We start from the raw sequence: 57,671 nt of genomic DNA on the forward strand, positions 1-57,671 counted from the left end.
ACGCCTTCTTCCTCGACACTTGTCGAATGTGCGGGCATGGAGCCCGGCGAGATGCCGCCGATATCGGCATGGTGCCCGCGGGCTGCGACATAGAAAAGGCGGTCGCGCCCGTGCTCGTCATAGACGGGCGCGACCACGGTCACATCGGGGAGATGTGTACCACCATTGTAAGGTGCGTTCAGGACGAAGGCGTCACCCGGTCCCATGTCGGGGTTCTGGTCGATCACCGCGCGCACGCTCGCGCCCATGGAGCCCAGATGCACCGGCATATGCGGGGCGTTGGCGACGAGCCCACCCGATCGGTCGAACACCGCGCAGGAGAAGTCCAGCCGTTCCTTGATGTTGACGGAATATGCCGTCTTTTCGAGCGTGAAGCCCATCTGCTCGGCAATCGACATGAAGAGATTGTTGAAGATCTCCAGCATGACTGGATCGGCGTCGGTACCGATAGCGTGAGTGCGCAGCTTAGCTTGGCGCCGCGTCAGCAGCACATGGTCGAGCTTCGTCACCTCGGCGTGCCAGCCGGGTTCGATCACGATGGTCTGATGCGGTTCGATGATGATGGCGGGACCCGCGATCTCGTCGCCGGGCGCCAGAGCGTCGCGCAGATATACGGGGGCTTCGTGCCAGCTCCCTTCGGAGAAGAAGCGCGTCTTGCGGGCAGGCTCTGCCACGCCGCCGTCGCGCAGGCCCACACGCAGATCTTCGGCGACTTCCGCATCCTTGCCGACAGCTTCCACCGAGACGGCTTCGATGACGATGGGCTTGGCATCGGCGATGAAGCCGAAGCGCTTGCGATGCGCGGCTTCGAAGGCTTCGCGCAGCGCTTCGAGCGCGGCGTGATCGACGATGAGCGCCGTGTCCGTTCCCGCGTAGCGCAGATGGAGGCGCGGGAATGTGGCGATGCACGCCGCGTCGACGCCCTGGCTGGAAACCTCGCTCCGGGTCGTGGCGGAGAGTTCGGCGATTGTTGCGTCGAGCGCGGCCAGCGAGGCGGCGTCGAGCTCCATCTCAACCGCGCGCTCCCGGCTAGCGCGAATGTCGGCGAGGCCCATGCCATAGGCCGACAGCACGCCCGAAAATGGATGGAAGAAGACCCGCCGCATGCCCAGCGCATCGGCGACGAGGCATGCATGTTGCCCGCCAGCGCCGCCGAAGCAGGTGAGGGCATAGGCGGTCACGTCATGACCGCGTTGCACGGAAATCTTCTTGATGGCCTGCGCCATGTTTTCGACGGCGATGCGGATGAAGCCATCCGCCGTCTCCTCCGGCGTCTTGGCGATCTCGCGTGACGCGGGTTCGAAGGACGCGCGGACCGCATCTACATCAAGCGGCTCGTCGGCATTGGGGCCGAAGACATGAGGGAAGAAGTCCGGCATGAGCTTGCCGACCATGACATTGGCGTCGGTCACGGTCAGCGGCCCGCCGCGCCGATAGGAGGCGGGGCCGGGATTGGCGCCGGCGGAGTCCGGACCCACACGGAGACGGGGGCCGTCCCAATGAAGGATCGATCCGCCGCCCGCCGCGACGGTGTGAATCTGCATCATTGGCGCGCGCATGCGCACGCCTGCGACCTGCGTCTCGAAGCTCCGTTCGAACTCGCCATCATAATGGCAGACATCTGTTGAGGTGCCGCCCATGTCGAAGCCGATGATGCGGTCGAGGCCGGCGAGACGGCTCGTCTCCACCGCGCCGACCACGCCGCCGGCCGGGCCGGAGAGGATTGCGTCCTTTCCTTCAAAGAGCCTTGCGTCGGTGAGGCCGCCCGATGACCGCATGAAGAAGAGCCGCGACGCCCCGCCGCCCAGCGCTGCCGCCACACGGTCCACATAGCGCCGGAGGATCGGCGAGAGATAGGCATCGACCACGGTGGTGTCGCCGCGCGAAACGAATTTCATCAGCGGGCTCACGGCGTGGCTTGTCGAGATTTGCGTGAAACCGATTTCCCGCGCGATCTCTGCCGCACGTCTCTCGTGCTCGGGGTATCGATATCCGTGCATGAAGCAGATGGCGACGGCGCGAATGCCGGCTTCATGGGCTTCTGTCAGTGCGCGGCTCGTTGCGTCTTCGTCGAGCGGCGTCAGCAGCTCTCCCTGCGCCGTGATGCGCTCGGCGACTTCGACGGAGCGCTCGAACAGCATTTCGGGCTTTTCGATCTTGAGCCGGAAGAGGTGGGGGCGGTTCTGGTAGCCGATGCGCAGCGCGTCGGCAAAGCCGAGCGTGGTCAGAAAGAGAACGCGCTCTCCCTTGCGCTCGAGCAGGGCATTGGTGGCGACCGTCGTTCCCATCTTGACCGCGCCGATGCGATGCGAGGGCAACGCGGCGCCGTGCGGCACGCCGAGAAACTCGCCTATTCCGGCCAGAGCCGCGTCCTCGTAGCGCTCCGGGTTCTCGGACAGGAGTTTCCTGGCGAGAAGCCTGCCTTCGGGCGTCCGCGCCACGATGTCGGTGAATGTGCCGCCACGGTCGATCCAGAAATCCCAGCGATCAGTCATGGCGGATTGGCGTCTTCGGCTTCATGGGGCGGGGGAACTCGCGGGCGATTGTAGGCAATGACGAGCGGCCGCGCATCGTCGCTTACATCACGATTTATTCAAATCGCCATGCGGAAATGCCCGATGCGGAGCCTGCCTTTTCGTCCTAGACTTCTTCCATGTCCATTTGGGGAAAAATCGCGGGTGCCGGCGTCGGTTTGGCGGTCGGCGGACCTATGGGCGCGCTTCTGGGCGCGGTCGCCGGCCATTTCGTCATCGACCGCGCTCTCCGCGACGATGAGGTCGTCTTCACGATCGCCCTGATTGCCCTCTCGGCCAAGATGGCCATGGCCGACGGTGAGGTGACGGACGAAGAGGTCCGCGCTCTGGACGATGTGTTGCACGTGCCCCCTGCGGAGCGGGCCAACGTCAATCGTCTTTACCGCATCGCCCAGCAGGACGTCGCCGGATTCGAGGCCTATGCGGGGCAGATCGCCAGGATCTACCGGGATAAGCCCGGCACGCTCGAAGACGTGCTCGACGCTCTCTTTCACATTGCAAAAGCGGACAATTACGTCCACCCGGCGGAGATCGACTATCTCCGTGCCGTGGCTGACATTTTCGGCTTTTCGGAGGTCGAGTTCGCGCGCATCAGGGCGAGCCATCTCGGCACGCCCCGCCTCGACCCTTACCTGGTCCTCGGCATCACGCCGGATATTTCAGACGACGATCTGAAAAAGGCCTATCGCCGCCTCGTTCGTGAAAACCATCCCGATACGCTGATCGCCCGCGGCGTTCCCGAGGAACTGGTTTCCATTGCCAGCGACAAGCTGGCCGCGATCAATGTTGCCTATGAAAAGATCATGAAAACGCGCGGTATCGCGGAAAGAGCCTAGGCTTGCACAAAAGGCTGGGCTAACAAGGGCAGCCCAGACCCTCAGGTTCCTCCGCACCCGACATGACCCCGCAGCACCTCGCCTTCATGATGCTCATAAACCTCGTCTGGGGTTTTGCGCTCATTGCCTCCAAGGTGAGCCTCGACCATTTCCCGCCCATGCTGTTCACGGCGCTGCGCTTTACGCTCATCGTCCTGGTGCTTTTCCCCTTTTTGCGGATTCATGAAGGCCGCATGAAGCAGGTGCTCATCATTGCGCTTTGCGCAGGGCCCATCGGCTTCGGGTTCTTCTTCGCGGGCATAGCGCTGTCGCGGCCTTCAGTTGTCGCCATCGTCAGCCAGCTCGGCGTGCCGTTTTCGACCATCATGTCCGTGATCTTCCTGAAGGAGCAGGTTCATTGGCGCCGCTGGACAGGCATCGCGCTTTCATTCCTCGGCGTCATGGTCATCAGCTTCGATCCGACGGTCTTTCACTTCATTGCGGGCGTGCTCTGCGTCATCGCGTCATCGCTGATCGGCTCGGTCGGAACCATCGTCCAGCGCCAGATCAGGAATGTCGGCGTCTTTGAAATGCAGGCCTGGATTGCCGCCGTCGCGGCGCCGGTGATGCTCGTCGGTTCGTTCGCCTTCGAGCATGACCAGTGGCGAATACTGACCAGTGCCAGCATGTTGCAGTGGTCGGGGATCTTTTATACGTCGTTTGCCTCGAGCCTCATCGGCCATGCGGGCATCTACTATCTGCTGCAACGCTATGAGGTCTCGCAGACGGCGCCGCTCACCTTGCTTTCGCCGATTTTCACCGTCATGTTCAGCGTGGCGCTGCTCGGCGATGTTCTGACAGCGCGGATGATCGTTGGCGCGTTGATCGCGCTGAGTGGCGTACTCATCATTTCCATCCGTCAGAAGCGGATCGTTCCTGTGGTCTCCTGAATGAGCATGGCCATTCCGACGCGTCATTCGCCCAATTTCAACGAACGCCCCGATGGCGCGCGGACCGAAATTCTTGTGCTGCATTACACAGGCATGGCGACGGCCGAGGCCGCGATCGAGCTTCTGTGCAATCCCGAGGCGAAGGTCTCGTCGCATTACGTCGTGGACGAGAAGGGCTACATCCTCCGCCTTGTCGATGAGGAAAAGCGCGCCTGGCACGCGGGCGTGTCGAGCTGGGCAGGGGAGCGCGATATCAACGGTCATTCCATCGGCATCGAGATCGTGAACGGCGGACATGATTTCGGCTGTCCGCCTTATCCCGATGTGCAGATGGCGGCGCTTGAAAAGCTTTGCCTCGACATCATGTCGCGCAATCCGATTTCGCCGCGCAACGTGCTCGCACATTCCGATGTTGCGCCCGAGCGGAAGGCCGATCCCGGCGAGTGGTTCGACTGGGCGCGTCTTTCCCGCGCGGGCATCGGGCTTTGGGTCGCGCCTGAGCCCATTGTCGAAGGGCCTGAACTCAAGCTGGGCGATCGTGGCGACACCGTCGCGCAGCTTCAATATCGTCTGGGCAGCTATGGTTACGGCGTCGAGGTGCTTGGCGTCTATGATGCCAGGACGGAAGCTGTGGTCCGCGCCTTCCAGCGTCATTTCCGGCCCGCAAAGGTCGATGGGGTGGCGGATCTTTCGACCGTCGCCACCCTTCACCGATTGCTCGAACTGATCTGACCTTACGGAATCAGCAGAACGCGACCGACGGCCTTGCGGCTCTCGATATATTCGTGCGCCGCCGCCGCGTCCTTCAGCGCGAAGGTCTTGTCGATCACGACCTTGAGCTTTCCAGCCGCGGCATCGTCGATGTGGCGCTGGATATTGGCGTGTACGCGGTCGGTGAGTATTTCCGCGCCGAGAAATACGCCTGAAAGCGACTGGTTGCCGCCCATCATGGTGCTGACATCGACCGTCATGGGCTCGCGTCCCGCGCGGCCGACGAAGGACACGCGGCCGCGATAGGCGAGCGACAGGATCGACTTCTGCAATGTCGAGCCGCCGACCGGATCGACGACGAGATCGACGCCGCGATTGTCGGTGAGGCGCTTCGCTTCCGCGACGAGATCCTGCGTCCTGTAGTTGATGCCATGATCCATGCCGAACGCCTTGAGCCTTTCGAGGCGCTCGTCGCTCGATGCCGTGGCGATCACGGTTGCGCCGGCGCGCTTGGCAAGCTGGATCGCGGCAAGGCCGAGGGCGCCCGCGCCCGCCTGAATGAGCACCGTTTCACCGGCCTTCAGGCGTCCGAACTCGAAGAGGCAGTCGTCCGCCGTGCCGAAGGGCACGGGAATGGCGGCCGCGTGCCGAATGTCGAGACCGTCTGGAACCGGCCAGGCGGTGCGCGCGGGGACCGAACGCTTCTCGGCATGCGAGCCGAACGTATTCACCGTCGTCACCCGCTGACCGACCCTGAGGTTCTTCACCTCCGCACCCACCTCGATGATTGTGCCCGCGGCCTGATAGCCGACGATATGGGGGTGGGTGATGAGGGCGCCGCCGGCGCGGTTCAGGGAATCGCCGCCTTCGATGCTGACAGCCTCGACCTTGATGACGATGCCCTGCGGCAGGCAGGCGGGGTCAGACACGTCTTCGTATTTCAGGACGCTCGGCGGACCGTTTTCGTAATAGACGGCGGCTTTCATGGGTAGCTCCTCCCCTTGTTGTTTCATGTCGGGGCTATGTTGGTATTTAGGAGCCTGACTACAAGGTGTCAGCGGGCTTGCTATCTCCCTGAAAGCCCCCTATCTGCAAAGGGTCAGATGGCCGGATGGCTGCTGTCCTTCGGGGCAGAGGAAAGTCCGGGCTCCACGGAATCACGGTGCCGGCTAACGGCCGGCGGGGGCGACCCCAGGGAAAGTGCCACAGAGAACAGACCGCCCGGCCGAGGCTTCGGCCTTCCGGGTAAGGGTGAAACGGTGCGGTAAGAGCGCACCGCGCGACCGGTAACGGAAGCGGCACGGCAAACCCCACCGGGAGCAAAACCAAATAGGGGCGGCATAGCCGGTTCGCCGGCAGGTCCGTTTCCGGGTCGCCGCCCGGGTTGGTTGCACGAGGCGTTCGGTAACGGACGTCCCAGATGAATGGCCATCGCCCGTAAGGGCACAGAACCCGGCTTATAGGCCATCTGACACTTTTCCCAAGGCTGCCATCCTCTCGCCACGACCGTCTGGCATCTCATGGGTCATCATGGGACAGTTTCGAATGTTCTACTTATGTTCTTCAATATTCAGCCTGTCAAAAGCCCGTGTGTACAAGTGTTGATACCGCGCAAATCCGCAGAAATACTAGGTTTTCCCATTGACGTTCCACGTTTTCCCATGTTATCCCATGATGTCCCGGATGCTAGTTGCGTCGGCCCAGCCGACACCCGCGTTTCGGGCGGGGAATGGAGCGGACCTTGCGGGACCGGGTCGCTCCGAACAGGGGATCAGTACGGCCAATGGAGTCGTTCCGGGGGCGCTTCACCAACAAGATCGATGCGAAGGGCCGCGTCTCGCTGCCGGCCAAGTTTCGTTCTGTTGCGATCGCGCAGGGCCTGAGCGGCGTCGTCTGCTTTCCCTCGTTCCAGGGCGCCTTCATCGAGGGCAGCGGTCCGCGCTTCGCCGAAAACATCGATCGGATGCTGCAGCGTCTCGACCCGTTCTCGCCTGAGCGCGACATGCTGGCGTCTGTGCTCATCGGCGATAGCGCCGAGCTCATGTTCGATAGCGATGGCCGCATCATTCTCCCCGAGGAGTTGCGCGCCCATGCCGGGATCACCGACGAGGCGACCTTTGTCGGGCTCGGCGAGAAGTTTCAGATCTGGGAGCCCAAGGCGTTCGAAGCCTTCCGCGCGGAAGCGCTGGAGAAGGCGCGCGCCTATGGCGATCTGCTGAAGTCGACCGCGACCCTGCCGCCCGTCGGGGGTGCGCAATGAGCGAACGCGTTCCCCATATCCCCGTGATGCTTGCCGACGTGCTGGAGGTTCTTCAGCCGAAGGACGGCGGCATCTATGTCGATGGAACGTTTGGCGCAGGCGGCTATACCAGGGCCATTCTCGGCAGCGCCGATTGCGCGGTGCTGGCCATCGACCGCGATCCGACCGCCATCATGCGCGGTCGCGAGCTGCAGTCGAAATTCGCCGGCCGTCTCACCCTGGTCGAAGGTTGCTTCGGCGACATGGCGCGCCTCGTGCGCGAGCTCGGTCACGAGGCGGTTGACGGCGTGGTGCTCGATCTCGGCGTCTCCTCCATGCAGATCGACGAAGCCGAGCGCGGCTTCTCGTTCCAGAAGGATGGTCCGCTCGACATGCGCATGAGCGGGCAGGGCGTTTCCGCCGCCGATGTGGTCAACACCTTCGATGAGGGCGATCTCGCCCGCATCATCGCCGTCTATGGCGAGGAGAAGCGCGCCCGCGCCGTTGCCCGCGCCATCGTCAAGGCGCGCGAGGCTGAACGCTTCGAGCGCACATTGGCGCTGGCCGACACTGTGGCGCGTGTCATTGGCCGCCGTCCGCAGGATCGCATCCATCCGGCTACGCGCACATTCCAGGCGCTGCGCATCTATGTGAATGACGAGCTGGGCGAGCTTGCCCGTGGCCTTTCGGGTGCCGAAGGGCTGCTGCGCGAAGGTGGCCGCCTTGCCGCCGTTACCTTCCATTCGCTTGAGGATCGCGTCGTGAAGCGTTTCCTTACCGCGCGCACGGGCCGCGCCGCCCGCGCCAATCGCTTCATGCCGGAAATTGACGAAGTGCCGCCGTCCTTCCGCGAAATCGAACACAAGGCCCGCAAGGCCTCCGAGGCTGAGGCGGATATCAATCCGCGCGCGCGTTCGGCGAAGCTCCGCGCCGCCGAGCGCACTGCCGCGCCGGTGCTGCCGCTTGATCTTGCCGATCTCGGTATTGCCCGGATGCCGTCCATTCTGGAGGGCCAGGCATGATCCGTACGCTCAACATCATTCTTGTGCTGGCGGTGATCGTGCTGTCGGTCGGTCTTTACGACATCAAGTATCGCGCCGAAGCAGCGGACCGGCGCGCGGAGCAGCTCGAACGCGACATCGCGAGCGAGCAGGAAGGCATTCGTGTGCTTCGCGCCGAATGGAGCTATCTCAACCAGCCTGAGCGGCTCCAGCAGCTCGCGCAGCGCTACACCACCCTCGAGGCTTTGAAGGCCGCGCAGATCGGTTCGTTCCAGGATGTGCCCGTGCCGCACAAGACGGACGAGTTCTACGCGCCGATCACGCGCCGCCCGCCGGCAGGCTATGCCGGCATCGCGCCCGGAGACATCGGCGCGGGCGAAAGGACAATCCAATGATCGGCCGCCGCAACCAGCCTTCGCCCCGTGGCCGGGTCGTTCTGGCCGGATATGACGCGATCGCCAAACCGCACATGCCTCATGAGGTCGGCGAGCAGGAAGAGGTTCGCACGCCGTCCGAGCGGCGCATCTTCCTCGCGCTCGCGCTTTTCGCCGTCTGCTTCTCGCTGGTTGGCGCGCGTCTGGTCGAACTCGCCATCGTCGGCGGCGACCGGGGGCCGCGCGTTGCAGCGGCGGGCGAACCCGATCCGATCCACCGCCCCGATGTCGTCGATCGCAATGGCGAGGTCATGGCGACCGATATCGTGACGGCATCGCTTTATGCCGACGGCCGCGCGATCGTCGATCCGCAGGATACCGCCCGGCAGCTCGCGACCGTTCTTCCGGACATCAATCCGGAAGAAGTGGCCGCAAAGCTCGAAACCGGCCGGGCCTTCATCTGGCTGAAGCGCGATCTGACGCCGAAGCAGCAATATGCCGTTCATTATCTGGGCCTGCCGGGCCTCGGCTTCCGTCGGGAGCAGAAGCGCATCTATCCCAACGGCCACACCTCGTCGCATGTCCTGGGCACTGTCGATCTCGACAATCGCGGCATTGCCGGCATGGAGCGTTATATCGACAAGTCGATGCGCCTCGGCGAAGGCAATGAGGGCGGTCCGCGCGCCAAGCCGGTCGCCTTGTCGATTGACATGCGCGTTCAGTTCGCGCTCCGCGACGAGCTGGAAAAGGCGCAGAAGGAATTCAGCGCCAAGGCCGCCGTCGGCATCATTTTGGATGTCCATACGGGCGAGGTCGTGGCCATGAGTTCGCTGCCGGATTTCGACCCCAACGATCCGATGGTCGTGTCCGACGATGCGCGCTTCAACCGCGCCACGCTGGGCGTTTATGAGCTGGGTTCGGTCTTCAAGGCGGTGACGCTCGCGTCGGCGCTCGATTCGGGCAGGGTGCGTATCGATACGCGGCTCGACGCGACTCAGCCGATCCATTATGCACGGTTCACCATCCACGATTACCACGCCGAGAACCGCTGGCTCACGGTGCCTGAAGTCTTCATGTATTCCTCAAATATCGGCACCGCGAAAATCGCCCTCGAGCTCGGTACGCCTGCCTATCGCGAATATCTGCGCCGTTTCGGCCTGCTTTCGAAGCCGGAAATCGAGCTGCCGGAGAGTGGCGAGCCGCTGCTTCCGCCCCACTGGAGCGAGCTTTCGACCATGACCGTGTCTTTCGGTCAGGGCATTGCGGTGACGCCGATGCAGGTCGTGGCGGCGCTGGCCGGCATCGTCAACGGTGGCACCAAGGTCACGCCGACGCTTCTGCATCATGAGCACAGCCAGCCGGGCGAGCGCCTGATTTCGGAAGAGGTGAGCGCCCAGATGCGCGGGCTGCTCCGGCTCGTCGTCACCGACGGCACCGGCAAGAAGGCCGATGTTCCCGGTTATCCGGTGATGGGCAAGACCGGCACGGCGGAAAAGGCGATCGGCGGCGGCTATGCGAAGCACAGGCTGATCTCGTCCTTCCTCAGCGCCTTCCCGGCCAACGACCCGCGCTACACCATGATCGTCATGTTCGACGAACCGCAGGGTACGAAGGCGACCTATGGCTTCGCGACAGCGGGCTGGAACGCGGCGCCGGTGACGGCGCGCGTCGTCTCGCGCGTGGCGCCGCTGCTCGGCCTTCAGCCGATCGAACAGCCGCGTAACGACAACAACATGCTCCAACAGGCAAAGCTCGTCACCTTCGAGCCGGAAACCGCAAATGGACACGATTAGGAATGCTGGCTGACATGCAGCTCGCGACGCTCATCGGACCAGATCACCCCGACCTCCCCGAAGGGGGCAGGACGGAGATCGTTGGCCTGACGGCGGATAGTCGCGAGGTGAAGCCTGGTTTCCTCTTTGCTGCATTGCCCGGAACGAAAGTGGACGGCACGCGCTTCATCCCGCAGGCGCTGGCCCAAGGCGCATCCGCGCTGCTCGTCGATGCATTGACGGAAATTTCGGCGGATGTGCCCGTCATTGCCGATCGCAATCCGCGCCGCCGCCTCGCGCTCATGGCCGCACGCTTCTTCGGCAAGCAGCCGGAAACGGTCGTGGCCGTCACAGGCACGAACGGCAAGACCTCCATCGTCACTTTCGTTCGCCAGATCTGGACGGCGCTCGGCTTCGAAGCGGCGAGCGTCGGCACGGTCGGTATTGTCGGGCCGAAGGGCGAACGAGCGCTCGGCCATACGACGCCCGATCCGGTGACGCTGCAGGCGGCCCTTGCGGATCTCGCCGACGAAGGCGTGACGCATCTCGCCATGGAAGCGTCGAGCCACGGTCTTGCGCAGTTTCGTCTCGATGGTGTGAAACTCGCCGCCGCGGCCTTCACCAATCTCACGCGCGATCATCTTGACTATCATCCGACCTTCGATGACTACGCCTATGCGAAGCTCCGCCTCTTTGGCGAGGTCATGGCGCCGGGCGGTGTCGCCGTTCTCAACGCGGATGCGGATTTCTGCGCCGAGTTCGAAGCGGTTTCCTGGGCGCGCGGGCATCGCATCATCTCGGTGGGGCGGAAGGGGCGGACGATCTGCCTCGTCGCCGCGAAGCCGACCGCGCGCGGCCAGGTTCTCGACATCGTCCATGACGGTCGGAACTACAGCGTGAACCTGCCGCTGGTTGGCGCCTTTCAGGCGTCGAATGCGCTGGTTGCCGCCGGTCTCGTTATCGGCAGCGGCGGTGAGCCGGCCAAGGTTTTCACCGCGCTGGAAAATCTCAAAGGCGCGAAGGGCAGGCTTGAAGAAGTCGCCCATCTGCCGAATGGCGCATCGGTCTATATCGACTATGCCCATACGCCGGACGCTCTGGAAAATCTTCTCGAAGCGTTGCGTCCTCACACGAAGAAGCGCCTCGTCGTCGTCTTCGGTTGCGGCGGCGACCGCGATCCCGGCAAGCGTCCGCAAATGGGCGCTGCGGCGGCGAAGCTTGCCGACCTCGTTTATGTGACCGACGACAATCCCCGTAGCGAAGATCCGGCTGTCATCCGTGCCGCGATCCTTGCGGCCGCGAACGGCGCGATCGAGATTGCGGATCGCGGCGAGGCCATCGAAACGGCCATGCGCGAATTGAAGGCGGGCGATGTGCTCGTCGTCGCGGGCAAGGGCCATGAGACCGGCCAGATCGTCGGCAATCGCACCGTGCATTTCTCGGATCACGAAGCGGTCGAAGCCGCCGCGCGCGCCCTTGGAGGTCAGGCATGAAACCGCTCTGGACCCGCGCTGAAGTTCTCGCAGCGACCGACGGCAAGGCCGAAGGTGCCGACTGGATCGCCAATGGCGTTTCCATCGACAGCCGCTCGCTTGAGAAGGGCGACCTCTTCGTCGCCATCAAGGGCGAGAATTCCGATGGCCACGCCTATGTCGGCGCGGCCTTCCAGAATGGCGCCGCTGCCGCAATCGTTTCCGATGTGACGCCTGCAATGCGCAGCGCCGGTCCGCTCGTCGTTGTGCCGGATGCGCTGGAGGCTCTGAATGCGTTGGGCCGCACGGCGCGCCGTCGCGCCGGGGCGAAGGTCGTCGCCGTTACCGGCAGCGTTGGCAAGACGGGCACCAAGGAAGCGCTCCGCATGATCCTGTCGGAGCAGGGGCCGACGCATGCCTCCGCCGCCTCGTACAACAATCTCTGGGGCGTGCCGCTCTCGCTCGCCCGCATGCCTGCGAATACCCGCTTCGGCATCTTCGAAATCGGCATGAACCATTCGGGCGAGATCACGCCGCTCTCGAAGCTGGTCGAGCCCTTTGTCGCGCTCATCACGACAGTCGAAGCCGTGCACATGGCCTATTTCGACTCGGTCGAGGAAATCGCCGACGCGAAGGCCGAGATTTTCGACGGGCTCCAGAAGGGCGGCGTCGCGATCCTCAACCGCGACAATCCGCATTATGCCCGCCTCGAAGCCCGCGCCAAGGCGGCGGGCGCCGGCCGCATCATTTCGTTCGGCGAGCATCCGGAGGCCGATGCCCATCTCGAAAAGCTGGTGCTCAAGGAAACCTGCTCCTGCGTGTCGGCGAAGATCTGCGGGCGGCCTGTGACCTACAAGCTGGGCGTTCCGGGCCGCCATATCGTCATGAACAGCCTTGCCATGCTCGCCTGCATCGATGCGCTCGACGCCGATCTGGCGCTGGCGGCGATGGCGCTGGCGCAGCTTCAGGCGCCGCGGGGCCGTGGCGAGCGTCATCTCGTCGAAGCGCCGGGCCGTCCCTTCACGGTGATCGACGAAAGCTACAATGCCAATCCGGCTTCCATGCGCGCGTCCATCGAGGCGCTGGGCCAGACCGAGCCGGAAGCCCGCGCGCGCCGCATCGCCGTCCTGGGCGACATGCTGGAGCTTGGGCCGGAAGCGGCGGCGCTTCATCGCGAAGTCGCGGTGCCGCTCGCGCGCGCCGACATCGATCTCGTCTTTGCATGCGGTCCCTTGATGCGCGGACTTTATGACGCGTTGCCTGCCGACCGCCAGGGTGCTTATGCGGAAACCTCCGATGCCCTCATCGGATCGCTCGTCGAAGCGATCCAGAGTGGGGACGTGGTGATGGTCAAAGGTTCCAACGGGTCGCGGATGAGGCCGGTCGTCGATGCGCTGCTGGCGCTGGGCGAGGATGACAGCGAAAGCATCCGGCGTAACAGGGGAGAAGCCTGATGCTTTACGATTTCCTTGCAGGCTTGTCCAAAGACTGGGCCGCGCTCAACGTCTTTCGCTACATCACCTTCCGCACCGGCGGCGCGACGCTGACGGCGCTGCTCATCAGCTTCCTTTTCGGTCCGCGCGTCATCGCGATGCTTAAGGTGCGTCAACGCCGCGGCCAGCCGATCCGCGAGGACGGGCCGCAGACGCATGTGATCCAGAAGCAGGGCACGCCGACCATGGGCGGCTTCCTCATTCTGTTCGGCCTCGTTCCCTCGGTGCTGATCTGGGCCGATCTTTCCAACCCCTACGTCTGGATCGTGTTGCTTGTCACGCTGGGCTTCGGCGCGGTCGGCTTTGCCGACGATTATCTCAAGGTCTCGAAGATTTCGCCCAAGGGCGTGCCGGGCCGTGTGAAGCTCTTCTTCGAATTCATCATTGCGGCCATTGCCATGTATGCGCTGGTGTCGGTGGCGAAGGAGCCGCTGGCGACCGCGCTGACCGTTCCCTTCTTCAAGAGCGTTCTGGTCCAGCTCGGGCCGCTCTTCTTCGTCTTCGGCGCGCTCGTCATCGTCGGCTCGTCCAATGCCGTGAACCTCACTGACGGTCTCGATGGCCTCGCCATCGTGCCGGTGATGATCGCATCGGCGAGTCTCGGCCTCATCGTCTATCTCGTCGGCAACGCGGTCTTCGCCGACTATCTGCAAATCCATTTCGTGCCCGGAACGGGCGAGCTTGCGGTCTTCTGCGGCGCGCTCATCGGCGCGGGCCTCGGCTTTCTCTGGTACAACGCGCCGCCCGCCATGGTCTTCATGGGCGACACCGGCTCGCTTGCTCTTGGCGGCGCGCTCGGTGCGATCTCGGTCGCGGCGAAGCATGAGCTTGTGTTTGCGATCATCGGCGGCCTCTTCGTGCTCGAAGCCGTCTCCGTCATCGTGCAGGTCGCGTCTTTCAAGCTCACTGGCAAGCGCGTCTTCCGCATGGCGCCGCTGCATCACCATTTCGAACAGAAGGGCTGGGCGGAGCCGACCGTCGTCATCCGCTTCTGGATCATCGCCGTCGTGCTCGCCATGGTCGGCCTCGCAACGCTGAAGTTGAGGTGAGGACATGATCCCTGTCGCCGGTTTCGCCGGTCGCGTCGTCGCAGTGTTCGGGCTCGGGAAATCCGGGCTCTCGACCGCGCGCGCGCTTCAGGCGGGCGGCGCCAGAGTCATCGTCTGGGACGACACCGAGTCAAAGCGCAAGGAGGCCGTGGATGCCGGCTTCGCGGTGGAAGATCTTTCGACGCGCGACTGGAGCGACATTGCCGCGCTGGTTCTGAGCCCCGGCGTGCCGCTGACGCATCCCGAGCCTCATTGGTCGGTGAAGCGTGCAAAGGCGGCGGGCGTCGAGATCATCGGCGATGTCGAGCTTTTCGATCGCACCATCCGTGCCAGCGGCACGGGCGCGCGCATCGTCGCGATCACCGGCACCAACGGCAAGTCGACCACGACGGCTCTCATCGGCCATATGGTGAAGCGCTGCGGGGCGGACGCGCAGGTGGGCGGCAATATCGGTACGCCGGTTCTGGAACTCGATCCGCCGAAGCCGAACACCGTCTATGTTGTCGAGGCGTCCTCCTATCAGATCGACCTCGCGCCGGGCTTCGCGCCCAATGTCGCGATCCTGCTCAACATCACGCCGGATCATATCGATCGTCATGGTTCGATCGAGGGTTATGCCGCCGTCAAGGCGCGCATCTTCGCGAACCAGACGGCGGCTGACACTGCAATCATCTGCGTCGACGACAGCTATTCGTCAGATATCTGCACCGCGGTTTCTGCGGCGCGGGTGCAGAAGGTTGTGCCGGTTTCGATCGGCAAGACGCTGGGCCGCGGCATCTATGTGCTCGACGGCCAGCTTTATGACAGCACGGGCACCCAGACCCAGAAGGCGGGCGACTTCCGCGATCTGCGTACGCTGGCCGGCGCGCATAACTGGCAGAATGCGGCGGCGGCCTACGCGGCGGGCAGGGCGCTGGGTTTCCCGCGTGAGAAAATCCTCGCGTCCTTCGAGAGCTTCCCCGGCCTTGCGCATCGCATGGAAATCGTCGCCGAGCGCGACGGCGTGCGCTACGTAAACGACAGCAAGGCGACCAATGCGGACGCGACCTCGAAGGCGCTTGCGACCTACCGCGACATCTACTGGATTCTCGGCGGCAAGTCGAAAGAGGGCGGCATCGAGACGCTGACCGAATTCTTTCCGCGCATCCGCCACGCCTATCTCATCGGCGCGGCGAGCGACGAGTTTGCCCGCACGCTCGAGGGCAAGGTCGGTTACACGCGTTCGCAGACGCTCGACCGGGCAGTCGAAAGCGCAGCCAACGACGCGGAAGCCGCCGAAGGCGATCTGCGTGTCGTATTGCTTTCTCCTGCCTGCGCCTCCTTCGACCAGTATCCGAACTTCGAGGTGCGTGGCGACGTGTTCCGCGATCTCGTGCTGAAGCATCTCTCCGAAAGGGCCTCCGCATGATCCGCCTCGCCCGCACCAATCGCAGCCAGATTGCCGAATGGTGGTGGACCGTCGATAAGTGGACGCTGTTCGCGCTTTTCTGCCTGATGCTTATCGGCGGCGTGCTGGCGCTTGCCGCTAGCCCGGCGGTCGCCATGCGCATTCACCTGCCGCCCTTCCACTTCGTCTACCGGCAGCTCTTCTTCTTCGTGCCCACCATTGCGGTGATGATCGGCGTCTCGCTGCTCAACATCCGGCAGGTGCGGCGACTGGCCGCCGTCGGCTTCCTCATCGCCTTCTCGCTGATGCTGCTGACGCTCGTGATCGGTCCGGAAGTAAAGGGCGCGCATCGCTGGCTCCAGATCGGCCCGCTCGCGATCCAGCCTTCCGAGTTCGTGAAGCCGTCCTTCATCGTGCTTGCCTCGTGGATGTTCGCCGAAGCGCAGCGCACGCCGGGCTTCCCCGGCACGATCGTCGCGCTCGCGCTTTACGGAATGGTCGTCGGCGTTCTCGCCATGCAGCCCGACTTCGGCCAGTTGATGCTGGTGACGATGGTGTTCGGCGCGATCTTCTTCATGGCGGGTCTGTCGTGGCGCTGGATCGTTTCGCTCGGGACCGTCGCGATCATCGGCGCGCTTGCCGCCTACACGCTGATGCCCCACGTCGCGAGCCGCGTCGACCGTTTCCTCAATCCGGATTCGGGCGATACCTATCAGATCGACCGCGCGCTTGACGCCTTCCACACTGGCGGTTTCTTCGGCCGTGGCCCGGGCGAGGGCGAGGTGAAGCGCATCCTGCCCGACGCCCATACCGACTTTATCTTCGCTGTCGCGGCCGAGGAATATGGCGTCGTTGCGGGCCTCATCATCATCAGCATCTTCGGCTTCGTCGTCATGCGCACGCTTTCCCGCGCCATGGAGGAGCAGGATCTCTTCGTCCAATTCGCATCCTGCGGACTCATCGCGCTATTCGGATTGCAGTCGCTCATCAACATGTCCGTGAATGTGAACCTCATCCCCGCCAAGGGCATGACGCTTCCCTTCATCTCCTATGGCGGCTCGTCGATGATCGCGCTCGGCTACACGATGGGCATGTTGCTCGCCCTCACCCGTCGCCGCGCGGGCAGCCATGTGACGCCGCCCAACGGCAAGAGGGTGCACGCATGAAGCTTCGCCCTTCAGGTCCGATCGTCATCGCAGCCGGAGGTACGGGGGGGCACCTGTTCCCCGGCCAGGCGCTCGCGCAGGAATTGCGCCGCCGCGGCCGCAAGATCGTGCTGATGACGGACGAGCGTGTGCAGCATTTCGACAAGCTTTTCCCGGGCGCCGACATCTTCTCGGTGCCGTCGGCCACGCCGACCAATCGCGGGGTTTCAGGTCTTTTCCGCGCGGCGCCTGCGATCATCTCCGGCATCAGCCAGGCTTTCAGCATTCTGGGCCGCGTCGAGCCCTCGGTCGTCATCGGCTTCGGCGGCTATCCGACGCTGCCGCCTGTGGCGGGTGCGTTGCTGCGCGGCATTCCCACCTGCGTACATGAGCAGAACGCAGTGCTTGGCCGCGTGAACCGGCTCGTCGCACCTTATGTGCAGGCGGTCGCCTCGACCTTTGCCGCGCCGAAGTTCCTGAAGCCCCGCGACGCATCGCACCTCGTCGTCACCGGCAATCCGGTGCGCGATGCGGTGATCGCGGAAGCGGGCGCTCCCTACGCCGCGCCAGGGGCCACGGACCGCATCCATCTTCTCGTCTTCGGTGGCAGTCAGGGCGCGCGCGTGCTCAGCGATGTCGTTCCCGCCGCGCTGGGGCAATTGCCCGAGGCGTTGCGTGCCCGTCTTGATGTCGTGCAGCAGGCGCGGCCGGAGGATCTTTCCCGCGTTCGCGAGGCCTATGACCGCGCGGGTATCCACGCGGCGCTTGAAAGCTTCTTCGACGACATGCCGAAGCGCATCGCCGCCGCGCATCTCGTCATCGGCCGCTCCGGCGCTTCGACGGTAAGTGAGCTTTGCGTGATCGGTCGTCCGTCGATCCTTGTTCCGCTGCCTCATTCGCTCGACAACGACCAGAAGGCGAATGCCCAGAAGGTCGAAGCGGCCGGGGCGGGCTGGATGATCGAACAGAAAGACTTCACGGAAGCGGCACTGGCCGCCCGTCTCGCAGCATTGCTTTCCGAACCCGATACGCTTGCCCGCGCCGCGAAGGCCGCGCTCGTTCAGGGGCAGCCTAATGCCGTCCGCAAGCTCGCCGACCTTGTCGAGAAGCTTGGCCGCGGCGAATTCCACGCTATTCAGGACGTCACCGAGTCTGAAGACGACGTCCCATCACCCGGTCCACTTCTATTTGCGCAGGGAGGCTGTTGATGCGCCCAGCGCCACTCGACATAGGCATTATCCACTTCGTCGGCATCGGCGGCATCGGCATGAGCGGCATTGCCGAAGTCATGCATAATCTCGGCTACAAGGTGCAGGGCAGCGACGTCTCCGACAGCGCCAATGTGAAGCGTCTGCGCAGCCTCGGCATCGAGGTGATGGTCGGCCACGCCGCGAAAAACCTTGCCGACGCGCAAGTGCTCGTCGTCTCCTCGGCGATCAAGGCGGACAATCCCGAACTCGTCGAAGCGCGCTCGCGCTTCCTGCCCGTCGTGCGCCGCGCGGAAATGCTCGCCGAGCTGATGCGCCTCAAGTCCTGCGTCGCCATCGCGGGCACGCACGGCAAGACGACAACGACCTCGCTCGTCGCCGCGATTCTCGATGGGGCGGGCCTCGACCCGACGGTCATCAATGGCGGCATCATCAACGCCTATGGCACCAATGCGCGCCTCGGCGAAGGCGAGTGGATGGTGGTCGAGGCGGACGAGTCAGACGGCACATTCGTCAAGCTTCCGGCGACCATCGCCATCGTCACGAATATCGACCCGGAGCATCTCGACTATTACGGCACGTTCGAAGCCGCCAAGGACGCCTTCCTGACCTTTGTCGAGAACGTGCCTTTCTACGGCTGCGCCGTGATGTGCATCGACCATCCGGAAGTGCAGGCATTGATCGGCCGTGTCCGCGATCGCCGCATTATCACTTACGGCACCAGCCCGCAGGCCGATATCCGCGCCACCAATCCGCGGGTGGAGAAGGGGCTTAACGTCTTCGACGTAACGATCACCGATCGCAAGACGGGTGTGGCCCGCGAGATCGGCGCTGTGAAGCTTCCCATGCATGGCCGCCACAACATGCTGAACTCGCTTGCCGCTATCGGCGTTGCGACGCAGATGGGCATTCCCGAGGCGAAGTTCCGCAAGGCGCTGGAAGGCTTCGGCGGCGTGAAGCGGCGCTTTACTCATGTCGGCGAGTGGAACGGCGTCAGCATCTATGACGATTACGGTCACCACCCGGTCGAGATCGCGGCTGTGCTTCAGGCCGCGCGATCGGCGACGGAAGGCCGCATCATCGCCGTCGTGCAGCCGCATCGCTACACGCGCCTCCACAACCTCTTCAATGAGTTCTGCGCCTGCTTCAACGATGCGGACAAGGTCATCGTCGCCGACGTCTACGCGGCGGGTGAGCAGCCGATCCCCGGCGCCGATCGCGACTCCCTCGTCGAGGGCCTGCGCGATCGCGGCCATCGCGATGTGATTGCGCTGGAAGCGCCGGAAGCTCTGCCGAAGCTCATTTCCGAACTGGCGAAGCCGGGTGATTTCGTTGTCTGCCTCGGCGCGGGCAGCATCACCTATTGGGCGAATGCGCTTCCCGCCGATCTTGCCGCTCTCGGCAAGAAGTCGAAGGCCAAGAAGGCCGACAAGAAAGAGATGCCGGTTAAATCGAAGAAGGGGAAAGGTAAATGACGGCGGCCCACGCCTCAACATCTTCCCTGATCGACAGGCTGCCCAAGGTGCGCGGCGAACTCATCGCGCATGCGCCGCTGGCTCCGCTGACCTGGTTCCGCGTCGGCGGCGCGGCTGAAGTGCTGTTCCGTCCGGCGGATGCCGACGATCTCGCATCGTTTCTCGCGGGCACGCCCGCCGATATTCCCGTCACCGTGATCGGCGTCGGCTCGAACCTCCTCGTCCGCGACGGCGGCGTCGCGGGCGTCGTCATTCGTCTCGGCGGCAAGGGCTTCGCGCAGATCGAGGCGCTGTCCGGTCATCGCGTTCGCGCCGGCACGGCGGCGCTCGATGTCGCGGTTGCACGCGCGGCGCAGGAAGCGGGCATTGCAGGCCTTGAATTCTATCGCGGCATTCCGGGCTCCATCGGCGGCGCGCTGCGCATGAATGGCGGCGCCTATACGAGCGAGACGAAGGACGTTCTGGTCGAAGCCATCGCCATCGACCGGCAGGGCAGGCGGCACGTTCTTTCCAATGCCGATATGCATTACACCTACCGCCATTGCGGCGCGCCGGAAGACCTTATCTTCGTCGAGGCGGTCTTTCAGGGGCATCCCGGCGACAAGGCTGAAATCCAGAAGCGCATGGACGAAATCACGGCGCGTCGCGAAGAGACGCAGCCGATCCGTACGCGCACCGGTGGCTCGACCTTCAAGAATCCCGAAGGCCACAAGTCGTGGCAGCTCATCGATGCCGCGGGATGCCGCGGTCTCAGGAAGGGCGGCGCGCAGGTCTCCGAGCTGCACTGCAACTTCCTCATCAATGTCGACAACGCCAGCGCCGCCGATCTCGAGGATCTGGGCGAGGAAGTGCGTCGGCGCGTCAAAGAGAAGAGTGGCGTGACCCTGGAATGGGAAATCAAGCGGATCGGAGAACGGGCATGACAAAAAAGCATGTCGCCGTTCTCAAGGGCGGCTGGTCATCGGAACGGGAAGTCAGCCTTTCCTCGGGGCGCGGCTGCGCCGAAGCGCTGCGCCAGAGCGGCTACCGCGTGACCGAGATCGATGTCGGTCGCGACCTTGCCGACCAGCTTCTCAAGATCAAGCCGGATGTCGCTTTTAACGCCTTGCACGGTCGCTGGGGCGAGGATGGCTGCGTACAAGGTATGCTGGAAATCCTCAATATTCCGTATACGCATTCCGGTGTTCTGGCTTCCGCGCTCGCCATGCACAAGGAGCGTGCGAAGGAAGTCTTCCGGGCTGCCGGGCTGCCGGTCGCTGAAAGCATCGTCGTGCCCCGTACCGAGGCTGCTCATGGACATGTGATGGAGCCGCCATACGTCATCAAGCCGATCGACCAGGGGTCTTCGGTTGGCGTTTTCATCGTGCGCAAGGGCGACAATCGGCCTCCGGCGGAACTCACCTCTTCCGACTGGAATCTCGGCGAGATGGTGATGGCCGAGCGCTATATCGCGGGCCGCGAGCTTACCTGCGCCGTCATGGGCGAGGAGGTGCTGGGCGTCACCGACATCCTCGCCAACACACAGTTCTATGACTATGAGGCGAAATACGCTGCCGGCGGTTCGCGCCATGAAGTCCCGGCGAAGATCGATGCCGAGTCCTACGCGGAGGTGCAGCGCGTCACGCTCGCCGCTCACCGCGCGCTCGGTTGCCGGGGCGTCAGCCGCGCCGACTTCCGCTTCGACGACACGAAGCCCGGCAAGCCGGAGCTGATCCTGCTCGAGGTGAACACGCAGCCGGGCATGACGCCGACGTCGCTGGTGCCCGAACTTGCGAATCTCGCGGGTTATTCCTATGCCGAACTCGTGAGCTGGATGGTGGAGGACGCGTCATGCGATCGATGAGCGGAGGCCGGAGCAGGGCGGTTTCGAAGACCGGCGTTCGCGCCGTGCCGGCGAAGAATCGGGCGCCTTCCAGGATCGCGCCGGGCCGCCGCGCCACGGCAGCCGACCGCAGCTTCGGCCGTCGGATGGATCGTCCGGCATCGGGCTTCAGGCGGTGGCTGGAGGAGATGCGCGAAGGCGGCTTGGGAATGAAGCCTTTCAGCGTCGCGACCGTCATACTCATTCTGGGTGTCGGTCTTTACGGGCTCTTCGTCGGCGGCCATGTGTCTTCCGCCGCCCGCGAGGTTGCGTTCCAGGGCAACCGCGTGCTGGCGCTGGCTGGCTTCAGCATAGAGGACGTGACCGTCACCGGCCGGACTCACGCAGATCCTCAGGCCCTTCTGACGGCTCTTGGCGTCACGCGCGGCGACCCGATCTTCGGCGTCGACACGGAGGCCGCCCGCCAGCGCGTCGAGCGCGTGGATTGGGTCAAGTCGGCGACCGTCACCCGGCTTTTGCCGCATGCGATTCGAATCGATGTGGTCGAGCGCCAGCCTTTTGCCATCTGGCAGCGGGGCGGCGAGCTTTCCGTCATCGATACGGAAGGTCATCCGATCACCGACGACAATGCGCAGGCCTATGCCAATCTTCCTTTCGTCGTCGGCTTCGGCGGCGCGCGCAATCTGCACGATGTCCTTGGTTTGATTCAGGAAACGCAGCCGCAGCTTCTTCCGCGCGTGCGCGCTTTCGTGCGCGTCGGCGACCGTCGCTGGAATCTTCGCTTCGAAAATGGAGTCGATGTGAAACTTCCTGAGGTTGGCGTCGAAAAGGCACTTGCCGATCTCGTCAACCTCGATCAGACATATAAGATTCTTTCGCGCGATATCGAATCAGTTGACCTGAGACTGCCGGATCGCGTGAGCGTCGCCTTGACGGCAGATGCAATGGCTGAGCGGGGCAATGCGCTGGCAGCCAAGATCGGCGGCAAGGACGGCGGGGCGGTGAAAAATTTGGGCGGGGCAACTACGGGCGCGGTGAAAGCCCGCTTCGTGACCGGTGGGGACAACACATGAATATGGTCAGTCTGGGCTCCAAGGGATTCCAGGGGCGCCCTGTCGCAGCGGGCCGAGCAGGCACGATAGCGGCACTCGATGTCGGGTCGAGCAAGATTTCCTGCTTCATCGCAAAGATCGAACCGGGGCGCATGGCAAATGGCCACGCGCCCATTCGCGTTATTGGCATCGGCCATCAGGTGTCGCGCGGCATTCGCGCCGGCGCGCTGGTCGACATGGATGCCGCTGAAGAGGCGATCCGCGTTGCAGTCGATGCGGCGGAGCGCATGGCCGGCGTCACCATCCGCGATGTGGTCGTGGGCGTTTCCGGCGCCGAACCGAAGAGCCAGACCGTCGGCGTGAAGGCCGCTGTTCCCGGACCCGAGGTTACGGATGGCGACCTCACGCGGCTCATCGGCTATGCGCATACGAACTTTCAGCCGGAGGGCCGCGACGTCCTTCACGCGCTGCCCACCAATTACAGCATCGATGGCGCCCGTGGCGTCCGCGATCCGCGCGGCATGTTCGGCGAGCGGCTGGGCGTCGATGTGCATATGGTCAGCGCGCTGCGCGGGCCACTGCGCAACCTCGAGCTCTGCATCGAGCGCTGCCACCTCTCGGTTGCCGGCATTGCCGTGAGCCCCTATGCGAGCGGTCTGGCCTGCCTCGTCGAGGACGAAATGGACCTTGGCGTCGCCGTCATCGACATGGGCGGCGGCACGACGTCTCTCTCGGTCTTTTTCGAAGGTGCGATGGTCTATTGCGATTCCGTGTCTATTGGCGGGAATCACATTACTAATGATATCGCGAGAGGACTTTCGACGCCGTTGGCTCATGCGGAGCGCATGAAGACGCTTTATGGCAGCGCGCTGGCGAGCCCGTCGGACGAACGAGAGATGATTGATGTGCCCCAGGTGGGTGAGAGCGATGCCGATTCGGCGAATCACATTCCGCGGTCGATGCTGACCGGGATCATTCAGCCGCGGCTGGAGGAAACGTTCGAGCTGGTGCGCGACAGGCTCGAGGCTTCGGGTTACGGACGCCTCGCCGGTCGCCGCGTCGTGCTGACGGGCGGCGCGAGCCAGATGAACGGCGCGCGCGAGCTCGCGAGCCGCATGCTCGACAAGCAGGTGCGGGTGGGCCAGCCCATCCGGCTCACCGGTCTGGCCGAGGCGACGGGCGGTCCCGCCTTCTCGACCTGCGCCGGTCTGCTGACCTACTCGCAGATTTCTCCGCTCGAGACGGCGGGGGGCGAAGGCGAGGGTGAAGGCGCGCCAGGGCGTGGCAGCCTGCGCAAGATCAGCCGTTGGCTGAGGGAGAACTTTTGATGGGCATGACCGATTTTCAGGCCCAGCGCGAATGCGGGGTACTTGAAGGGGTGAAAAGCCGGTGGCGCTCGGCGCGACGCCTGGGCCGGCTTGCGGCACCGCCCGGTCAGGTGGGCGCCGCACCGCCGGCTAGGGCGGAAGCACGGACCCCGACTTTCCCATTTGTTTCGAGGAGGCTGAGATGAGCATCAAATTGACGGTACCGCAGGCGAAGGAACTGAAGCCCCGGATCACCGTGTTCGGCGTGGGTGGCGCCGGCGGCAACGCGGTCAACAACATGATCCAGGCAGGGCTCGACGGCGTCGAGTTCGTTGTCGCCAACACCGATGCGCAGGCGCTGCAGCTCTCGCTGGCCGAGCGGCGCATCCAGCTCGGCGCATCGATCACCGAAGGTCTCGGCGCCGGTTCGCGGCCCGAAGTCGGTTGCGCGGCAGCCGAGGAAGCGCTCGACGAGATCGTCGAACACATCCAGGGCGCGCATATGGTCTTCATCACTGCCGGCATGGGCGGCGGCACGGGCACGGGCGCCGCTCCGGTCATTGCGCGCGCCGCGCGGGAGCAGAATGTGCTCACGGTCGGCGTCGTCACGAAGCCCTTCCAGTTCGAAGGTACGCGCCGCATGCGGCTCGCCGAAGAGGGCATCCGCGAGCTTCAGCAGTATGTCGACACGCTGATCATCATCCCGAATCAGAATCTCTTCCGCGTCGCGAACGAGAACACGACCTTTGCGGATGCCTTCGCGATGGCCGACCAGGTGCTCCATTCGGGCGTCGCCGGCATCACCGACCTCATGATGAAGCCGGGTCTCATCAATCTCGACTTCGCGGACGTACGTACCGTGATGAACGAGATGGGCAAGGCCATGATGGGTACGGGCGAGGCGACCGGCGAGAAGCGCGCCATCGAGGCCGCCGAGGCCGCGATCTCGAACCCGCTGCTCGACGAAGTGTCGATGAAGGGCGCGAAGGGCGTTCTCATCAACATTACCGGCGGCATGGACCTCACTCTTTACGAAGTGGATGAAGCCGCGAACCGTATCCGCTCGGAAGTCGATCCCGAAGCTAACATCATCGTCGGCTCGACCTTCGATCCGGCGCTCGACGGCCGCATGCGCGTCTCCGTCGTCGCCACGGGCATCGAAGTCGCCGAGCGTATGCAGCAGCGTCCGGTCGAAGCGCCCAAGGTTGCGCCGAAAGCTGTCGCGTCCGTTCAGCCGGCCGCGACCTTCGCGGCGCCGGCGGCTCGTCCGATGCAGCCCGCCGCCGCTGAAGTGGCTCAGACCCGTGCGCTGCCGACGGCCGATCTCACTTTCGATCAGCCCGAGCCGCAGCAGATTCCGAAGGTCGGCGGCTACGACCTGAACGAGTACGAGGCGGAAGTCATCATTCACAAGCCCGAGCCGCGCGTGCAGCAGCAGGCGCGTCGCAACGAGCCTGTGGTATCGCCGGCCGCCGTCATTGCCGAGCCGAAGGCTCCCTTCATCCCCAGCGACCTTGACCGCGTCCAGGCGCCGAAGGAGCAGGGTTTCGTTGGCGATCGCGCGACCATGCCGGTTCAGCACGGCCGCGCTCCCAAGAAGGGGCCGAGCTTCTTTGAACGGCTGACCGGCGCCGGCCGCCGCCGCGAAGAAGAACCGCAGCAGCCCGTCGCGCCGCGCCGGGAGCCGGCTGTCGCCCGCGATCAGCTCCGCACGCAGACCCAGGAGCAGGTGAAGCCGCAGCAGGCTGCGCCGACCCTGGCGCCTTCCGCAGAGAGCCGGCTGGTCCAGCCGTCCTATGAAGAAGAGCAGCTTGAAATCCCGACCTTCCTGAGGCGTCAGGCCAACTGACGCCCCGTAAGGGCTGCGCCCGCGGGGGGCGCTTTCGGCAGAACCTCGTCCGCTTGGACCGCCGTCCAGACGGGCGAGGTTTTGTTATTTAAATCAATGGCTTATCGCTCATGTTGCACCGTAACAATCCGTAAGAACTTGTTATTTGTGACGGATTTCTGGCGCTGTTAGAACCAGCCTAGAAATTCCGGGGGCAAAGGATTCGTAAAGTGCGCAAGACCGAATTCGAAACCATCATGCTGGAACAGGCGCGGGCGCATCGTCGCGAGCGCGCCATCGCTGCTGCCTGCCCCCAGACGACGCTGGCCGCTCCGGTGGTGATCGAAGGTGTGGGACTCCACACCGGCCACATGATCCGGATGGATATGCACCCCGCTGGCGCTGGTTTTGGCATTGTCTTCCGCCGCGTTGATATCGACAGCACGGACCGCGCTGCGACGGATATCCCCGCGCGGTTCGATCATGTGGGCGACACCACGCTCTCGACGGCGATCCGCAACGAGGCGGGCGCGTCGATCAGCACGGTCGAACATCTGATGGCGGCAATTTCCTTCCTCGGAATCGACAACCTCCTCATCGAAATCAACGGGCCCGAAATTCCGGTCATGGACGGCAGCTCGCAGGTTTTCATCGAGACGATCGAGGCCGTGGGGCTGAAGTCGCTCGACGCGCCGCGCCGTGCCATCCGCATCCTGAAGCCGGTCATCGTCGAGGATGGGCTGAAGCGTGCCGCGCTTCTGCCGGGCGAAGGTTTCAAGCTGGCGTTTGAAATCGAGTTCGACAATCCCGTCATCGGTCACGAGACAATCGAAGCCGATTTCAACGATCCGTCCTTCAAGGACGAGATTCTGCGCGCCCGTACCTTCGGCTTCCTGAAGGATGTCGAGGCGATGTGGAAGATGGGGCTTGGCCTCGGCGGATCGCTGGAAAACACGGTCGTGGTCGATGGCGACAAGGTTCTGAACGAAGAGGGCCTGCGCTTCGCCGATGAATTCGTGCGTCACAAGGTTCTGGACGCGGTGGGCGATCTCGCGCTTTCGGGTGCGCCGCTGATCGGCCGCTACGAGGGTCTGCGCGCAGGCCATGCGATGAACAATCGCGTGCTGCGGGCTCTCTTTGCCGATGCCTCGGCCTATGAGATCGTGGACCTTGCCTCCGGCGAGCCCGTGGATTCGCAGAGGCTTCGGGCCGTCCCGGCCGAGTAAGCGGCTTCTCTCAGACATTTCATCCTTGCGACCTCGCCTCGCTATGGTTTCCCGCGCCCGTTTGAGCTAGAAACGAGCACTGGCCCGGCTGGACGAGGGGGGATCCCACGCTTCGGCAGCCTCCGGACTCGCTTGATCTGGCCTTGTCCCGAAAACTCTTTTCGGGCAATCCTGCCGGGTGACCGAACGAAATGGATTTTGACCGGCATGCGTGAGGCTCTTCTGAATACCTCGATCTCGCGGATCAATCGGGCGGACGCCCTCGGCGCATGGATGGGCGGATTGCGCCTCGCGGTCGCCGGCGTGTTTGTCGTCGTCTCCATGGCGCTGCTGGGCGGATGCTCGGGCGATGCCGAATTGCCCTATGAGGAGCGGCCGGTCGAGCAGATCTACAACAAGGCCATGGACTACATGGCCGACGAAGATTACGCGAAGGCCGCCAACGAGTTCGAAGAGGTCGAGCGCCAGCATCCCTATTCGACCTGGGCCCGCCGCGCCACGCTCATGGCCGCCTATGCCGACTACAAGTACAACAATTACGACGCGTCGATCCTGACGGCGCAGCGCTACATCTCGCTGCATCCCGGCAGCAAGGATGTGGCTTATGCCTATTATCTGATCGCGCTCTGCTACTACGAGCAGATTTCGGACGTTGGCCGCGACCAGCAGATGACCGAAAATGCGCTTGCTGCGCTCACTGTCCTGTCGGTGCGTTTTCCGCAGAGCGAATATGCGCGCGATGCGCGGCTGAAGCTCGACCTGACGCGCGACCACCTTGCCGGCAAGGAAATGGAAATCGGCCGCTACTACCTGAAGCGGCGCGAATATATCGCGGCTATCAATCGCTTCCGTGTGGTGATCGAGAAATACCAGACGACGACGCACGTGCCCGAGGCGCTGCATCGTCTCGTCGAGGCCTATCTCTCGCTCGGCATTAAGACGGAAGCACAGACCGCGGCGGCGATCCTCGGCTACAACTATCCGGGCAGCGACTGGTATCAGGACAGCTACGCGCTTCTGGCGGGCCAGGGATTGAAGCCCGAAGAAGACAAGGGTTCCTGGATCAGCAAGGCCTGGCACACGGTCTTTTAGTTAGAGGCTCGTCCTCATGCTATCGGCGCTGTCGATCAGAGATATCGTCCTCATCGACCGTCTGGATCTGGCGCTTGCGCGCGGCCTTTGCGCGCTCACAGGCGAAACCGGTGCGGGTAAGTCCATTCTTCTCGACGCGCTCGGCCTCGCCATCGGTGCGCGGGCCGATGCGGGCCTTGTCGGCCAGGGCGCAGAGCAGGGCAGCGTCACCGCTGTCTTCGATCTTGCCGCCGACCATCCTGCGCGCGCCATCCTCCGCGAAAACGGCCTCGACGCCGAAGGCGACATCATTCTCCGCCGCGTGCAGGCGAAGGACGGGCGCACGCGCGCCTTCGTCAACGATCAGCCGGTGAGCATTGGCCTCCTGCGTCAGGTGGGCGACGAGCTTGTTGAAATTCACGGCCAGCATGACGAGCGCGGCCTGCTCGATGTCTCGGGCCACCGCGCGGTGCTCGATGCGTTCGGCGGCCTTGAAGCGAAGGCATCGGAAGTCCGCAAGCTCTGGAGCGCTGCCGCCGAAGCGCGGCTCGCTTATGCGGAGCACGAAGCCTCGCTGGCGAAGGCTCGGGCGGAGCAGGATTATCTCCGTCACGTCGTTGGTGAGCTGGATGAACTCGCACCGGAGCCGGGCGAGGAAACGAGTCTCGCGGAAGAACGTACGCTGATGATGCATTCGGAAAAGATCGCCGCCGATCTCGCCGAGGCGCAGGACGCATTGTCAGTAGATGGCGGGCTTGAAGCGCGTCTCAATCAGGCGCTCAGGCGGCTTGCTCGTGCGGCCGATCAGGCTGGCGGACGTCTCGATGCCGGCATTGCCGCGCTTGATCGCACACTCGTCGAAGCCGCCGACGCGCGCGACGAGATCGAACGCGCCATGCGCGCGCTGGAGTTTGATCCCGCGCGGCTTGAACGGGTCGAGACGCGTCTCTTCGCGCTCCGCGCCGCAGGCCGCAAACACAATGTCGCGGTGGACAATCTCGCCGCGCTTGCCGATCGCCTGCGCGCGCAACTCACCGAGATCGAGGGCGGCGAAGCGACACTCGCCAGACTGTCGCAGGAAGCGGACGAAGCCCGCGCCGCTTATATGAGAGCCGCGGAGGTGCTTTCCGCCGCGCGGCGGAAGATCGCCGCGAAGCTCGATCAGGAAGTCGCGCGGGAGTTGAAGCCGCTGAAGCTCGACAAGGCGACCTTCAAGACCGAGGTCGTGGTGCTGAAGCCGGAAGACGCAGGCCCCGATGGGCTCGACCGTGTTTCCTTCCTCATCTCCACCAATCCCGGCGCGCCGCTCGGGCCGCTGATCAAGATTGCGTCGGGCGGTGAGCTATCGCGTTTCGTGCTCGCCCTCAAGGTTGCGCTCGCCTCCCGCGGAAGTGCGCCGACGCTGATCTTCGATGAAGTCGACGCCGGGGTCGGCGGCGCGGTCGCCGAAGCGGTGGGCTTGCGCCTTGCGGAACTTGCCAAAGCCGCGCAAATTCTCGTCGTGACGCATTCGCCGCAAGTTGCCGCTCGCGCTCAACATCATCTGCGTATCTCCAAGGGCGGAGAGGCGAAGTCGAAGACCGCGAGGGTCGCGACCCGCGTCGATGTGCTCGACCGGCAGGAGCGTCGCGAGGAGATTGCCCGAATGCTTGCGGGCTCGACGGTGACGGACGAAGCCCGCGCCGCCGCCGACAGACTGATTGAGAGCCACCCGTGACAGAAAGCGCCAACGATAAACCCGTGGAGAAGCTGACCTTCGAGGAAGCTGCCGCGGAGCTGGAGCGGCTTGCCAAGGAGATCGCGCATCACGATCAGCTTTACTATCGCAAGGACGCACCGGAAATTTCCGATGCCGCCTATGACGCGCTCCGCAGGCGCAATGACTGGATCGAGAAGCGTTATCCGGAACTTGTCCGCGAGGACAGCCCTTCGAGGCGCGTAGGCGCCGCGCCATCCGAAGCTTTCGGCAAGGTCGTGCACAAGGTGCCGATGCTGTCGCTCTCCAACGGCTTCACCGACGAGGACGTCACCGAATTCTGGAACCGCATTCGCCGTTTTCTGAACCTCAAGGATGACGACGTTCTCGAGGTGACCGCGGAGCCGAAAATCGACGGTCTGTCCGCGGCCTTGCGCTATGAGCATGGACATTTCACGGTTGGCGCGACGCGCGGCGACGGGCGCGAAGGCGAGAACGTCACCGAAAATCTGAAGACGATCGACGATGTGCCTCAGAAGCTGAAGGGTCGAACCGTTCCTGACGTCTTCGAGGTGCGCGGCGAAGTCTATATGAGCCACAAGGATTTCGAGGCGCTGAACGAGCGGCAGGAGAAGGCCGGCAAGCCACGTTTCGCCAATCCGCGCAATGCTGCGGCGGGTTCTCTGCGCCAGCTCGATCCGAAGGTGACGGCCTCGCGGCCGCTGCGCTATTTCGCCTATGCTTGGGGTGACGCAAGCGAGGTTCCCGCCGATACGCATTCCGGCATGATCGAGCAGTTCAGGCATTGGGGCTTCGAGGTCAATCCCTTCTTCCGGGTTTGTACGTCGGCGGAGGAATTGCTCGCCTTCTATCACGAGATTGAAGAGAACCGCGCGAAGCTCGGCTACGACATAGACGGCGTGGTCTACAAGGTGAACCGGCTCGACTGGCAGCAGCGCCTGGGCTTCGTCTCGCGCTCGCCTCGCTGGGCTCTGGCCCATAAGTTCCCGGCCGAACAGGCGACGACGGTGCTCGAGGATATCGATATTCAAGTTGGCCGCACCGGCGCGCTGACACCGGTCGCGCGGCTGACGCCGGTGACAGTCGGCGGCGTCGTGGTTTCCAACGCAACGCTGCACAATGAAGACGAGATCGAGCGCCTCGGCGTGCGTATAGGCGATACCGTCGTCGTGCAGCGCGCGGGCGACGTCATTCCGCAGATCGTGCGCGTCGTCGAGGACAAGCGGCCGCATAACGCGCGGCACTTCCACTTCCCCGACCGTTGCCCTGCTTGCGGCAGTCATGCCGTGCGCGAGACGAATGAAAAGACCGGCAAGGTTGACGCCGTGCGCCGCTGCACGGGCGGCCTCATCTGTCCCGCGCAGGCGATGGAACGGCTACGGCATTTCGTGTCGCGCAATGCCTTCGATATTGAAGGGCTTGGCGAAAAGCAGATCGCGTCTTTCTACGAAGACGAACTTATCCGCCAGCCCGCCGATATTTTCACGCTGGAAGAGCGCGACAGGAAGAGCTTGAAACGGCTCAAGGATCGCGAGGGCTGGGGCGCGACATCGGTCGCCAATCTGTTCAAGGCTATCGACAGCCGCCGCGCCGTCGACCTCGACCGGTTCATCTTTGCGCTGGGGATCCGCCATGTCGGTGAGACCAATGCGCGGCTTTTCGCACGCGCCTATGGAACGCTCGAACATTTTGTCGAAGAGATGGAGAAGGCCGCCGACCACGACAGCGACGCATGGCGCGAGCTGATGGCGATTGATGGTGTGGGCGAGGTGCTCGGCGAGGCCGTCGTGGATTTCTTCGCCGAAAAGCACAATCGCGAGGCGCTCAAGGCATTGCAGAAGGCGGGCGTCACGGCGGTGCCGTTGCCTGCGCAGGAGACATCCTCACCCATTGCCGGAAAAACGGTTGTCTTCACCGGCTCTCTCGAACGCATGACGCGCTCGGAAGCGAAGGCGCGTGCGGAGCAGATGGGCGCGAAGGTCGCGGGTTCGGTTTCTGCGAAGACCGATCTCGTCGTCGCTGGTCCCGGCGCTGGTTCGAAACTCGCCAAGGCAGCCGAACTTGGTATTGAGGTGATTACCGAGGACGAATGGATGGAGATGGCGGGCGGGTAGCGCCGCTGCTCTCTTGATCGCCATGCGCGGGCTTGACCCGCGTATCCACGTCTTTGTGCCTTCGTCGCTTAAGGGAAGACGTGGATGGCCCGGTCAAGCCGGGCCATGACGAATAGATGGTAATCGACGATCAAATCGCTCGCGTCGCGTCTTTCAACCACGCAATAGTCGCCTCATCCAGACCCGGTGTCAGCGCATCGCGGACGCGAGCGTGATAGCCATTGAGCCAGTCGGCTTCTTCCTGCGTGAGAAGTGAACGCTCGACACAATTGAGGTCGATAGGCGCGAGCGTCAGCGTTTCGAAACCGAGCATCGGGCGTTCGCCGCCGTCGATCATCGAGGGCGGAGTCACCACCAGCAGATTTTCGATGCGGATGCCATAGGCGCCTGCCTTGTAATAGCCGGGTTCGTTGGAGACGATCATGCCGGGCTTTAGCGGCACGGTGCCCATTTTCGAAATGCGCTGCGGACCTTCATGCACCGAGAGATAGGACCCGACGCCGTGGCCCGTGCCGTGGTCGTAGTCGAGTCCGGCCTTCCACAGCGCCATGCGCGCGAAGGCATCGAGTTGCGCGCCGGAGGTGCCGACAGGGAAACGCGCGGTGGCGACGGCGATATGGCCCTTGAGTACGCGTGTAAAGCGGTCGCGCTGTTCAGGTGACGCCTCGCCGATGGCGACGGTGCGCGTCACATCGGTCGTGCCATCCAGATATTGGCCGCCGGAATCCACGAGGAACAGCTCACCCTTCCGAAGCGGCTGATTGGTCGCCGTGGTGACGCGGTAGTGAACGATCGCGCCGTTTGCGCCTGTGCCGGAAATCGTATCGAAGCTCAAGTCGCGCAGTTCGTTCGTCTCTGTACGAAATGCTTCGAGCTGCTTCGCGGCAGCGATCTCGTCGATGCCGCCCTTGGGTGCTTCCGTGCCGACCCAGGCGAGAAATTTCGTGAGCGCGCGCCCGTCGCGCAGATGCGCTGCGCGCGTGCCCTTGATCTCCGAGTCGTTCTTGCAGGCCTTTGGCAATTCGCAAGGGTCGGTGCCGCGCTTCACCTCGGCGTCCGCTTCGGCGAGGCGGTCGTAGATCGCGCTGGCGCAGGTCGCCGGATCGATGAGGACGGTCGCCTTTCTGGCGCCGAGTTCGTCAAGCGCAGGACCGAGCTTGCCGCGCGCATGTATTGCGGCGATGGGCTTCAGATGTGCGCGCGCCGCCGGACCGATCTTGCGCTCGTCGATGAAAAGATCGGCGCGGCCATCTTCGTAAAGGATTGCGAAGGAAAGCGGCAGCGGCGTATGCGGAACGTCGCTTCCCCGGATGTTGAAAACCCAGGCGATCGAATCCGGCATAGTGAGAACGACGGCGCTCACGTCGTCATTCATCAGCGAATTGGCTAGGCGTCCGATCTTGTCGGCGGCAGGCTCGCCCGCGAATTCGATCGGGTAGGGCTCGACGGGCGTAGCGGGGGCGTCGGGCCGGTCGGTCCAGATCGCATCGAGCGGATTATCGTCGACAGCTACGAGCGTCGCGCCTGCCTTCTCCGCGGCAGCTTTCAGTCGCGCCACCGCTTCGACGGTATGGAGCCACGGGTCGTAGCCGAGCTTCGCGTCCTTGACGAGGTTCTGCTCGATCCAGCGGACCGGCGGCTCATCGATGAGGTGCTTCGGCTCGAAGATTGCTACATCGACCTGATCGCGGACCTGAAGCGTATAGCGCCCGTCGACGAAAATGGCGGCCTTGTCGAGCAGCAGGATGGCCATGCCGGCCGAGCCTGAAAAGCCCGTGAGCCAGCGCAGGCGCTCGGCATTGGCCGGGACATATTCGCCCTGGTGCTCGTCCGCGCGGGGAATGAGAAATCCATCGAGGCCGCGCCGGCGCAGCTCCTCGCGGAGGCGCCTTGCGCGTTCGGTGCCGACCGACGGGTCGGCGATGTCGTCGAAGATCTGGAACATGCGTTGAATGTAGGGGCGGGGAGGGAAGTGGGCAACTGGCCCTTAGCCCTGAATCCTCAGCGTTACCCAGTCGCCCCTGGGTTTGCGGGAGCGCAGGTAAAGCCCCTGCATCCGGAGAGCCGCTGTGACCATGGTCTCCTGCGTCCGCAGGATGCCGGAAAGGATGAGTGTGCCGCCGGGCCTCAAATGGGCGCGGAATGCGGGGGCGAGCGAGACCAGCGGCCGGGCGAGGATGTTCGCAACGATGAGGTCGTAGGGCGCGCGGGCGTGCAGAGCCGGGTGGCCGAAGCCCTTGGCCGTCACTGCCGAGACGAAAGGCGCGACGCCGTTCTTCTTTGCGTTGTCACGGGTAACGCGCACGGCTACGGGGTCGATGTCAGAGGCCAGCACATTGCAGCGTGCGACCTTTGCAATCGCGATGGCGAGCACGCCCGTGCCCGTTCCGATATCGAGTGCGTTGAGGCGCTGTCCCGGCCGCACCACCTCTGAGATGAATTCGAGGCAGCCCGTCGTAGTTTCGTGATGGCCGGTGCCGAAGGCCTGGCCCGCATCGACGAGGAGCGGCACGATACCCGCAGGCACCTTGTCGCCGTCGTGGCTGCCATAGATGAAGAACCGGCCTGCGCGGACGGGGTCAAGGCCTTCGAGCGACTTCGTCACCCAGTCGACTTCCGGCATCGGCTCGATGAGGATTTCTTCCGCTCTCACGCCTGTTTCGTCTTCGACTGGCGCGATGAGGGCGGCAAGCGCTTGGGCGTCGGGCGCTGCCTCATAAAGCGCTTCGACGCGCCAGAAACCATGCGCCTCGACCTCGTTCCAGTCGGAGGCCGTTTTGACGAGCGGGCCTTCGCCGGGATGCGCCTCGCTTGTCGAGACGGCGAGTGCTTCCGGCAGGAAAGCGCTTTCCAGCGCTTCCGAGAAAATTTCCGCAACAGAATAGGGGACGATGAAGGAGGCTTTCCAGATCGGCATCTCGTTCAGACACGCTCCACAAAACTGTCGATGACCTTCTTGCGGCCCGCCTTGTCGAAATCGACGGTCAGCTTGTTGCCGTCGATGGCCGTCACTTCGCCATAGCCGAATTTCTGGTGGAAGACACGCTCGCCATGGCGGTAGCTCGCTGCCGCAGGATCGCTCGTCGCCACGAGTTCGGCGCTGACTTCGAGATTTGGGGGGCGCACTTTCGATGTCGTGCGCGTCATGGTTTGCGCGCGCTTCCAGCCGGGGCTCGAATAGTCGCTCCCCGAGGCGAAGTCCTGCGAGAAGCGGCTCGGCGCGTAGTTCTGGAAGCTCGATGCGCCCATGGCGCTTTCGGCCACTTCCACATGCTCCTTCGGAATTTCGTCGATGAAGCGCGAGGGGATCGCGCTCTGCCACAGCGCATGGATGCGGCGGTTGGCGGCGAAGGAGATATAGGAATGCTTGCGCGCCCGCGTAATGCCGACATAGGCGAGGCGGCGTTCTTCCTCGAGCCCCGCGAGGCCGCTCTGGTCGAGCGAGCGCTGATGCGGGAAGAGGCCTTCCTCCCAGCCGGGCAGGAATACGATGTCGAACTCGAGGCCCTTGGCGCTGTGGAGCGTCATCAGGTTCACCTTGTCGCCGCTATCCTGCGACTCGATTTCCATCACGAGCGAGATGTGTTCGAGATAGCCCTGAAGATCGTCGAAATGCTCCATCGAGCGGACGAGTTCCTTGAGGTTTTCGAGCTTGCCCGGCGCCTCGGCGGATTTGTCGTTCTGCCACATCTCGGTGTAGCCGGACTCGTCGAGGATGATCTCGGCGAGTTCCGTATGCGGCATGCCGGACACCAGCGCCCGCCAGCGCTCGACCATCTCGACAAAGCCCGCCAGCGCGCGGCGCGGTGCGGGCTTCAGTTCTTCCGTGGTGATGATCTCCCGCGCGGCGCGCATCAGAGAGACGCCGCGCGCATTGGCGAGCTGATGGATTGTCTGTAGCGCGACGTCGCCGAGACCGCGCTTCGGCTTGTTGACGATGCGCTCGAAAGCAAGGTTGTCGTCCGGCTGTGCGACGAGGCGGAGATAGGCATTGGCGTCGCGGATTTCGGCCCGCTCGTAGAAGCGCGGACCGCCGACGACGCGATAGGGAATGCCGAGATTGATGAAGCGGTCTTCGAATTCGCGCATCTGGAAGGAGGCGCGGACAAGGATCGCCATTTCATGGAGCATATGCCCCTTGCGCTGCAGGCTCTCGATTTCCTCGGCGATGTTGCGCGCCTCTTCCTCGCCGTCCCAATAGCTCGAAATGCGAACCTTCTCGCCCTCGTTCTCTTCGGTCCAGAGCGTCTTGCCGAGGCGGGCTTCGTTCGCGGCGATGAGGCCCGAGGCGGCGCCGAGAATATGCGGCGTCGAGCGATAATTGCGTTCGAGACGGATCACCTTCGCGCCCGGGAAGTCCTTCTCGAAACGAAGGATGTTGTCGACTTCGGCGCCGCGCCAGCCATAGATCGACTGGTCGTCATCGCCGACGCAGCAGATGTTCTTGTTCTTCTGTGCGAGCAGCCGCAGCCAGAGATATTGCGCGACGTTGGTATCCTGATACTCGTCGACCAGCATGTATTTGAAGCGGTCCTGATACTCCGCGAGCACTTCGGGATGTTCCTGGAAGATGCGCAGCGTTTCGAGCAGCAGATCGCCGAAGTCGACCGCGTTCAGAACCTTCAACCGAAGCTGATAGGCCTGGTAAAGCTCCGCACCCTTTCCATTGGCGAAGGCCTGCGCTTCGCCTGCGGGCACCTTGCCCGGCGTCAGTCCGCGGTTCTTCCAGCCGTCGATATAGGTCGCGAGCTGGCGTGCGGGCCAACGCTTCTCATCGATATTGGCGGCCTGGATGATTTGCTTCATCAGGCGGACCTGATCGTCGGCGTCGAGAATGGTGAAGTCGGAGCGAAGGCCCGCAAGCTCCGCATGGCGGCGCAGCATCTTCGCGCCAATCGCATGGAAGGTGCCGAGCCATTGCATGCCCTCGACAACGCCGCCGATCAGCCGGCCGATGCGCTCCTTCATTTCGCGCGCGGCCTTGTTGGTAAAGGTCACGGCTAGAATCTGGCTCGGATAGGCGCGGCGCGTGGCAAGCAGGTGGGCAAGCCGTGTCGTCAGCGCCCGCGTCTTGCCAGTGCCCGCGCCCGCGAGCACGAGGACGGGGCCGTCGAGCGCCTCGACCGCTTCGCGCTGTTCAGCATTGAGCCCTTCGAGATAGGGCGCGCGCATGGCCGAAATCGCCGCGGCGCTGGTGGAGCGCGCAGTCGTTTCTTCGGGAATAGCCCCAAGGTCGAAGGGGTCGCTGGTCATGCGGTCTGGCCGGTGGGCAAGGGTTCAGATGCGGGCGATTATAGCACGAGGCCGGGGCCCGATTGGGCGAGGCATTTTCACCCGGAAAACCCCTAAGGATTGCCCGGTTTCGCGCCGTCATGGCGATACATAGAGGGCCGGAGGCCCCCCTGCAAGCCCGGTGGCGCGGCCGTTCCCTCGCGGTATTTCCGGGCGATTGGAGTCGGGCGAACGCCGCCCGCCTCTAGGTTGGATTGCGCCTGATCCCGATGACGCGGCCGGCCTGTTCCGGCCTGGGCAGGGCGCGATGGGCTTCCATCATGGAGGCGATTTTCGCCTGTTGCATTTCGGGAAAGGGCGCCACGCGCCGTGTCTTCATGTCGACATGAACGCACATCTGTTCGGATGTCGCGGCGAGGTATCCTTTTTCGGCGTGATACATGCGGCCGAAGACGTGAATGCGCTTCGCGTCCCAGTCGAGCAATTGATAGGTGATGCGGACCGGATCGTCCTTCAGCAGTTCGTCGAGATAGCAGACATGCACCTCGGCAGTGAAGGATGAGCCTGCGCCCGACTGCGTATAGTCCCAGCCGATGCCGAGTTTGGTAAAGAGCCCGTCCAGCGATTCATCGAAGAGCAGATGGTAATAGGCCATGTTCATATGGCCGTTGAGATCGACCCATTGGGCCTCAACCTTGCGCAGCGGGCATTCGACGGGAGCATCGATGGTCACGTGTTCCTCCGGAAGTCCAATTATGGCCGTTGCCGCCATGGCCTCGCGTAAGGCGGGACATGGCGCGCACTGGATTGTTCACCTTCACGCGAGAGGATAGCCTTGCAGGCGGAGGAACACATGGCCGAAATTGCTTCACTCCTGACTGACGATGAAAAGGCGCAGGCCGTGGCCGAGCTGCGCGGGCTGCTCGGCGACCGGCTCACCACCTCGCTTCCGATCCGCGAGGCGCATGGTCGCGACGAGAGCTGGCATCCCGTCGTGCCGCCCGACGCCGTGGCATTCGCCACATCGACTGAAGAGGTCTCGAAGATCGTTCGCATCTGTGCGCGGCACCGGTTTCCGATCATCGCCTTCGGCACAGGGACCTCGCTTGAAGGCCATATCTCCGCGCCGCATGGCGGCCTGTCGCTCGATCTGAGCCGCATGAACCGCATCCTCGAAGTGAATGCGGCCGATCTCGACGTGCATCTCGAAGCCGGCGTGACGCGCAAGACATTGAACGCCTGGCTGCGTGACAAGGGACTTTTCTTCCCCATTGATCCCGGCGCCGATGCGAGCCTCGGCGGCATGGCGGCGACGCGGGCTTCAGGTACCAATGCCGTGCGTTACGGCACCATGCGCGAGAATGTGCTGAACCTTACCGCCGTCATGGCCGATGGAAGCGTCGTGCATACGGCGCGGCGGGCGCGGAAATCGGCGGCGGGTTATGATCTCACGCGGCTTCTTGTCGGCTCCGAAGGTACGCTCGGCATCATCACCGAATTGACGCTGAAGCTTTACGGTATTCCGGAGGCGATTGCCTCCGGCGTCGTGTCCTTCCCGAATTTCGAAGGCGCGATTGACGCCGTGATCGAGACGATCCAGTCGGGCCTGCCGGTCGCGCGCATCGAGTTTCTCGACGAGGTGCAGGTCGAAGCCTGCAACCGCTATTCGAAGCTTTCCTTGCCGGTGACGCCGCTGCTGCTGGTCGAGTTTCATGGGAGCGAAGCGTCGGTTGCCGAGCAGGCCGAGCGCTTCGGGGCCATCGCGGCGGGGCATGGCGGCGGCGCTTTCGAATGGGCGGTGAAGGCAGAGGAACGCACGAGGCTCTGGGAGGCGCGGCACAATTCGCTCTATGCCGCCTTGGCGTTGCAGCCGGGCAAGAAGGGCCTCATCAGCGACGTCTGTGTCCCCATTTCGCGTCTTGCGGAAGCGATTGCCGGAACCAAGGAAGATCTGCGGACCTCGCCGCTCATTGCGCCGATCGTCGGCCATGTCGGCGACGGCAATTTTCATCTCATCATGCTGGTCGATCCCGACAACGCCGCCGAGGTTGCCGAGGCGCAGCGCATTCACGATCGCATGGTCATGCGCGCCCTGTCGCTGGACGGCACCTGCACCGGCGAGCACGGCATCGGCGAGGGCAAGGTCAAATTTCTCGAAGCCGAGCATGGCGAAGGCATCGCCGTCATGCGCGCGATCAAGCAGGCGCTCGATCCGCTGAACATTCTCAATCCGGGCAAGCTGCTGCCGGCGTAGTCGAGACTATTTCGACAGGCCGACGACGATATTGACCGCGAGCGCAATCAGAACGGTGTTGTAGAAGAACGCCAGCATTCCGTGGCCGAGCGTGATGCGCCGCATGCGCGACGATGTGACCTGAGTGTCCGATGTCTGCGCCGTCATGCCGACCACGAAGGAATGGTAGATGAATTCCCAATAGGTCGGTTCCGTCGTCCCCGGAAAGTCAAGCCCGCCCGTGTCCTTGTGCCCTTCGCCGGGCAACGCGTCGTGGTAATAGACCTGTATGTAATGCGCGGCCATGACGACATGCAGCGTCAGCCAGCCCAGGAGCACGCCGATCAGCGCCAGGACAATGTGGAGCGTGGAGGGCGGTTCGCTTGCATTCAGGATGACGAAGATATTGCCGACGCTCACCACGATTGCCGCGACCGTGATGACGACAATGATGCCGATGCCTTCATCTTCATAGCTGGCGCGCCGCCGCAGCAGATCCGGCATCAGCGGCACCATGTTGGTGAACATGAGGACGAGGTAAAGCGCATAGGCGCCATCCGCTGCGATGGAGACATGCAGCGGGCGTGGAAGCGCATCGCCGGCGAAGCGCCAGATCGCAATGCCGACCAGAAGCGAAACATAAAAGCGTATGTGATGACGAATATGAGCTACGACGCGGTGCGACATCGCCATTCTCCCCGTTGCTTCTGGCGATCCTAGCCAATCCGGCCATGTCTGTCTCCGCTCAGTCGAGCGTGCGGCGGTAGCGGTTCATGGCGATGACCGTCGCCGCGAGGAAGAACAGCATGATGGCGACGGTATCCGCCTGAATGTCGGCGACGCCGTTGCCCTTGAGCAGGATGCCGCGCGTGATGCGCAGGAAGTGCGTTAGCGGAAGGACCTCGCCGAGCCACTGGGCCCAGACCGGCATGCCCCGAAAGGGGAACATGAAACCCGAAAGCAGGATCGACGGCAGAAAGAAGAAGACGGCCATCTGGACCGCCTGAAGCTGGTTTCGGGCGAGCGTCGAGAAGGTGAACCCGACCGCGAGGTTGGCCGCGACGAATATGAGCAGGACGACCGAGAGGAGGATGAGGCTTCCGACCATCGGTACACTGAACAGGAAGCGCGCCGCGAGAAGCACAAGAGCCGTCTGGATATAGCCCACCATGATATAGGGAATGATCTTGCCCATCATCACCTCAAGCGGCCGAGCCGGCATGGTGAGCAGGTTCTCCATCGTGCCGCGCTCTATTTCGCGCGTCATGGCGAGCGCGGTGAACATCACCATGGTCATGGTGAGAATGACGCCGATAATGCCGGGCACGATGTTGTATTGCGTGTGGTTCTCGGAATTGTAGCGGCGATGGATTGTGAGCGAGAAGGGCGCCTCGCCTTGTCGAAGCCTGACGAGCGGGCCGACGAGATCGCGGTCGAGGACGCTGTTGGCAAGCAGGTTGATCGCTGAAATGGCGTTGCCGGTCGCCGCCGGATCCGTCGCGTCGGCATCGACCAGGATCGCGGGGCGATCGCCGCGCAGGAGATCGCGCGAGAAATTGGGCGGTATCTCGATGACAAACTGCACGCGGCCCCGCGCGATCAGGGCATCGGCTTCCTCGCGTGTCTCGGGTCGTTCGGTGATCGTGAAATAGTCACTGTTTTCGAGCGCGGTAAGAAGGGTGCGGGTGAAGACCGAGTGGTCTTGCGCGTAGACCGCGGTGGCCAGATGCTTCGGGTCCGAATTGATCGCATAGCCGAAGAGAATGAGCTGCATGATCGGCACGCCCAGCATCATCGCAAATGTGAGTCTGTCGCGGCGCATCTGGATGAATTCCTTGGCGATGAGCGCGGCGAGGCGATGGAAGTTGAAGCGATCGCCCATCATGTGAAATTGTCCGGTGCCTGCTTCATCATGAGGATGAAGACATCTTCGAGTGTCGGCTCGTCACGCCGCCAGGAAAGGTTGGGCTGGTCGCGCCATGGCGCGATGGCGCTTTCGAGGCTTGCGGGATCGAGTCCGCTCACATGCAGCGTCGCGCCGAAGGGCGCCACCATGTCGACGCCTTGCTTGCCGGATAGCTCGCGAGCGAGTTGTCCGATGCGCTTCTGCGAGGGCCCCGATACGGTCCATGTCGCAAGGCCCGATTGCGCGATGACTTCTTCCGCCGTCCCGCGTGCGAGGAGGTGTCCATAGGCGAGGTAGCAGATCTTGTGGCAGCGTTCGGCCTCGTCCATGTAATGGGTGCTGACGAGCACGGTGAGGCCGCCCGCGGCGAGTTCGTGAATCTCGTCCCAGAATTCGCGCCGCGCCTTTGGATCGACGCCCGCGGTCGGTTCGTCGAGCAACAGAAGCTTCGGCTTGTGCATGATGCAGGACGCGAGCGCGAGGCGCTGCTTCCAGCCGCCGGAGAGGCTTCCCGCGAGCTGATCTGCGCGCCCCTTGAGGTTGAGTTTTTCGATTGTCGCATCGACGGCCTCCCGGCGGTTCGGCAGCTCATAAATGCGGGCGACGAAGTCGAGATTCTCGCGAATGCTCAGGTCCTCGTAGAGGCTGAAGCGCTGCGTCATGTAGCCCGTTTCGAGCTTGATGCGCGGGCTTTCCGTCAGAATGTCGTAGCCAAGGCAGGTGCCATGCCCGGCATCCGGCGTGAGCAGGCCGCAGAGCATGCGGATCGTGGTTGTTTTGCCGCTGCCATTGGGGCCGAGAAAGCCGTAGATCTCGCCTTTCCCGACCTGCATGTCGACACTGTCCACGACCTTGCGGCCGCCGAAGGTCTTGGTCAGCCCCGCGACATCGATCGCCAGTTCTCCGTCGAATGGCGCGTCGCTCATCCGATCACTCCGCCGCTTGCAGGGCCACGCGCACGGGCTGTCCGGGATGGAAAGCCTCGGGCTTCGCGTCTGGCCAGGCTTCGGCCATGTAGACGAGTTTCGACTGCGATTGCTCGCTGTAGATCACGGGCGGTGTGAACTCCGCCTGCGTCGAGATGAAACGAATGTGGCCGGTCAATCCGGTCGGGCAATCGTCGCAAGTGAGCGTTACCTTGTCGCCGACATGGACGCGGCCGAGTTCGGGCTCGGGCACGAAGAAGCGGACCTTGATGTTTTCAGGCGGAAGGACGGAAACGATGGGCTGCGCCGCGCTCGCGAATTCGCCGACGCGAAAATAGACGTCCTCGACGGTGCCGGCCTGCGGCGCGTGCCCTTCGCGCCGCGCAAGGCGCCAGTTCGCCTGATCCAGGGCGGCCTGTGCGGCCTGAACGGCGGCCTCCGCAGCATCGATCTGATCCTGCCGCGCGGCGAGCTTGCCGGTGACGAGCTTGGCGTCGAGTTCGCGCACGCTGGCTGCTGCCGCATCACGCGCGGCGCGGGCAGTGTCGAGTGCGGCTTTCGAGGCGTTGCCGTCTGCATGGAGTTGCTGTGTACGACTGAAGTCGAGTTCCGCCTTCTTGAGGGTGGCGGCGGCGCTCGCGCGGCTTGCTGCGATCTGTTCGAGTTCCGGCGCGCGCAGGCCCTTGAGCAGGTTCTGGTAGGTCGAGCGCGCTTCCGCGAGCTGCGCGGCAGCCTGGGTCTGGGCCGCAACTTCTGAAGTCTGCTCGAGCTGGAAGAGCAGGGCGCCGTCGGCCACCCTGTCTCCGCGCTTCACGGGAATTGCATCGATAAGGCCGCCATCTATGGGGCCGACGCGCACATATTCGCCTTCGGCATAGCCCTGATATGTGCCTTCCTTACGCCCATCGCAGGCGACGAGGAGGAGGGCGGCGGCAATGGATATCATGGCGCGTACACGGGTCATGCGCGCTGCTCCTTATCCGCGGCCAGGCCGCGCAAGATGAACTCGATATGACCGGCGAGAAACTTGTCAGGATCGATCTCCGGCTTTGCGCCGAAGACTTCCTGTGCAAGCGCATTCATGATGATGGGGAAGATGACGCTCTGCGCCGTGGCCACGGGGTCGCAGGATCGAAATTCCTTGCGGGCAATCCCGCGCTCGATGATCCGCGCCACGTTCCCGAGGCCGCGAAAGGCAACTTCGTCGCGATAGAAAGCAGCGATGTCGGGAAAGTTGCCGGCTTCCGACAATACGACCTTCATCAGTGCCCGGATCTCCGGCACGCAGGTCACTTCGCCGATGCTGCGGAAGAGGCCTGTGAGCAGATCGACGGTCGTGCCCTCGAACCGGCCGATGAATTCTTCCACGGCGCCGATGCGCGAACCGGCAACGTCGCGCACGATCGCCTTGAAGAGTTCGGCCTTGCTGTCGAAATAGAGATAGATCGTCGCCTTGCTGACACCTGCCGCCTCGGCCACGTCTTCGAGCCGCGTCGCGGCAAACCCGCGTTCGGAAAAGAGCTTGAGCCCCGCCGCCATGATTTCGGCGGGGCGTGCCTCCTTGCGTCGCTGGCGCCTCGGCTGGGCTTTTGGCATGTCGCGGGACCAATTAATAACTGACCAGTCAGTTATTAATATGGATCGCGCCGGACCGCAAGGCGAGGGGAGATCTAATCCTGATCAGGGGCGTCGGATTTGTCGGCGTCGGGCTTGTCGAGAGGTTCGCGGCGGTTGCCTTCGTGGAGGCGGGCCTGACGCGCCTGCTCAAGCTTTGCGGCCTTCTTCTCGGTCCCGGTTCGGCCGAAACGCACGCGATTGGCGGCGGCGCTGGCTTCCTTCTCCAGGCGCTCGCGGCGCTTGCGGCTTTCCTTCGCGTTTTTCCGTTCCTTGGAGAACTGGATGATGTCGGCCATGTCCGCGACCTGTAACGAGTGGCAATGCCGCCATATTAGCGGAAGTCGCAGCGCGATCTTCGGAAAACGACTTGCGCGGTTGTCGGCCGTTCGCGGGCGATCAATCGCGCAGGTTGGGCGGACGGAGCCGGTCGAACAGCTTCTGCATGAGGTTGCGCATCTTCCAGCCGAAGCTCTTCAGCCTTTGGCGGCGGCCGCTCTCGATGGCATCGATTCTTGACGGCAGGCAATCCCGGCGGATCGGAGGGGGAAAGACGCCGTAAGTCGTCAGCCCGAACCGGGCATAACGCGCCAGGCACTGGTCGATGGCGAAGATGCCGGGATTCATTCGAAGTATCTTCTCGGCCCCCTTTTTCCGCAGGAGATAGGCGCCCGTCCCATGCGGAACGCGCCCATAAGTAACGACGGCATGATCGTCGCCAAGAGGCGTCACAAGGCTGTAGCCCCGCTTGGGGTGGCCTGACAGATGAACGATGTCCCAGTCGCAAGGAAGTCGCTCAATCAGTGCGTCAATTACATCCGCGAGGTCTTCAGGCAGTCCGACATCGTCCTCCAGCACCAGAACGGGCTCCGCCATGGCGCCGGACGCAAGTTGTGCAGCAATGGTCAGATGGCTTCCCCAGCAACCGATCTCGCCGGATGTGAGACGGAGACGCTGGAGTTTGTCGGGAAAGCGCCTGCGGGCTTCAGGGCCGGTCTTCGCCCGCAATATGGAGAAACCGACACGGGCTTGCTCCAGTTGCCGGCACATCCATTGCCTGCGTTCCCGATCGTCGATCAGGTTGATCACCACCGCGCGCCAGCTGTGTGAATCGACCGCCGGGACCTGCGCATGCAAAACGGATGTGATGTCGATACTGTTCAACGATGGGTCCGAATCGATAGCATCATGTAAATGAGCACCATCAGAAATGACTGGTCGAAATGAACCCGCTCTTCATTTCCGAATCCGTGGCGTTCGACTTTAGATAAGATACTTGAGATGAGAACATTCATAATAAATCTTGATCGCTTCGTCGAGCGTATACGGAGAATTGGAGAGCAGTTCGAGCGTGAGGGCATCGCATTCGAGCGCTTTCCAGCCGTCGACGGAAGGTTACTTCCGGCCACGGATGAGCGGCCGGTTATTGTGTATGCGAACAGGCGCATCACAAATTCCGAGAGAGGATGCCTTCTCAGCCATAAGGCGATCTGGGATCTTGTTGCAAACGGGCCCGATCCTTTTGCCGCGATCTTCGAGGACGATGTTCACATTTCCGGGCGGCTCGGTGCATTTCTCCGCGAGGTTGAGCGCTTCGAAGGACTCGAGGAATTTGCCGATCTCATCAAGTTTGAAACAACGGGTGATCTGGTCACTCTTTCGCCGAAGCCGAAAATCGCCCTTCCCGGATTTCCGCTTCACGCTCTTCTGTCGACTCATTATGGAACGGCCGGCTATCTCGTCTCACGCCGTGGCGCGAGAATTCTGTCCGCGGCGGCGGATAGCAAGGTCATGCTGGCCGATCACATATTCATCGAAGAGGAATTCAGATCCCACGGCCTGAAGGTTCTGCAGGCCGTGCCCGGCCTCGTCATGCAGGATCAATACGGCTACCGTGAAAACCTTGAACAGCTCGGCTTCGACAGGACCGTGGAGCAGGACGCATCGTCGCGCCTTCGCAGCCAGGACCTTCCCCTGAACACCCTGCTGAAACGGGAGGCCAGGCGGTTCGGCCTCAAGGCCATGGCGCTGTTATCGGCGGCAATTCCTGCCGCGCTGAAGGGCCGAAAGGTGACCATGCGCGTTCCCTTCGACAAGACGAATCTGCCTGTTTCGGGGACGGGATCCCCCGCGCTGGACGCGGCCGACATGGGGCGGGATTTGCCCGACCTCGCCGGCCGGGGCTAACCGATTGAAGCTAAAGGCGATTACGAAAGCCGCTGGTCTTCCGCTGTCCGAAACCATATTTTGCCCGCAAATCATCGGCAGTCTGCCGTGAGCCGCCGTCCTGGGATGCTTCTTGCAGGCTTGAGCGGAGGCGCGCCGGTCTGAGACAGCCGGCCGCTCATGAGCTCGACCATCCTCGCTGAAGTTCGGAGACAATTTTGAACTCGGTTCTGTCCTACATCGCAGGGCTCGTCATTCTGCTGCTGATTGCAGCGTTGGTGGGCCCGACTTTCGTCGATTGGAACCAGTTTCGTAACCAGATCGAGGCGCAGGGGACGAAGCTGACCGGGCGCGAGCTCAAGATCGGCGGCGACATCAGTTTCACCGTGCTGCCGGCGCCGCATCTGACGATCAACGACGTTTCGCTCTCCAACCTGCAAGGTGGCGCGAACCCCGACTTCCTGCGTTTCGGCCGGATCGATGCGGAAGTCGCCCTGGCGCCCCTGCTGAGCGGCGAGGTTACGGTATCGAGCGTCACCGTCTCGCATCCGCAGGTTCATCTCGAAGTGATGGGCGACGGCCGCAGCAACTGGCGCGGTCTCGTTGCCGACTCGCTGCGTGAGGAGGGGCTATTCGGTCTGGCCTCGATCAGCCTTGAGAAAGTGACGCTCGATGATGGCGCCTTCACCTATTTCGACCATCGCAGCGGGCGAAGCTGGCGCGTCGATCATGTGAACGGCGCGGTGATGGCGACGTCGCTGCTGGGGCCGGTTCGCGCCAATCTCAAATTGACCGCGAATGACATTCCGCTCGCGTTGCGTCTCGCCGTCGGCAACTTCGCCGGAAGCAAGGCGTTCCCCGTGACGGCGGAATTGCAGACGCTGGCCCAGCCCGCGAAGCTTCTTTTTTCCGGCGTGTCGACGGGCCTTTCGAGCGGCGTGCGGTTCGATGGAACCGGCAGATTCGAATTCGGCTCGACGAAGACCGAGGATGGCCAGAAGCCCAAGGCGCCGCTGCGCATCGAGGCGGGCGTCGTGGTCGGCGACGATCAGGCGGCTTTCCGCAACCTCGTCGTCGCCATGGCGGGAACCACGCTCAAGGGCAACGCACAAGCGGAGTGGAGCAAGCGCCCGCGTGTAAATGTGTCGCTCGACGGCGAGGCGCTGACGCTCGATCCCTTGGCCGACCGCATAGCCGAGTTTCTCAGCAGCAGCAAAGTGCCGTTCGGGGCCTTCGCGACGCTGCCGGTGCCCGGCGCGATGGACGCGCGCGCGGATGTGAAGGTCGGCGGTCTCCTCATTCACGATGTGCTGGTGCGCGACGCAAGCCTCGCCCTGTCGCTTGACGATGGCAAGCTGAGCATCGACCGCGCAGCAGGCGATATCGGCGGCGGTACCCGGTTCGAAATCACCGGGGCGCTTGCGCAGGGTGCCGATGGCGGCCGCTTCGACGGCAAGGTGAAGGCGACAAGCCGCAATATGGGCGCCCTCGCGAACTGGCTTGGAAGTCTGGGCGATGTGCCGGGGCAGGCCCGCGACAAAAAGGCTGAACAGCCTGTTCCGTCCGTGTTTGCGAAAGAGCCGAACCGCGCTTTCTCATTTGCCTCGAAGATTCAATTGTCGGAAGGCAATCTCGCCTTCAACGGTCTTACCGCCGCCTATGCACTCAATCCCGATGCTGCCGATCTCGCGGGCGATCTCGCGTTCAGCGCGCGCGACGGCAGATTGCTGCTGCGCGGTGCGCTCGCGGCCAAGGCGTTCGATCTGGATCCGCTGATCGCACTCTGGCCGGCGACGGCGCCGAAGCTTCCGGCATTGCTCGACACCAATGATGTCGACCTTGCCTTGAAGGCCAACAAGCTCGTCGTCGGTGGCGAGCCGGTGACCGGGCTCGACATGTCGGCGGCAATGACCAAAGGCGAACTCGACCTCAGGCATTTCGCCGCTGCCGACATTGCCGGCGCGAAGGTGGCGGCCGCAGGCGTCATCTCGGGATTGACGAGCGGCGACATTGCGACGCTGAAGGGCAATATTCACGGTGAACTCGCAGCCGACAAGACGGATCGGCTATTCGCGCTGGCAGGGCTGGACGCGCCAGGCATCGCGGGGCCGCTGCAACTGACGCTCGATACGACGTCGGGCGAAGGCGAGGACAAGCAGACGCGGCTCGACACGCTGATGCTGAAGGGCATGGCGGATGGAAGCCGCGTGGATGCCGTGCTCAAGCTTGCTCACGCGGCAGACGGGAAAATCGAACATATCGACCTTCTCGCCAATGCGGCCAATACCGACGGTCGCGCATTGCTTTCGCAGCTCGGGCTGAGGCCGGGCGATGCCGTGTCCGGCGCCGGTACCGCATCGTTGCAGATGGCGGGTACGGCGGAGCAGCCTTACGACACGTCACTCCGCGTGAATGTCGGGCAGGGCACGTTCAATGCGAAGGGCGAGTTGTCCGATCCATTTGGCAAAGCTGCCTTTGCAGGACATGTCGACATTTCCGCGTCGGAAATTTCGCCGGTTCTCGCCGCCATCGGCGTCGGGCGCGGCGTTTCCGATTTCACCGTCGCGCAGGCTGCTGGCCCGAGCTTCGTCTTTTCGAGCGATGTGAAGCGGGATTCCTCGGCCCTCGCCTTGACCAATCTCGAAGCGGTCGCGGGGAACCTGCATTTTTCCGGAGAGGCCACGTGGACGGTCCCGGCGGAGCAGGGCAAGAAGCCGGTGCTTTCCGGCAGGTTCGAGGCAAATGCACTGGACCTCACGCCTCTGTTCGCCACGAGTCCGGCCGACAAGGGATCGCTTTGGCCGACTGCGGCCCTTGACTGGTCGGTCCTCGGCGCGTTTGACGGCGATGTCGAGTTGAAAGCCAGGGCGTTGAAACTCGCCAACGCACGGATCGACGAGGGCGACATGCATCTCGCGCTCGCCGACGGCGTTCTTTCGGTCATGCCTTTTTCCGCCAAATTCGCCGATGGGAGTGCGACGATCGGCGCCCGCATCGACAGCGGCAAGGGCGGCGAGGCGTCTATCGCGCTGAACATCGCCGTCGAGGGCGCCGATATCATGCAGGTCGGCACGGAAGCTCTCGGCTCGTCATTCGGTACGGGCCGGATGGACTTCAATGCGGAGTTGGCGGGTCATGGCCGAAGCTGGCTTGCTTTCGTGTCCTCGATTTCGGGCACGGGCAGGATGAAGACACGCAATGCGGGCCTCGCGCCGCTCGATCTGCCTGTCTTTTCCGAGGGGCTGAAGACCTTGAAGTCGCTCGATCAATTCGCCGCCCTCGAAGGGTCGGCATTGGGTGGCGGCAATACGCCCGTGGCAGGGCTTGATGGCGACTTTGCGGTGAAGGATGGCGTCGCGCAGCTGAACCGCGACGCGCTGGAATTCAAGGGCGGCAAGGGCAAGCTTGCGGCCATGCTCGATCTTGGCAGACGCGCCGCCGATGCGGAGCTGACCGTTACGCTCGATGAGCCGCAGGGCGCGCCGGCCTTCACCACGACCGTCGCGGGAAAGCTGGGGTCGCTTGAGCGGCGCAACGACACGGTCGAGCTTCAGGGGTTCGTTGCGAAGCGCATCATCGCCGACACGGCGAAGGCGGCAGGCGTTGAAAACATTCCGGCTGAAATGAAGAACCTGCTGGGGCTCACCGATGAGGAGCTGAAGGCGAAGGGTCCGGCCGCTGCCGGAATTCCACTGCCGATGAAACGCCCGGCGCAGGCCGAGTCCGCAATGCAGTAATGCCTCAGGTGGTGCAACTGGCCTTGTTCCTGAAATGGGCAAGGACATGGACGCGGACGGCGCCTGAAAGATTGCCTTCGCTGTCGCGGTTCTCGTCGATGCGCCGGACCAGTTCGTTCACCGAAATGTCTTCGGAACAGGCGATTTCCTTGAGCGCATCCCAGAAGGGGCGCTCAAGGGAAATCGAAGTGCGGTGACCCGCGATGCTGACGGAGCGCTTGATCTCGGTTGGCATGCGCGGGTCTCCCGATTCTTACTCCGGCGCGATCATTTTCTCCGGGCGGACGACGGCGTCGAATTCCTCATTCGTCACGTAGCCGCCGCCGACGGCTTCCTCGCGGAGCGTCGTGCCGTTCTTGTGCGCGGTCTTGGCGATCTTGGCGGCGTTGTCGTAGCCGATCTTCGGCGCGAGCGCGGTCACGAGCATCAGCGAGCGTTCGAGCGCGGCCTTGATGTTGTCCGTGCGGGCTTCGATGCCGACGACGCAATTGTCGGTGAAGCTCACCGCCGCGTCGGCCATGAGTCGAACCGACTGCAGGAAGTTGTAGGCCATCACGGGGTTGTAGACGTTGAGCTCGAAGTGGCCCTGCGATCCGGCGAAGGTGAGCGCGGCATTGTTGCCGAAAATCTGCACGCAGACCTGCGTCATCGCCTCGCACTGGGTCGGGTTGACCTTGCCCGGCATGATCGACGAGCCGGGCTCGTTCTCCGGCAGCGACAGCTCGCCAAGGCCGGAACGCGGGCCGGAGCCGAGGAGGCGGATGTCGTTGGCGATCTTGAAGAGAGAGGCCGCGACGGTGTTGATCGCGCCATGGCTGAAGACCATCGCGTCATGGGCGGCGAGCGCCTCGAACTTGTTCGGCGCGGTGGTGAAGGCAAGGCCCGTGATCGCGGCGATGCGCTCGGCGACCTTCTCGGCAAAGCCGATCGGGGCGTTGAGGCCGGTGCCGACGGCGGTGCCGCCCTGTGCGAGCTGCATCAGCGCGGGCAGCGTCTGCTCGATGCGGGCGATGCCGTTCGTGACCTGCTGCGTATAGCCCGAAAATTCCTGACCGAGCGTCAGCGGCGTCGCATCCTGCGTGTGGGTGCGGCCGATCTTGATGACGTCCTTCCACTCCACCGACTTGGCGTTCAGCGCGTCGCGGAGCTTCTTCAGAGCGGGGAGAAGGCGGTGAACGATCTCCTCGGCGCAGGCGACATGCATCGCGGTCGGGTAGGTGTCGTTGGATGACTGCGACATGTTCACATGGTCGTTCGGATGAACGGGCTTCTTGGAACCCATCTCGCCGCCGAGCATCTCAATGGCGCGGTTCGAGATGACTTCGTTCGCGTTCATGTTCGACTGCGTGCCGGAACCCGTCTGCCAGACGACGAGCGGGAAATGCTCATCGAGCTTGCCGTCGATGACTTCCTGCGCGGCCTTGATGATGGCTTCGCCGATCTTCGGGTCGAGGCGGCCGAGCGCCATGTTGGTTTCGGCGGCGGCGCGCTTCACGATGCCGAGGGCGCGGACCACGGGGAGGGGCTGCTTCTCCCAGCCGATCTTGAAATTGCCGAGCGAGCGCTGCGCCTGTGCGCCCCAATATTTGTCGGCCTGGACTTCGATGGGGCCGAATGTATCGGTTTCGGTGCGGGTCTTGCTCATATCGCGCGCTCCTGAAGGCTTTTTCGATGGGCGCTGATTTAGCACGGGGGGAAGCGGGGGGGAAGGATGGGGGAGGTCTCCCTTCCTTAGCCGTCATGGCCCGGCTTGACCGGGCCATCCACGTCTTTTCCTCCCGATTCGCGCTTAATATAAGGCATGGGAAGCCCCGCATGAAGCGGGACGCGACGGAATAGAGGGAGAAGTAATCGGGAGGACTACTTCTTCCGGAAGGCGTCGAGGCTTACCACGGCGCCGTCGCCGGACGGCGCTGCCGGGGCTTCCTCTGCCCTCGCCTCGGCTTTCGGCGTTTCCGACACTTCAGGCTTCGCCACCTCGAACTGCAGGCCGAACTGGACGCTGGGGTCGAAGAAGCCCTGAACGGCAGAATAGGGGACGACCAGCGTTTCAGGGATCTTGTTGAAGGTCAGATCGACCGAGAAACCGTCGTCGCGCACATCGAGGTTCCAGAACTGGTGCTGGAGGACGATGGTGATTTCCTCGGGATATTGCTTGCGCAGCTTCTCCGAAATGCTGACGCCAGGGGCATCGGTGCGGAAGGAGATGTAGAGGTGATGCTCGCCGGGCAACCCCTTCTTCAAGACGACGTCGAGCGCGCGCTTGATAACGCCACGCAGCGCTTCCTGCGCCATGAGGTCGTAATGCATCAGGTCTTCGGCCAAAGGAAATCTCCACTCGCGAACATGCTGGGCCTCTGTACCGGCCTCAGCGCGCTGATTCAATCAGCGTTTGGGAGGGAGGTCCAGATGTTAGAAAGGATGCGGCGTCGAATGGGGGAGTGAAAGTGGGGGTTTCTGTTGCCAGGTACCCCCGAACCCCGCCTTAACCGGCTAAAGTCAAGGACTTCAATCGAAGTGCTGGCACTGCATTACGCAGCGACGGCAACCTCAGCATAGTTGTCGTTGGCAACTATAAAACGGCCCGATGACGGCGGAACCATGCCGGGCAAAAGAACTACTTTTACACCCTCGTCGATCCTAGTTCGCCCCCAGGAATTCCCGCCACGACGGGGAGATAATTGGTGGAGGCGCCGGGTACCGCCCCCGGGTCCGAATGGCTTATTATGTAGCCCGTTTATCACCATAGTCAGCCGAAGCTGACAGGCCTTATATAGGCGTTCCTCATCCGAAAATAAAGGACGCCTCGCGCGGTGTGCGCTTAGGCCTGCACTTTCGACTCGAGTCCCAGATTCGTGCAAAAAAGTGCCTGAAATCAGGGCATTGCCCCAATTCGCGATGGAATCGGGCGAGTTGAAATTGAGAATTGAAATTGTCTGTGGATAGGCCGTCTGCGGCGATGCGCTGAAGGCGCGCGCGCTGTAAGCTTCCAATACGAATCCCCGGAGCGAAGCCGATGAAGCAGTATCTCGACCTGATGCGCCACGTGCGCGACCACGGCGTCAAGAAGACCGACCGCACCGGCACGGGTACGCTCAGCACCTTCGGCTGGCAGTCGCGCTACGACCTTGCCGACGGCTTCCCGATGGTCACGACCAAGAAGCTGCATCTGAAATCCATCATCCACGAGCTGCTCTGGTTCCTCGCGGGCGACACCAATATCGGCTACCTCAAGGCGAATGGCGTCGGCATCTGGGACGATTGGGCGGACGAGAAGGGTGATCTGGGTCCCGTCTATGGTCATCAGTGGCGCTCCTGGCCCGCGCCGAACGGCGAGAAGATCGACCAGATCAAGAACCTGATCGAGCAGATCCGGAAAAGCCCGGACTCGCGCCGTCTCATCGTTTCGGCTTGGAATGTCGCCGATGTCGATCACATGGCGCTGCCGCCTTGCCATTGCCTGTTCCAGTTCTATGTCGCTGAGGGCAAGCTCTCCTGCCAGCTCTATCAGCGCTCGGCGGACATCTTCCTCGGCGTGCCTTTCAATATCGCCTCCTATGCGCTTCTCACCATGATGGTGGCGCAGGTGACGGGGCTCGAAGCCGGAGAGTTCATCCACACCTTCGGCGACGCGCATCTTTATTCGAACCATCTCGACCAGGCGAACCTGCAGCTTTCGCGCGAGCCGAAGCCCCTGCCGAAGATGCGCATCAACCCCGATGTGAAGTCGATCTTCGATTTCACCTATGACGACTTCAAGCTCGAAGGCTACGAGGCCCATCCGCATATCGCGGCGCCGGTCGCTGTCTGAATGGTGCATATCAGCTTCGTCATCGCCATTGCGGAGAACGGCGTCATCGGCCGCGATAATGCGATGCCCTGGCGGCTTTCCGGCGATATGGCTTTCTTCAAGCGAACGACCATGGGCAAGCCCATCGTGATGGGCCGCAAGACCTACGAGTCCTTTCCCAAAAGACCGCTGCCCGGCCGGCCTAACCTCGTCGTCACGCGTGGCGCGAATTACGAGGCGCCGGGCGCTGAAGTTTTCTCTTCACTCGATGGCGCCATCGCCCGCGGCGTCGAGCTTGCGGGTGAGGGCGGTGAGGTGATGATCGTGGGGGGCGCCGATATCTACCGGCAGGCCCTGCCGCGCGCGACACGCATTTACCTCACCGAAGTTCACGCGAAGCCGGAAGGCGACGCCCATTTCGATTTCGACCGTGCGGGCTGGCGCGAGATTTCGCGCGAACGCCATGCCGCAGGAGAAAAGGACAGCGCCGATTATTCGTTTGTCGTGTTGGAGAGGTAGTAGTCGCGCTTGATCGACACGGGAAAGGATTGAGTGACGAATGACCACCTCCGAAATGAACCTTCCTGCAAGCCTGCACTATGTCAGCTTTTCCTCGCTGCATGACAAACCGCTGACCGTTGCCGCGCGGCTGCGTATTCCGCATCGCGATGGAAAGCTTCCCGCCGTCATTCTTCTGCATGGATCTGCCGGCCCCTCTGCGCGCGAGGGCGGTTATGCCGATGTGCTCAACGCGGCAGGCTTTGTTACTTTGGAGCCGGATCAATGGGCAGCGCGCGGTCTGGCGGGCGGCGCCGAAGGTCGGCCGAAAACCGTCGCCGAGACGCTTCCCGACCTTTATGGCGCGCGGGATTTTCTCGTCAAACATCCGAAGGTCGATGCCAGCCGCATTGGCGTCATTGGCTTTTCCTTCGGCGGCGTCGCGGCAATGCTGGCGGCGACGAAGGCGCACAACGACATGTTCCTGCCGGGCGGGGCCTTTGCGGCGCTCATGCCTGTCTATCCATCGACCTGGATTTTCAACCACGTGCCGGGATTTGAGTTCGGCAATCTCGTCGACGCGCCGGTCATGTTGGTGACGGGCGAACTCGACCAATATGACAATGACCCGACGGTGTCGGCGAAACTTGTCGAGGGTCTGAGCGAAGAGGACCGAGCGAAAGTCGGCATCGAGGTGATGTCGAATGCGCATCACGGTTTCGACATGCCGGGCGTCGACGTCGAAGTGAATGACCCCTTCGGCAATCAGGGCAAAGGCGGCCGCGTGATCATGCGCCACAACCCCGAGGCGACTGCGAAGGCGCATCTCCTCGCCGCTGCTTTCTTTTCGGAAACGATGCGGCGTCGCTGAAGGGGCAATCGAGGCTTGTCGCAGCGGCGTCATGCGGCGAGAATGGCGCGCCTTTCAATCAGACCTGTGGAGTAGCGAAATGGACGTGCGCGCGGCAGTGGCATTCGAGGCGGGCAAGCCGCTTGAGATCGAGACGGTGCAGCTCGAAGGCCCGAGGGAAGGCGAGGTGCTGGTCGAGGTCAAGGCGACCGGCATCTGCCACACGGACGCATTCACGCTTTCCGGTCAGGACCCCGAAGGATTGTTCCCCGCCATTCTCGGTCATGAAGGCGCGGGCGTCGTGGTCGAAGTGGGCGCGGGCGTGAAGTCGCTGAAGCCGGGCGATCATGTCATTCCGCTCTACACGCCCGAATGCCGTGAGTGCAAAAGCTGCACGAGCCACAAGACCAATCTCTGCACCTCGATCCGCGCCACGCAGGGCAAGGGCCTGATGCCGGATGGCACGAGCCGCTTCTCCTACAAGGGCAAGCCGGTCCTGCACTACATGGGCTGCTCGACCTTTGCGAATTACACGGTTCTGCCTGAAATCGCGCTGGCGAAGATTCGCCCGGACGCGCCTTTCGACAAGGTTTGCTACATCGGTTGCGGCGTGACCACGGGCATCGGCGCCGTCATCTTCACGGCGAAGGTGGAAGCGGGCGCGAATGTCGTCGTCTTCGGTCTCGGCGGCATCGGTCTCAACGTCATTCAGGGCGCGAAGATGGTTGGCGCCAACATGATCGTCGGCGTCGATCTCAACCCGGCGCGCGAGGGTCTCGCGCGTCAGTTTGGTATGACGCATTTCGTCAACCCGAAGGAGATCAAGGGCGATCTCGTCGCGCATCTCGTCGAGTTGACTGGCGGCGGCGCGGACTACAGCTTCGAATGCATCGGCAATGTGCACACCATGCGCCAGGCGCTTGAATGCTGCCATCGCGGCTGGGGCGTCTCGACGGTCATCGGCGTCGCGGGTGCCGGTCAGGAAATCTCCACCCGTCCGTTCCAGCTCGTCACCGGCCGCGTCTGGAAGGGCTCGGCCTTTGGCGGCGCGCGCGGCCGCACCGATGTCCCGCGCATTGTCGACTGGTACATGGACAAGAAGATCAACATCGACGATCTCATCACCCACATTCTGCCGCTGGAGCGCATCAACGAAGGTTTCGACCTGATGCACGAAGGCAAGTCGATCCGCTCGGTCGTCGTTTACTGACGCTGGCGAGGACGCCTGAGATCGGCCTGGTGATGCCGCGTGGAGAACTTCCGGCGAGTTCTGCGGCATCATCAATTTGTTCGAGGTACCATGACCATTGAGTTCATCGAGTCCCATCGCTGCTTTTCCGGAACGCTTCACATCTGCCGGCATCAGTCGGAGGCGACGGGAACGCCCATGCGCTTTTCCGCCTATGTGCCGGATGGCGATGGGCCGTTTCCCGTTGTGACATTTCTTTCCGGCCTCACCTGCACGGAAGAAAACTTCACCGTGAAGGCGGGCGCTTACAGGAAGGCATCGGCGCTGAAGCTCGTCGTCATCGCGCCGGATACCAGTCCACGCGGCGAAGGCGTCGCCAACGATCCGGCATACGATCTGGGTCAGGGTGCGGGCTTTTACCTCGATGCGACCGAAGCGCCATGGGCGCCGCATTTCCGGATGGAAAGTTACATCGCAAAGGACTTGCAACAGGTCGTCGTGGAGAACTTCCCGGCAGACATGAAACGGCAGGGCATCACAGGCCATTCCATGGGCGGGCATGGCGCGCTGACGCTGGGGTTGAAATATCCGGGGCTCTTCCGTTCCATTTCCGCATTTGCGCCCATCGTCTCGCCGACGCGCTGCCCCTGGGGCGAAAAGGCCTTTACCGCCTATCTCGGCGCCGACCGCGAAACATGGAAAGCGCACGACGCCACGCTTCTCATCGAAGCGGGCGCGGCGAAAGGCCATTACGAAACGATCCTTGTCGATCAGGGCGAGGCCGATAGTTTTCTCGAAGCGCAATTGAAGCCGCAGCTTCTGGAAGAGGCTTGCGCGAAGGCCGGGCAGAAACTTGTGCTGCGCATGCATCCCGGCCACGACCATTCCTATTATTTCATCCAGACCTTCATCGACGATCATCTCGCTTTCCACGCCGCAACGCTTCTCGCGTCATGAGCGGCGAGGTCGACATCGCCATTATTGGCGCTGGCGCGGCGGGCATTGCGGCCGCGCGGCGCGCGCAGGACTACGGGCTTTCCTTTGCGCTGCTTGAGGCGCGGGACCGTATCGGCGGGCGTTGTCACACCGACACGGACACGCTCGGCGTGACATGGGATCGCGGCGCGCATTGGCTGCATTCGGCAGCCGTCAATCCGCTGACGCATATGGCCGAGGCGCTCGGACACCCCTATCTCAAACGCGAAAGCTTCATCGACCGCACCCTGCATCTCGGTTCGCGTCTTGCCACCGAGGCGGAGAAGGCGGACTACCAGCGCGCTATCGACGCCGCTTTCGAAGCCGTCGACGCGCTGGGCGAGAAGGGGCTCGATGTGCCGGTGGCTGAGGCGCATGATCGGGGCTCGCGCTGGTATCGCCTCATCGAACATCTCCACGAGGCGATCAGCGCCTTTCCGCCGGAGCGTATTTCCGCGCTCGATCTCTATCGCTATTACGACAGCGGCGAAAACTGGCCGCTGATCCGCGGCTATGGCGCATTGGTGGAGGCGCTGGGCTCGCATCTGCCCGTCTCTCTCGGAACGCCGGTGACAGCGGTGGATTGGTCAGGACGGGGCGTCGCAGTCGAAACACCAAAGGGAAGGGTGCGGGCGAAGGCCGTCATTGTCACCGTTTCGACGAATGTTCTGGCGCGAGGACTTATCCGCTTTTCGCCCGTCTTGCCGTCCGCGATGCAGCGCGCCCTCGACGGCGTGCCGACGGGTGTGGCGAACAAGGTCGCGATCAAATTCTCGCGCGATGTCTTCGGCCT

48 protein-coding genes and 2 other RNA genes (2 of these 50 only partly in view) are annotated in these 57,671 nt (G+C 63.2%); 33 read left to right on the forward strand and 17 right to left on the reverse strand.

Annotation, left to right across the window (positions count from 1 at the left end):
• Positions 1-2,495: the 5' portion of a hydantoinase B/oxoprolinase family protein gene (locus ABFC66_RS06560; RefSeq protein ID WP_346740143.1), read on the reverse strand. It extends 1,096 nt beyond the left edge of the window; only the first 2,495 of its 3,591 coding nucleotides appear in the window; its start codon is at positions 2,493-2,495; the stop codon falls past the left edge of the window.
• A 215-nt stretch (positions 2,496-2,710) separates the two neighbouring features.
• On the opposite strand from ABFC66_RS06560, the gene ABFC66_RS06565 reads away from it, so the two are divergent.
• From ABFC66_RS06565 to ABFC66_RS06575, 3 genes are all read left to right on the forward strand, one after another.
• A complete protein-coding gene (locus ABFC66_RS06565) occupies positions 2,711-3,370 on the forward strand; it encodes a TerB family tellurite resistance protein (RefSeq protein ID WP_346740144.1) in 660 nt (219 codons plus the stop codon).
• Positions 3,371-3,432: 62 nt separating this feature from the next.
• Positions 3,433-4,299: a DMT family transporter gene (locus ABFC66_RS06570; RefSeq protein WP_346740145.1), complete on the forward strand. Its 867-nt coding sequence runs from the start codon at positions 3,433-3,435 to the stop codon at positions 4,297-4,299.
• On the forward strand, positions 4,300-5,031 hold the full coding sequence (locus ABFC66_RS06575) for an N-acetylmuramoyl-L-alanine amidase (RefSeq protein WP_346740146.1): 732 nt from the start codon (positions 4,300-4,302) through the stop codon (positions 5,029-5,031).
• Between the two features lie 2 nt (positions 5,032-5,033).
• On the opposite strand, the gene ABFC66_RS06580 is transcribed toward ABFC66_RS06575, so the two are convergent.
• On the reverse strand, positions 5,034-5,996 hold the full coding sequence (locus ABFC66_RS06580; RefSeq protein WP_346740147.1) for a zinc-binding alcohol dehydrogenase family protein: 963 nt from the start codon (positions 5,994-5,996) through the stop codon (positions 5,034-5,036).
• Between the two features lie 113 nt (positions 5,997-6,109).
• Between ABFC66_RS06580 and rnpB the strand changes: the two genes are divergently transcribed.
• The 21 genes from rnpB (at position 6,110) to ligA (ending at position 31,762) form a co-directional block, all read left to right on the forward strand.
• Positions 6,110-6,486, forward strand: an RNA gene (rnpB, locus tag ABFC66_RS06585) — RNase P RNA component class A.
• A 307-nt stretch (positions 6,487-6,793) separates the two neighbouring features.
• Complete coding sequence (gene mraZ, locus ABFC66_RS06590) at positions 6,794-7,270, forward strand: division/cell wall cluster transcriptional repressor MraZ (RefSeq protein ID WP_346740148.1); 477 nt, start codon at positions 6,794-6,796, stop codon at positions 7,268-7,270.
• A complete protein-coding gene (gene rsmH / locus ABFC66_RS06595; protein WP_346740149.1) occupies positions 7,267-8,271 on the forward strand; it encodes a 16S rRNA (cytosine(1402)-N(4))-methyltransferase RsmH in 1,005 nt (334 codons plus the stop codon). The genes mraZ and rsmH overlap by 4 nt, the downstream gene beginning before the upstream one ends.
• Positions 8,268-8,645 carry a hypothetical protein gene (locus ABFC66_RS06600; RefSeq protein ID WP_346740150.1) on the forward strand — a complete coding sequence of 126 codons (378 nt, stop codon included), beginning with the start codon at positions 8,268-8,270 and terminating at the stop codon, positions 8,643-8,645. The genes rsmH and ABFC66_RS06600 overlap by 4 nt, the downstream gene beginning before the upstream one ends.
• Complete coding sequence (locus ABFC66_RS06605; RefSeq protein WP_346740151.1) at positions 8,642-10,417, forward strand: penicillin-binding protein 2; 1,776 nt, start codon at positions 8,642-8,644, stop codon at positions 10,415-10,417. The genes ABFC66_RS06600 and ABFC66_RS06605 overlap by 4 nt, the downstream gene beginning before the upstream one ends.
• Positions 10,418-10,431: 14 nt before the next feature.
• Positions 10,432-11,889 (forward strand): UDP-N-acetylmuramoyl-L-alanyl-D-glutamate--2,6-diaminopimelate ligase, encoded by a 1,458-nt coding sequence (locus tag ABFC66_RS06610; protein ID WP_346740232.1) that lies wholly within the window; start codon positions 10,432-10,434, stop codon positions 11,887-11,889.
• Positions 11,886-13,322 (forward strand): UDP-N-acetylmuramoylalanyl-D-glutamyl-2,6-diaminopimelate--D-alanyl-D-alanine ligase, encoded by a 1,437-nt coding sequence (locus tag ABFC66_RS06615; protein WP_346740152.1) that lies wholly within the window; start codon positions 11,886-11,888, stop codon positions 13,320-13,322. Before ABFC66_RS06610 ends, ABFC66_RS06615 begins: the two co-directional genes overlap by 4 nt.
• On the forward strand, positions 13,322-14,410 hold the full coding sequence (gene mraY, locus ABFC66_RS06620) for a phospho-N-acetylmuramoyl-pentapeptide-transferase (protein ID WP_346740153.1): 1,089 nt from the start codon (positions 13,322-13,324) through the stop codon (positions 14,408-14,410). Before ABFC66_RS06615 ends, mraY begins: the two co-directional genes overlap by 1 nt.
• A gap of 4 nt (positions 14,411-14,414) precedes the next feature.
• Positions 14,415-15,818, forward strand: coding sequence for a UDP-N-acetylmuramoyl-L-alanine--D-glutamate ligase (murD, locus tag ABFC66_RS06625; RefSeq protein ID WP_346740154.1), 1,404 nt, complete (start codon positions 14,415-14,417; stop codon positions 15,816-15,818).
• Positions 15,815-16,963, forward strand: a complete 1,149-nt coding sequence (gene ftsW, locus ABFC66_RS06630; RefSeq protein WP_346740155.1) for a putative lipid II flippase FtsW — start codon at positions 15,815-15,817, stop codon at positions 16,961-16,963. Before murD ends, ftsW begins: the two co-directional genes overlap by 4 nt.
• Positions 16,960-18,150, forward strand: a complete 1,191-nt coding sequence (gene murG / locus ABFC66_RS06635; protein WP_346740156.1) for an undecaprenyldiphospho-muramoylpentapeptide beta-N-acetylglucosaminyltransferase — start codon at positions 16,960-16,962, stop codon at positions 18,148-18,150. Before ftsW ends, murG begins: the two co-directional genes overlap by 4 nt.
• A complete protein-coding gene (gene murC, locus ABFC66_RS06640; RefSeq protein WP_346740157.1) occupies positions 18,150-19,625 on the forward strand; it encodes a UDP-N-acetylmuramate--L-alanine ligase in 1,476 nt (491 codons plus the stop codon). Before murG ends, murC begins: the two co-directional genes overlap by 1 nt.
• On the forward strand, positions 19,622-20,548 hold the full coding sequence (gene murB, locus ABFC66_RS06645) for a UDP-N-acetylmuramate dehydrogenase (RefSeq protein ID WP_346740158.1): 927 nt from the start codon (positions 19,622-19,624) through the stop codon (positions 20,546-20,548). The genes murC and murB overlap by 4 nt, the downstream gene beginning before the upstream one ends.
• Complete coding sequence (locus tag ABFC66_RS06650; RefSeq protein WP_346740159.1) at positions 20,545-21,468, forward strand: D-alanine--D-alanine ligase; 924 nt, start codon at positions 20,545-20,547, stop codon at positions 21,466-21,468. The genes murB and ABFC66_RS06650 overlap by 4 nt, the downstream gene beginning before the upstream one ends.
• Positions 21,456-22,520 carry a cell division protein FtsQ/DivIB gene (locus ABFC66_RS06655; RefSeq protein ID WP_346740160.1) on the forward strand — a complete coding sequence of 355 codons (1,065 nt, stop codon included), beginning with the start codon at positions 21,456-21,458 and terminating at the stop codon, positions 22,518-22,520. Before ABFC66_RS06650 ends, ABFC66_RS06655 begins: the two co-directional genes overlap by 13 nt.
• On the forward strand, positions 22,517-23,827 hold the full coding sequence (gene ftsA / locus ABFC66_RS06660; protein ID WP_346740161.1) for a cell division protein FtsA: 1,311 nt from the start codon (positions 22,517-22,519) through the stop codon (positions 23,825-23,827). Before ABFC66_RS06655 ends, ftsA begins: the two co-directional genes overlap by 4 nt.
• A 181-nt stretch (positions 23,828-24,008) precedes the next feature.
• Positions 24,009-25,655, forward strand: coding sequence for a cell division protein FtsZ (ftsZ, locus tag ABFC66_RS06665; RefSeq protein WP_346740162.1), 1,647 nt, complete (start codon positions 24,009-24,011; stop codon positions 25,653-25,655).
• Positions 25,656-25,855: 200 nt separating this feature from the next.
• A complete protein-coding gene (gene lpxC, locus ABFC66_RS06670; RefSeq protein ID WP_346740233.1) occupies positions 25,856-26,860 on the forward strand; it encodes a UDP-3-O-acyl-N-acetylglucosamine deacetylase in 1,005 nt (334 codons plus the stop codon).
• 207 nt (positions 26,861-27,067) lie between these two features.
• Positions 27,068-27,952 carry an outer membrane protein assembly factor BamD gene (locus ABFC66_RS06675; RefSeq protein WP_346740163.1) on the forward strand — a complete coding sequence of 295 codons (885 nt, stop codon included), beginning with the start codon at positions 27,068-27,070 and terminating at the stop codon, positions 27,950-27,952.
• Positions 27,953-27,968: 16 nt separating this feature from the next.
• Complete coding sequence (gene recN / locus ABFC66_RS06680; RefSeq protein ID WP_346740164.1) at positions 27,969-29,648, forward strand: DNA repair protein RecN; 1,680 nt, start codon at positions 27,969-27,971, stop codon at positions 29,646-29,648.
• Positions 29,645-31,762 carry an NAD-dependent DNA ligase LigA gene (gene ligA / locus ABFC66_RS06685; protein WP_346740165.1) on the forward strand — a complete coding sequence of 706 codons (2,118 nt, stop codon included), beginning with the start codon at positions 29,645-29,647 and terminating at the stop codon, positions 31,760-31,762. The genes recN and ligA overlap by 4 nt, the downstream gene beginning before the upstream one ends.
• Before the next feature lie 130 nt (positions 31,763-31,892).
• Here ligA and ABFC66_RS06690 read toward each other — a convergent pair whose 3' ends face one another.
• The 4 genes from ABFC66_RS06690 to ABFC66_RS06705 form a co-directional block, all read right to left on the reverse strand.
• A complete protein-coding gene (locus tag ABFC66_RS06690; protein WP_346740166.1) occupies positions 31,893-33,707 on the reverse strand; it encodes an aminopeptidase P family protein in 1,815 nt (604 codons plus the stop codon).
• 42 nt (positions 33,708-33,749) lie between these two features.
• Positions 33,750-34,679 carry a 50S ribosomal protein L11 methyltransferase gene (locus ABFC66_RS06695; protein ID WP_346740167.1) on the reverse strand — a complete coding sequence of 310 codons (930 nt, stop codon included), beginning with the start codon at positions 34,677-34,679 and terminating at the stop codon, positions 33,750-33,752.
• 5 nt (positions 34,680-34,684) lie between these two features.
• A complete protein-coding gene (locus ABFC66_RS06700) occupies positions 34,685-37,015 on the reverse strand; it encodes a UvrD-helicase domain-containing protein (protein WP_346740168.1) in 2,331 nt (776 codons plus the stop codon).
• 223 nt (positions 37,016-37,238) lie between these two features.
• Positions 37,239-37,727: a thioesterase family protein gene (locus tag ABFC66_RS06705; protein WP_346740169.1), complete on the reverse strand. Its 489-nt coding sequence runs from the start codon at positions 37,725-37,727 to the stop codon at positions 37,239-37,241.
• Positions 37,728-37,847: 120 nt separating this feature from the next.
• Here ABFC66_RS06705 and ABFC66_RS06710 point away from each other — a divergent pair, with 120 nt between their 5' ends.
• Positions 37,848-39,248 carry an FAD-linked oxidase C-terminal domain-containing protein gene (locus tag ABFC66_RS06710; protein WP_346740170.1) on the forward strand — a complete coding sequence of 467 codons (1,401 nt, stop codon included), beginning with the start codon at positions 37,848-37,850 and terminating at the stop codon, positions 39,246-39,248.
• 6 nt (positions 39,249-39,254) lie between these two features.
• On the opposite strand, the gene ABFC66_RS06715 is transcribed toward ABFC66_RS06710, so the two are convergent.
• The 7 genes from ABFC66_RS06715 to ABFC66_RS06745 all read right to left on the reverse strand — a co-directional run bounded on the left by ABFC66_RS06715 (position 39,255) and on the right by ABFC66_RS06745 (position 44,837).
• A complete protein-coding gene (locus tag ABFC66_RS06715; RefSeq protein WP_346740171.1) occupies positions 39,255-39,914 on the reverse strand; it encodes a DUF1345 domain-containing protein in 660 nt (219 codons plus the stop codon).
• Positions 39,915-39,972: 58 nt separating this feature from the next.
• A complete protein-coding gene (locus ABFC66_RS06720; RefSeq protein WP_346740173.1) occupies positions 39,973-41,112 on the reverse strand; it encodes an ABC transporter permease in 1,140 nt (379 codons plus the stop codon).
• Positions 41,109-42,059 carry an ABC transporter ATP-binding protein gene (locus ABFC66_RS06725; RefSeq protein WP_346740174.1) on the reverse strand — a complete coding sequence of 317 codons (951 nt, stop codon included), beginning with the start codon at positions 42,057-42,059 and terminating at the stop codon, positions 41,109-41,111. The genes ABFC66_RS06720 and ABFC66_RS06725 overlap by 4 nt, the downstream gene beginning before the upstream one ends.
• 4 nt (positions 42,060-42,063) lie before the next feature.
• Positions 42,064-43,023 (reverse strand): HlyD family efflux transporter periplasmic adaptor subunit, encoded by a 960-nt coding sequence (locus ABFC66_RS06730; RefSeq protein ID WP_346740175.1) that lies wholly within the window; start codon positions 43,021-43,023, stop codon positions 42,064-42,066.
• On the reverse strand, positions 43,020-43,655 hold the full coding sequence (locus ABFC66_RS06735) for a TetR/AcrR family transcriptional regulator (RefSeq protein WP_346740176.1): 636 nt from the start codon (positions 43,653-43,655) through the stop codon (positions 43,020-43,022). The genes ABFC66_RS06730 and ABFC66_RS06735 overlap by 4 nt, the downstream gene beginning before the upstream one ends.
• Positions 43,656-43,729: 74 nt before the next feature.
• Complete coding sequence (locus ABFC66_RS06740; protein WP_346740177.1) at positions 43,730-43,972, reverse strand: DUF4169 family protein; 243 nt, start codon at positions 43,970-43,972, stop codon at positions 43,730-43,732.
• A gap of 100 nt (positions 43,973-44,072) precedes the next feature.
• Entirely contained in the window at positions 44,073-44,837 is a 765-nt protein-coding gene (locus tag ABFC66_RS06745) for a glycosyltransferase family 25 protein (protein ID WP_346740178.1), read from the reverse strand.
• Between the two features lie 117 nt (positions 44,838-44,954).
• Here ABFC66_RS06745 and ABFC66_RS06750 point away from each other — a divergent pair, with 117 nt between their 5' ends.
• Entirely contained in the window at positions 44,955-45,860 is a 906-nt protein-coding gene (locus ABFC66_RS06750; protein WP_346740179.1) for a glycosyltransferase family 25 protein, read from the forward strand.
• A gap of 197 nt (positions 45,861-46,057) precedes the next feature.
• Positions 46,058-49,576, forward strand: a complete 3,519-nt coding sequence (locus ABFC66_RS06755; RefSeq protein ID WP_346740180.1) for an AsmA family protein — start codon at positions 46,058-46,060, stop codon at positions 49,574-49,576.
• A 4-nt stretch (positions 49,577-49,580) separates the two neighbouring features.
• Here ABFC66_RS06755 and ABFC66_RS06760 read toward each other — a convergent pair whose 3' ends face one another.
• The 4 genes from ABFC66_RS06760 to ssrA form a co-directional block, all read right to left on the reverse strand.
• On the reverse strand, positions 49,581-49,811 hold the full coding sequence (locus ABFC66_RS06760) for a ribbon-helix-helix domain-containing protein (protein ID WP_346740181.1): 231 nt from the start codon (positions 49,809-49,811) through the stop codon (positions 49,581-49,583).
• 18 nt (positions 49,812-49,829) lie between these two features.
• Positions 49,830-51,221 carry a class II fumarate hydratase gene (fumC, locus tag ABFC66_RS06765; protein ID WP_346740182.1) on the reverse strand — a complete coding sequence of 464 codons (1,392 nt, stop codon included), beginning with the start codon at positions 51,219-51,221 and terminating at the stop codon, positions 49,830-49,832.
• 215 nt (positions 51,222-51,436) lie between these two features.
• On the reverse strand, positions 51,437-51,901 hold the full coding sequence (locus ABFC66_RS06770; protein ID WP_346740183.1) for a ClpXP protease specificity-enhancing factor SspB: 465 nt from the start codon (positions 51,899-51,901) through the stop codon (positions 51,437-51,439).
• A gap of 121 nt (positions 51,902-52,022) precedes the next feature.
• Positions 52,023-52,379: a transfer-messenger RNA gene (gene ssrA, locus ABFC66_RS06775) on the reverse strand.
• A gap of 213 nt (positions 52,380-52,592) precedes the next feature.
• Here ssrA and ABFC66_RS06780 point away from each other — a divergent pair.
• The 6 genes from ABFC66_RS06780 to ABFC66_RS06805 all read left to right on the forward strand — a co-directional run.
• The gene (locus ABFC66_RS06780) at positions 52,593-53,387 is read left to right on the forward strand and encodes a thymidylate synthase (protein WP_346740184.1); all 795 of its coding nucleotides are present in this window, start codon (positions 52,593-52,595) and stop codon (positions 53,385-53,387) included.
• A gap of 3 nt (positions 53,388-53,390) precedes the next feature.
• Positions 53,391-53,885, forward strand: coding sequence for a dihydrofolate reductase (locus ABFC66_RS06785; protein ID WP_346740235.1), 495 nt, complete (start codon positions 53,391-53,393; stop codon positions 53,883-53,885).
• A gap of 40 nt (positions 53,886-53,925) precedes the next feature.
• Positions 53,926-54,735: a dienelactone hydrolase family protein gene (locus ABFC66_RS06790; protein WP_346740185.1), complete on the forward strand. Its 810-nt coding sequence runs from the start codon at positions 53,926-53,928 to the stop codon at positions 54,733-54,735.
• A 79-nt stretch (positions 54,736-54,814) separates the two neighbouring features.
• The gene (locus tag ABFC66_RS06795; RefSeq protein ID WP_346740186.1) at positions 54,815-55,924 is read left to right on the forward strand and encodes an S-(hydroxymethyl)glutathione dehydrogenase/class III alcohol dehydrogenase; all 1,110 of its coding nucleotides are present in this window, start codon (positions 54,815-54,817) and stop codon (positions 55,922-55,924) included.
• A 90-nt stretch (positions 55,925-56,014) separates the two neighbouring features.
• On the forward strand, positions 56,015-56,860 hold the full coding sequence (gene fghA / locus ABFC66_RS06800; RefSeq protein ID WP_346740187.1) for an S-formylglutathione hydrolase: 846 nt from the start codon (positions 56,015-56,017) through the stop codon (positions 56,858-56,860).
• Positions 56,857-57,671, forward strand: partial view of an NAD(P)/FAD-dependent oxidoreductase gene (locus tag ABFC66_RS06805; RefSeq protein ID WP_346740188.1) — the 5' portion only. Its footprint extends 451 nt past the window's final position; the window shows 815 of its 1,266 coding nt (coding positions 1-815); it begins with the start codon at positions 56,857-56,859; its stop codon lies off the right edge, out of view. The genes fghA and ABFC66_RS06805 overlap by 4 nt, the downstream gene beginning before the upstream one ends.

Origin of the sequence: Parvibaculum sp. (assembly GCF_039680535.1) — a bacterium.
GTDB lineage: Bacteria > Pseudomonadota > Alphaproteobacteria > Parvibaculales > Parvibaculaceae > Parvibaculum.

What these genes read in the sequence shown, in the direction of transcription:
- fumC (WP_346740182.1), bottom strand. Translation starts at nt 51,221, where the DNA reads ATGAGCAAGACCCGCACCGAAACCGATACATTCGGCCCCATCGAAGTC.
- ABFC66_RS06580 (WP_346740147.1), bottom strand. Translation starts at nt 5,996, where the DNA reads ATGAAAGCCGCCGTCTATTACGAAAACGGTCCGCCGAGCGTCCTGAAA.
- ABFC66_RS06615 (WP_346740152.1), top strand. Translation starts at nt 11,886, where the DNA reads ATGAAACCGCTCTGGACCCGCGCTGAAGTTCTCGCAGCGACCGACGGC.
- ABFC66_RS06610 (WP_346740232.1), top strand. Translation starts at nt 10,432, where the DNA reads ATGCAGCTCGCGACGCTCATCGGACCAGATCACCCCGACCTCCCCGAA.
- mraZ (WP_346740148.1), top strand. Translation starts at nt 6,794, where the DNA reads ATGGAGTCGTTCCGGGGGCGCTTCACCAACAAGATCGATGCGAAGGGC.
- ABFC66_RS06675 (WP_346740163.1), top strand. Translation starts at nt 27,068, where the DNA reads ATGCGTGAGGCTCTTCTGAATACCTCGATCTCGCGGATCAATCGGGCG.
- ABFC66_RS06600 (WP_346740150.1), top strand. Translation starts at nt 8,268, where the DNA reads ATGATCCGTACGCTCAACATCATTCTTGTGCTGGCGGTGATCGTGCTG.
- ABFC66_RS06735 (WP_346740176.1), bottom strand. Translation starts at nt 43,655, where the DNA reads ATGCCAAAAGCCCAGCCGAGGCGCCAGCGACGCAAGGAGGCACGCCCC.
- ABFC66_RS06715 (WP_346740171.1), bottom strand. Translation starts at nt 39,914, where the DNA reads ATGTCGCACCGCGTCGTAGCTCATATTCGTCATCACATACGCTTTTAT.
- ABFC66_RS06780 (WP_346740184.1), top strand. Translation starts at nt 52,593, where the DNA reads ATGAAGCAGTATCTCGACCTGATGCGCCACGTGCGCGACCACGGCGTC.
- ABFC66_RS06760 (WP_346740181.1), bottom strand. Translation starts at nt 49,811, where the DNA reads ATGCCAACCGAGATCAAGCGCTCCGTCAGCATCGCGGGTCACCGCACT.
- ftsZ (WP_346740162.1), top strand. Translation starts at nt 24,009, where the DNA reads ATGAGCATCAAATTGACGGTACCGCAGGCGAAGGAACTGAAGCCCCGG.
- murG (WP_346740156.1), top strand. Translation starts at nt 16,960, where the DNA reads ATGAAGCTTCGCCCTTCAGGTCCGATCGTCATCGCAGCCGGAGGTACG.
- murB (WP_346740158.1), top strand. Translation starts at nt 19,622, where the DNA reads ATGACGGCGGCCCACGCCTCAACATCTTCCCTGATCGACAGGCTGCCC.
- murC (WP_346740157.1), top strand. Translation starts at nt 18,150, where the DNA reads ATGCGCCCAGCGCCACTCGACATAGGCATTATCCACTTCGTCGGCATC.
- ABFC66_RS06655 (WP_346740160.1), top strand. Translation starts at nt 21,456, where the DNA reads ATGCGATCGATGAGCGGAGGCCGGAGCAGGGCGGTTTCGAAGACCGGC.
- ABFC66_RS06790 (WP_346740185.1), top strand. Translation starts at nt 53,926, where the DNA reads ATGACCACCTCCGAAATGAACCTTCCTGCAAGCCTGCACTATGTCAGC.
- ABFC66_RS06725 (WP_346740174.1), bottom strand. Translation starts at nt 42,059, where the DNA reads ATGAGCGACGCGCCATTCGACGGAGAACTGGCGATCGATGTCGCGGGG.
- ABFC66_RS06710 (WP_346740170.1), top strand. Translation starts at nt 37,848, where the DNA reads ATGGCCGAAATTGCTTCACTCCTGACTGACGATGAAAAGGCGCAGGCC.
- ABFC66_RS06565 (WP_346740144.1), top strand. Translation starts at nt 2,711, where the DNA reads ATGGGCGCGCTTCTGGGCGCGGTCGCCGGCCATTTCGTCATCGACCGC.
- rsmH (WP_346740149.1), top strand. Translation starts at nt 7,267, where the DNA reads ATGAGCGAACGCGTTCCCCATATCCCCGTGATGCTTGCCGACGTGCTG.
- ABFC66_RS06740 (WP_346740177.1), bottom strand. Translation starts at nt 43,972, where the DNA reads ATGGCCGACATCATCCAGTTCTCCAAGGAACGGAAAAACGCGAAGGAA.
- ABFC66_RS06570 (WP_346740145.1), top strand. Translation starts at nt 3,433, where the DNA reads ATGACCCCGCAGCACCTCGCCTTCATGATGCTCATAAACCTCGTCTGG.
- ABFC66_RS06605 (WP_346740151.1), top strand. Translation starts at nt 8,642, where the DNA reads ATGATCGGCCGCCGCAACCAGCCTTCGCCCCGTGGCCGGGTCGTTCTG.
- ABFC66_RS06795 (WP_346740186.1), top strand. Translation starts at nt 54,815, where the DNA reads ATGGACGTGCGCGCGGCAGTGGCATTCGAGGCGGGCAAGCCGCTTGAG.
- ftsW (WP_346740155.1), top strand. Translation starts at nt 15,815, where the DNA reads ATGATCCGCCTCGCCCGCACCAATCGCAGCCAGATTGCCGAATGGTGG.
- ftsA (WP_346740161.1), top strand. Translation starts at nt 22,517, where the DNA reads ATGAATATGGTCAGTCTGGGCTCCAAGGGATTCCAGGGGCGCCCTGTC.
- ABFC66_RS06750 (WP_346740179.1), top strand. Translation starts at nt 44,955, where the DNA reads ATGAGAACATTCATAATAAATCTTGATCGCTTCGTCGAGCGTATACGG.
- mraY (WP_346740153.1), top strand. Translation starts at nt 13,322, where the DNA reads ATGCTTTACGATTTCCTTGCAGGCTTGTCCAAAGACTGGGCCGCGCTC.
- ABFC66_RS06720 (WP_346740173.1), bottom strand. Translation starts at nt 41,112, where the DNA reads ATGATGGGCGATCGCTTCAACTTCCATCGCCTCGCCGCGCTCATCGCC.
- ABFC66_RS06700 (WP_346740168.1), bottom strand. Translation starts at nt 37,015, where the DNA reads ATGACCAGCGACCCCTTCGACCTTGGGGCTATTCCCGAAGAAACGACT.
- recN (WP_346740164.1), top strand. Translation starts at nt 27,969, where the DNA reads ATGCTATCGGCGCTGTCGATCAGAGATATCGTCCTCATCGACCGTCTG.
- ABFC66_RS06575 (WP_346740146.1), top strand. Translation starts at nt 4,300, where the DNA reads ATGAGCATGGCCATTCCGACGCGTCATTCGCCCAATTTCAACGAACGC.
- fghA (WP_346740187.1), top strand. Translation starts at nt 56,015, where the DNA reads ATGACCATTGAGTTCATCGAGTCCCATCGCTGCTTTTCCGGAACGCTT.
- ABFC66_RS06695 (WP_346740167.1), bottom strand. Translation starts at nt 34,679, where the DNA reads ATGCCGATCTGGAAAGCCTCCTTCATCGTCCCCTATTCTGTTGCGGAA.
- murD (WP_346740154.1), top strand. Translation starts at nt 14,415, where the DNA reads ATGATCCCTGTCGCCGGTTTCGCCGGTCGCGTCGTCGCAGTGTTCGGG.
- ABFC66_RS06730 (WP_346740175.1), bottom strand. Translation starts at nt 43,023, where the DNA reads ATGACCCGTGTACGCGCCATGATATCCATTGCCGCCGCCCTCCTCCTC.
- ABFC66_RS06690 (WP_346740166.1), bottom strand. Translation starts at nt 33,707, where the DNA reads ATGTTCCAGATCTTCGACGACATCGCCGACCCGTCGGTCGGCACCGAA.
- ABFC66_RS06650 (WP_346740159.1), top strand. Translation starts at nt 20,545, where the DNA reads ATGACAAAAAAGCATGTCGCCGTTCTCAAGGGCGGCTGGTCATCGGAA.